This is a genomic window from Vibrio sp. NC2 (assembly GCF_025195005.1).
Lineage (GTDB): Bacteria > Pseudomonadota > Gammaproteobacteria > Enterobacterales > Vibrionaceae > Vibrio > Vibrio splendidus.
Genome location: NZ_JANVFC010000003.1, coordinates 230,685 through 288,355, shown reverse-complemented (window position 1 = coordinate 288,355; position 57,671 = coordinate 230,685). Strand labels below are relative to the sequence as shown.

Sequence of the window (57,671 nt, the reverse complement as noted above, 5' to 3'; positions counted from 1 at the left end):
GCAAGAATCGCTAATTGAGGGCTTGATAAACGGCTTGGTAAAAGAGGGTCATCAAAGCTGGTCTTGATCTCTACGCGGTAGTTGTCCATCGCTTTCACTTCGAGATCGACACCATCTAGAATGCGTGGCTTAGGTGCAGCCTCAAGCGCTTTCTGCAAAGAGTTCACTACGGATTCTGCGATTAATGTAGAGCCATCGTGGAATTTAACGCCTTGGCGAATCGTGAACTGCCAAGTCAATGGATCAAGATGTTTCCAATCAGTCGCTAGCATTGGTTCTGCTTCTGAGGTTGGGCTCAAGTTCACTAACGTTTCAGCCGTGCTCCAACGTGATAGTTTGAACGCGTCATCAGAAAGTGGCGATAGGCCCGTTCTTGGTGGCTGCATCATCGCAACACGAATTTCAGATTTGACTGCGGCATCGCTAGACTCTGGTTGAGAGTCAAAACAGCCCGTCAAAGGCAGAGCCAACGCAAGCGCGCAAGCCAGTTTGATTGAATTAAAACGCATAGTTATTTTTCTCTGTAAGCTGTATTTCGTTAATAAACAGTATTTCGTTAATAAGCAGTCTTTCGTTAATAAGCAGTATTTCGTAATAAATAAGGTTGTGTTAACAAGTAGATTTCGAAAGTGGCTGAGATTCGATCAGCAACTGAGTCGCAGGATGAGCAGGTGTGCTCATCACTTGAGGTGTCGGTCCATGCTCCACCATCTCGCCATGGTCAAGAACCAGAATTTCTTCACAAAGCGCCTTTGCCGCACCGAGATCATGCGTCACCAAAACGACTCGCATGTCGCGCTTATTTTTCAGTGAGTTAAGTAAATCCAGCAACCTTTGGCGGTTCACAGGATCAAGGCTGGCAGTCGGCTCATCGGCCACCAACACTGCGGGTCTAACGACAAGAGCCCGAGCGATAGCCACACGTTGAGCTTGGCCTGTAGAAAGCTGATTCGGTTTCAGTGATAACAAAGTGGCAGGTAAGCCCACGTCCAATAGCGTCTCTTCAATAATGCTTTCATGATTACCAGAAACATCTAAGTTGCTTAGCGGTTCGGCTAAGATCTGTCGAACGGTATAGTAAGGGTTGAGACTGGTATGAGGCTCTTGTGGTACCAACTGGATCAAGCGACACACCGTTGCTTGCGTTTTGCTATTGCGAATCGGCAGCGAATGGCCAAATAGGCTGATTCGGCCAACAGTCGGTGATTTTAGGTCAAATAACAGCTCAATCAGTGTCGATTTTCCGGCACCAGAACGCCCAACAATGGCTAAGCTTTTGTCTTCAACATTGAGGTCGATGTTCTGTAGCGCTTTGAACGCCTTACCCCCCAGCCAACTCGGGATTGAGTAATAATGCACACCGACATGCTCGAACTTAATCTCGATCGGTGTTTGTGTTTCTGAATCTATCACTGGCATTAACGACGAGACTTCTGAATTTAGTGGTAAGGTCGAGCTCATGCGATTAAGTCTCTCAATGAACAGCAGAAAGCGTGAGAGCTTGATTCAAGCGCATGTTTTGGTGCGCCGTAAGCCACCACTCCACCATCATCGATGACCAACAACTTGTCACACGCTAATGCGCTGTGCAGGTCATGAGTAATCAACAAGCCACCGATTTGTCGCTGTTTAACATTGTCTCGAATCAGCTTAAGTATCTCTTGCTCTGTCACCGGATCTAACGCGCTAGTTGGTTCATCGGCGATGATAATATCGGCGTTACTCAGCAAGCCAATCGCAATACAAATCCGTTGGCGTTGCCCTCCCGAAATTTGGCTCGGATATAACGGCAATATGATTTCAGGGTTAGGAAATCCAAGCTGCACTAACAATTCAGTGAGTTTGATCTTGTCTTGTGATTTAAGCTTAGTGCGCGTCCCCGTCAATGCCAAACTGAGTTGACCTTCAATGGAAACCAGAGGATTTAATGCTTGAAGTGCATCTTGAAAGATAACTGCGGGGCGCTGTACTGCGGTTCTTTGCAACATAGGCAAGCCACACACGGCATCGCCAGAAAGAGAAATATGGCCTTCAACCTCAACCGTCTCTGGCAGAAAACCCGCAATCGCGCGTGAAAGCATCGACTTACCAATGCCAGATGGACCCATGATCGCCAACAGCTCACCTCGATATACATCGAAATGAATATCTTGAAAAAGTGTTCTCGAAGAGGTTTTGATCTTTAATTGGTCAACAGACAGAAGTGGGGCGTTCACGCAGATACTCATAAATAGATGTTATAACATAACAACTCTATCATTAAGCCTACATGATGAAAAGCGAACATTTAACCGTATCGCATTTTATTTGCTGTTTGATTGACCATTTTTACTAGGTCATTAGATAGAAAAAGCGCCCTTAGCATAATGCTGTCAGGCGCTTTCAAAAGTACTGGCAATAACGATTGTGTTTCTAACCTAATGACACGCCGCGGATGCACCTTCTGTTGAAAGGCACTTCTGCTTAACTTGTGCGATGAACGGATACAAGAAGGCAATACGTCCAAGATAAAACAAGGTAAACGCCAACCACAAACCATGATTGCCCCACATATCGATTGATAATGCCTGTACCGCTAAAAATACCAACAAAGTAGCGATGCTAGAGTCCCTAACCGGACGCGTGGTACCCGTTCCGGTAAAGATGCCGTAAACCGTTAAGCCAAAGCCAGACACCAGCGGGAACACAATCAACCACGGAGCCATCTCTTGATATAGAGCGACAAGCGTTGGGATATCGGTAAACAAGAAGACAATGCTGTCTTTGAATACCAAGGTGAGGAAGGTTAGTACGGCAATAAAGCTCGCCGTCCATTGGAAGTTAAGTCTTAATACACGATCCAACATTGAAGGATTTTTCTGACCTACCGCTTTACCCGCGAACACACTCGATGCATTGGCAATACCGTCAAACATGTAACTGACAATGAAGGTCACCTGCATCAAGATCGCGTTAGCAGCCAGAACATCGGCACCCAGTTTAGAACCCGTACGCGCCATCATGTTGAAGAAAACTAAAATACAGATGGTACGAAGTAAGAGATCGGTATTTGAAGAGATGATTGTCGATAGGTCTTTCTTGGTCATCTTCGAACCTTGTAGGAACTCAGAGATCGAGATATTGCTGGTCTTGATCACCAGTGTCATACCAATAGCGAAAGTAGTGACTTGTGCAATCAAACTTGCGTAGGCCACACCCGCAACACCCAAGTCGAAATAAAGTACAAACACCGCATCCAATACAATGTTCAACACGTTACCAAACACTTGTGTGTAAAGAACTTCTTTAGCTTTCGCCTGCCCCATTAACCAACCAATAATGGTGTAGTTGATCAGTACAAAGGGTGCACCATAAATCAAAATACTGAAGTAGATATGCGCGTGCTCAGCCACTTTCGCTTCAGGTTCTATCACCCACATCGCGCCTTGCCAGATTAGCGGTTGTATTAAGATAAAGATCAAACCCACCAAACCAGACAATACGAACGGACGCATCAAGCTGCCCGCTAAATCAGAACGATTCCCTTTGCCCAGTGCCATCGCACTTTGTCCCGTGGTACTAACACGGAAAAAACCAAACAGCCAATACATGGTGTTCATAATGATAGTGCCGATCGCCACGCCGCCAATCAATTCAGCAATGCCAAGTTGCCCAATTACAGCGGTATCGACAGCACCAAGCAGAGGCTGTGTCACCGTAGAGATGATGAAGGGGAAGGCGATTTTCAGATAATCTTTATGGGTAATGGTCATATATTCTATCGAGTGATATTAAGAATTATTTGCAATTAGAACAGAATGCTATCGCTTAATCCGTACGTTGTCATCAATTACTGGGGTAAATTATCAACAAGCTTTCTCTTCATTACATCATCAACATAAGATGCCTTTCAGCCATTGAGTGAGCAAATTAGCCACAACAAATGAGTAAAGCCACGCTCGGAAAAAAGCAACAAAACCAATTACCGAGCCAATTCATTAGTTAGCCTGATAAAGGCTCAGTAAAAACTCACAGGGAGGTAGAAATCAAGCTCAAACACTTCATCACTATTGAGAAAATGGTTCCGATGATAATGCACATACGCAGGAGTCGAACGCTGTTTGAAACCAGAAGCCGGCAACCATTTTTCCAATACCATACTGATCTGTGGTAGCAGCTCACCATAACGACCATTAAGTCGAAACACGGCATGCAAACCGCCTGGAATCACCATCTGGTTCACGACACTTCGATACTTGATCGGCTCATCTATCGCGATGCACGCTACATAACGACACTGATCCATTTCAACCCAAGCGGGGTTAGAGTGATGCAAGCCGAACTGACTCGAAAAATCACGCTGTTCAGAGTTCGCCCATGCTTTCAATATCAACCACGCATTACGAATGGATCGGTTATAGCCAGTATGTCGAACATAAGCTGCCATTCGGTCTGATACTTCAACAATTTTAGGTTCAGGCAACTCCCGCTGCGACACATTCAAATAGCCTGCCGCCACTTCGGGATCTTTCAGGTAAGGTTTTTCTGCAATCTGTAAATCATGCTTACGCCATTCTCCGGGCGACATATTAAAAGTCGCTTTAAATGCTCGGCTAAACGAAGACACAGAGCTAAAGCCACATTTATGGGCGATCTCAACCACAGACGAGCTGGTATCGAACATTAATTGATTGGCCGCGTACTCCATTCGAGTGCGTCGAATGTATTGATGCAACGACTCCCCAACCACACTTTTGAACGTGCGATGAAAATGTTGCTCTGAATACGCAGCAATCTCAGAGAGCGCTTTTGCTGACAAAGGCTGACTGATGTCTTGGTGAATATGGAACAAAACATCATTGATTCGGGATATATGTTGTCGTGACATCGTTCAAATAGCATAAATGGACATGTTTAAGAGCATAAACGGACACGCCAGTTTTTACAATTGCCGTGTAATATCAAGCGATAGAATAAAAACGATAAACGACGAGACACAACACATGGAAATCGCACAGTCATTACAACAGATTCAATCTTCATACATTCGAGAGATCCTCGCAGCCGCAAGCGATCCAAATGTTATTTCGTTGGCCGGTGGTTTACCCGATGCGAAAACATTCCCTATCGATTTAATGAAGCCTACGCTAGAAAACCTAGCGAACATGCCTGAAGTTTTCCAATACGGTTCGACCGCAGGTTATGGCCCGTTGCTTGATCACCTAACACAAAGCTACCAATTGCCAGAATCTCACACGGCAATGATCTGTACAGGTTCTCAGCAAGGTTTGGATTTGATTGCGCGTGCGTATGTTGACCCGGGTGATGTAGCTGTGATGGAAGCGCCAAGCTACTTAGGTGCGATGCAGGTGTTTGGCCTAGTTCAAGCAAACATCGCTACCGTGTCTCAAACTGAATTTGGCCCGAACCTAGATGAACTGGAAACATGCTTTGCCGAGCAAGCGCCAAAAATGTTCTATGCCGTGCCTGATTTCCACAACCCAACCGGTGTGTGCTGGGCAACAGAAACTCGTCAAAAAGTGGCTGAACTGTGTATCAAATACAATGTGGCATTCATTGAAGATGCACCATACCGAGAGCTACGCTTTACAGGCACTGAGCTGCCAATGGTTTCTTCGTTCTGCCCTGACAACTCTATCGTTCTTCGTTCATTCTCTAAAATTGCATCGCCAGGTTTACGTATTGGCGCGGTAACAGGTAAACGCAGCTACCTTGAGCCACTGATCAAAGTGAAGCAAGGCGCTGACTTACACTCAAGTGTACCCATGCAAGCGCTGCTTGTCGGCCTTCTAAAACATGAAGACTTTGGCGTGCATATGGAAAACATTCGCACGCTATACAAGTCTCGTTATGAGGTTCTGTTTTCAGAGCTAGAAAAACAACTGCCTGCAGATTGTGTGTTAAAAGCCGTAGATGGCGGGATGTTCATTTGGGTAGAAATACCAGAGTGCGATACCTTCGAATTAGCTAAGACTTTGCTATCGAATGGTGTGGCGGTTGTACCAAGCCCAGTATTTTATCCAAAGGCCGATGAAGCAAAAGCCGCACTGCGCCTAAACTTCACTAACGCCAACCCAGAAGAATTAACAGAAGCGGTGAAACGCTTAGCGGAAGTACTGAACCAAGCGTAATCGCTGATCAAGTCAGACAGATTAATACCAAGGCCCTGCTGTATTTTTACAGCAGGGCCTTTTTGGTTTGGGAATACGTGTTGTAATTCGAGCCAGATAAAACGGTTTCATTGCATTTCTTAGTCCATAAACCACACAAACAGAAATGATAAATAGCCCTACTTTTGGTTGGTTTTTGTCCTTCCTTGGCTTGGTTATACTGCGGCGGATTTTAATAAGCCAATATGGGCAAACCTGAGTAAATCAAACTCAGTATGTATCATAAAAGGCAACGCTCTGGATTTACGTTCCAGCTCGCAGAAAGGAAAAACCATGTCTCAATATGTTGTATGTGCTCTGTATAAATTCGTAGCACTTGATGATTACCAAGAAATTCGCCAGCCACTCACTGACGTGTTAGAAGCCAACCAAATCCGCGGTACTTTGCTACTTGCGAGTGAAGGTATCAACGGCACCGTTGCAGGTAAGCGCGAATCTATCGACGCTCTTCTTAAATGGTTCAAACAAGATTCTCGTTTGGCTGATGTTGTTTACAAAGAGTCGTTCAACGAAGAACAACCATTCAACCGTACCAAGGTTAAGCTTAAGAAAGAGATCGTAACCATGGGTGTTGAGGGCATCGACCCACGCCACGTTGTCGGCACTTACGTGAAACCAAACGAATGGAACGCTCTGATTTCTGATCCTGATGTGATTCTGGTTGATACTCGCAACGACTACGAAGTCGATATCGGTACATTCAAAAATGCTGTAAACCCAAACACAGAAACCTTCCGTGAATTCCCTCAATACGTTGAAGACAATCTCGATCCTAAGAAACACAAAAAAGTCGCAATGTTCTGTACTGGCGGTATTCGTTGTGAAAAATCAACGGCCTACATGAAAGAGCAAGGCTTTGATGAGGTTTACCACCTTGAAGGCGGCATTCTTAAGTACCTAGAAGAAGTACCAGAAGAAGAGAGCATGTGGGAAGGCGACTGCTACGTATTTGATGGTCGTGTTGCAGTAAACCACCAGCTAGAGAAGAGCGGCTACGACGTGTGTAACGCCTGTCGCCTGCCAATCACTGACGAAGACAAAGCCTCTGAGCACTTCGAGAAAGGCGTAAGCTGCCCTAAGTGTATTGATAAGCACAGCGACGAGCAGAAAGCCCGTTTCCGCGAACGTGAAAAGCAAGTTCAACTGTCGAATGCTCGTGGCGAAACCCACGTAGGTGGCGAAGCCGCTCACCTTATCGATCAACGTAAGAAAGAAAAGCTAGCACACAAAGAGCAGCAACGTTCTGGTAAGAAAGCGAAGTAGTTTTTAATATTACGAAAATAACAAAGGGCATCAACGAATCCACAAGGGAACGTTAATGCCCTTTTTTGATCCTGTTCTCGCTTTGTGTTTTGAGCCACATTTCTTTCGATAAATTGCTTCTATACTGTTAATAATCCGACTAGAGAGGAAGTGCCAATGCTCAATGAAAACCATGCCTTTATCTTAGATTTCCCAGATCTTAAATTAGACATTGTTCAGCTCAACCACGACGACGAAAAATTCAAAGCAGACATGCAGAAATACCACCAACTCGACTACGACATCCGTCAGCTAGAAATCTCTGGCAGCCCTATCGATGACGACAGCATGCACAACCTCAAAGTTGAACGCATGGCGCTAAAAGACTCGCTACACAAACAGCTCACGCGCCACCACGCACTTAAGATCGTATAGAAAAATCAGGCCAAAACTCTATTTTAAGCCATGCATCACGCATGGCTTTTTGGTTTCATCACATCGCAAATCTAAGCTAATTCGGCGCCTTCAATTATGTTACTGTTTGCTTATTCAAAGGCGTTTGATAAGGAAGCGGACACTGTGGCAAGACAAGAAGAGAATATACAATTCCAGCTCGTTTCAAATCATGAATTCGAAGAACTATTTGCGAGTGTGAAACAAGGTATATTCATACACGTAGATGACGTTTTCGGTTGGGATGATGACTTTCAACGTCAACGACTTTTAAACGATTACCATCCCTCTTGGTTTCATTGGGTATACCGAGGAGAAGAGAGGATTGGACTTGTGTGTTTTAAGCCTTATGACAACGCATACCATATTCATCTGCTGATCATTTCCCCTCAATACCAAGGTCATTCGCTAGGTAAACAAGTCATGTGCCTCATACATAAGAGAGCCACGGAAGAGCGACGTGAGCAAGTCACCTTGTCGAGCTTTAGAAGTAACACTCGCGCCATTAGCTTTTATCGTTCACTTGGCTACCGAGTTGTTGATGAAGGAGATGATGATTTTGTGGGGATGGCTCTCAACCTAGCTAACTCTCAGCCTCGCTAACCATAGAGAAAATACAGATAGCGAGTAGGTAGAGAGCGTTTACGTTAGCGCGCGCTTGAAATATCTAATTTCTCAATCAACGACGGGAAACCCCAACCGTTCTCGCCTTCGACCACAGGTTCTCCGGTCAAATACTCAAACAGCGTTGGCGCTAAAGATCCGTTAGCTTCAATTTTCAGTTGCTGAGACTTATCGCCAATTGGCGCTCCCCAGAATCCGATGAAGGCATCTTTCTCTAAGTAATCCTCACCAGCATGACGCCCCGGTACCTTGGTGTTGTAGCCAATTCCCGCTTTAGGGAACAAGTTAACCGTGCCAGCCCTATCTTCAAGGTAGATATTAGCCAGTTGATTCACTGAATCTGGTCGAGGTGTTGGTTGCGTTAATGAAGTCCACTCAGCACTGCTACACCACGTTGCCACATCCGCCTTAACCGCTCGGTTAATACACTTTTCGACCAATTGAGAATACTGTGAAAAATCAGCTTCGCTTGGTGATGCTAGGTATGGATTTAACCTTTGCGTATTGAGCAAAATCGGCGCTCGGTTGTCTTCCAATGACTCATAGAAAAGCTTGTCACCTTCACGTGTGATCAATTCATCGACCCGTTTTAAATCACGGTTGCCAATCACACGAATAGCGCAACGTTGTTGATCACATGTGCTTTCTCTTACGACCATATAATCAAGACTTTCAGGCAAGCGTTGCGCTATCTGATTAATGATGTCTATGTTCTGACCAGCTGGCGCTGCAATCGGAGACCACTGCGTGAGTTCTTGGTAAACCGGCTGAACCTGCCACCCTTGAGCCGAATTAAAGAAGTCCATCATGAAGTTACCACCGGCAGTCGAGGCGACCACCACATCCAATTCCTTCGAGCTTGGGTAGCTTAGAGCATTGGTGATTTTAGGCCCTTCACCCTCGTCTGAAGATATCTTCTTAACCACAATTGGATACTCTAGCTCTGCTTGTAAGCCTTCAAATACCTGCTTTTCGGGGTTAAGCGCGTAGAACACCGGCGTTAAACCATGATCCCCTGCCATGCCCCATAGCGTTTTATCGTAAACGTCGGCACTGCGGTAGGTCGCTTCAATCTGGCGAATCCAATAGTCCAGTCGGTTAAGCTCTCCAGTCGGCATCAGAATTTCGTCACTAAAAGGACCGGTAAAGTGCGCGAAGTGATCCGGCCATGGGTTATAAACCAAGGTGTAGTCTGGCATCCCTTTTCCATCTAACTCGGCAAACTGAGTGATCGACTGTTTAACCTGAGCTCTCTTTGAAAACTTAGTGAAAAAATCAAAGCCAGATATAGACTGATACGCCTCAATATCTTCAATCAAGGCTTGACGCTTTTCTTGCAAAACCACTTCGACTTCTGAACGTTCTTGAAGCTCTTTAACGCAGCGTTTCTCACCATAATCACGCAGTGACTCACCCAAACCTAGGTTTACCAGCCCGTCGTAAGTCGTGTGAGCATTCCAATCGTATTGGGCGTTGCAGTTCAACGTTTTCAGGTAATCAAGGCGATCAAACATGGTCTGAACCTTGTTGTTTGCCATCAACACATCCAGCTGTAGGGCATCATTACCGAAGAAGTAATACGCTCGGTCGATCTCTCGGTCGACAAAGTGGAAATTAGGGATACCCGTACCACCATCACCAGACACTTTTGCGCCCGTTTTAATGATCGGTAGGTTGCGTACGCTGATCGTCGGAGTAGAAGAGATACCCACTCGGCTTATATTATTTCGATTCTCTTGATAGAGTTTTTTGAAGAACGGAAGATAATTCGGATCACGGTAGGTTTGTTCAGACAGAACCTCCATGAACCTCACCTGCTGTTGATGCTCAGGCTCAATCACCGTTTCTAGCTTAGGTTTGTATTGCGCTCGGTTTTTATGATTTTGGTAAGCAACCGAAATGAAAGGTGAATCTTCATCGACCAAGCCTTCGATCAACCCCTGCTGTAAACCATCGACAGTCACTTGGACCGCAAAACGTTTGTTCTGTTGGGATTCTAAGAACTGAATGAGCGCATCAGGCTGGTCACTGAACGCTTGCTGCATCCAATCATCGAGCGCTTCTGCACGTTCTTCTTTAAACACAAATTGTCGGTAGGCTTTCAGCAAGTTTAAGCGCACAAAATCAATAAGCGTGATGGTAAGAGCTTGTGCTTTGTTATTCGGCTTATCAGCGTTTTCTGGTTTACCATCTTCTGCAATCGCCAACATTGCAGACTTCATGTCGCCGTCATCCATTCCCAATGCCGCTTTACCGATCAAATCAACGATGATCGGTTGAATCTGAGCGATGATCGCTAGATCTCCTGGGCTATTGGTTAAGTATGTGTAATTCGCAGGGAGCGTGTCCATATCCTGCCAAACACCAATTTCGAATAACGCATCGTAGATAACCACCATGTTAGCAATGAACTGTTCATCGATACGAATACCTTCATGATGTCCCGTTGCTTCAGTCGAGGTATCTGGCTCGTGATGCTCTGAGGTTGGTTTATCTCCAACATGATAGAGGCTATGTTCAAAGCCCTTTAGCGCCTGCTTATCATAAACCGTCGACAAGTAAGATTTGAACACATCTTCACTGCCCAAGCCTGAATAGCGGTCGTAATAACTATAGAGAAAATAACCCAGAGGAATTGAGTACGTCGGGTTAGATAACTGAGCAACGACTCTGGCTTTTGTTTTGACATCTAAAGGGAGAGCGAGAATATACGCATCTAATGTAACGCCACCAATGGTGAAAAGAGCTGCATCACGAGTGAGTTTGGCAGAATAACTTAGGCTTGAAAGCACCTCATTTTTCAACACTTCACTGGAGCTAAAAACGCCACCAATGACGGGCGTTGTTGATATATCAGCGGCACTCGGAGCTGACGTAACCGCCAACGATAAGACACTGAATAAACTGGCGTAACTGCGAACGTGAGAATAAGAGCTCATCAAATTTCCTTTAGATCAACACACTTCTATAAATGTGACTTATTGTTTCAGTTTGCATTTATTAGTCAACCTATGAAAACGTTTGTTTTCTGATTCGAAGAGCTCTTATTGTTATGAAATGTTCATTCTTACTAATATCTCTACGACTTTACCGCATACCCAAAGCCCGAAAGCTTTCTAATGTTAGACGACAGCTATTCCCCTAATTAAACGCCCTAGCCACTCGCCCGTTGCTGCTCAATTCATAATGGCCAATATAGGCTGGGATAAATACCGATTGCCCTTTAGTAAGGGTTAAATGCTCACCTTTCTGACTCATTAACGTTAAATCATCGTCTATCGCCATTAAAATTTCAGCACCGCTTGTGATGACTTCTTCTTGATGAGGGCGATGAAAGATATTGAAATCAAAATCACTGACAGGAATATCATAACTATCACATTGACCCAGTTTTGAGGGCGCTAACAACAAGCGTTCGAACGGAATTGGCGTGAATTTTGTGCAGGCGACTAACTCAGCGACATCAATGTGTTTTGGCGTTAAACCGGCTCGGAGCACGTTGTCTGAATTTGCCATAATCTCAAGCCCGGTTCCCTTAATGTAAGCATGCGGAGTGTTCGCATTCAAATACATAGCTTCACCTGGCTTCAGTGTGATCAAGTTAAGCAGAAGAACACAAAACAGACCGATATCGTTCGGATATTGCTGGCTAAGCTCAGTAACCAAAGCAAACTCAGCTTGGTCTTGATGAGATGCTGCGTAAGTCAGAAGTTGCTCTAATGCTCGGTGTTTACGTTGGTCATTCAACGTTAGCAGATCTCGGAAAAATGCTTCTAAGCCTAGAGAATCAAGGTGGTTGCCAAACTCTTCAACCAAATTAGCCAGCTCGCTCGAATCCAACTTTCTGAACAGACCTAATATTTCATCGAATTCTCGAAAGCCATTCATCGCTTGGTATTCAGTGATCGCGTAAACCAATTCAGGTTTGTGGTTCGAGTCTTTGTAATTACGATGCCCTGCGGTCAGAGGAATGCTTGCCTGTTCCTCTCTCGCAAAGCCAATTTCAGCTTGGCGCTTGTTTGGGTGAACCTGAACAGACAACGCTTTTTCTGCAGCCAAGATCTTAAACAAGAACGGCAGCTCACCGAACTCCTGCGCAATATCAATAGATAAATAAGCCGGTTTATTCTTGTTAATCAGCTCAGAGAGAGGCACCAAGTGCTGGTCAAGCTTAACCATTGAGCAACCTTTTGGATGCGCTCCCATCCAAACTTCCGCTTGCGGCTCTTGTGACTCATTCTTAAAGCCAAACAGCTCACGTATCGAAGAAATGCTCCCCCATGCATAATTTTGGATGGTGTTTTCCATTGGGAAAAATGAGTGTTCTGAGAAGTGGCTGAGTGACATGGCGTTTTCCGTAGTGAGCCCTTTGAACACAATTCAGAGAGCTGATTCTAATAACGTAAATAATTAGAAAGACTACAGAGAGCAGCTAGAACCCACATGAGATGAGGTCTTAGACGCAATAGGAAAAATTCTTAGAAACGGGTGAGAACGATGAAAAGCGTGAAAAGAGTCACATTTGAATGCTACGTATAAAAAACGCTGAAGATAGGATAGCTGCACAATAACCAGAGGACCATTAGCAGCTATCTTATTGACGAAGAAGCCCCTTAAAAGCCAGAGCGAGCCTCTGCACTTTTCTGAGGTGATTGAGCTTGTAAGAAAGGCAGTAGCAGTAACCCGATGACCGCAGCACAAGTAGAGATGGTAATGAAGAACCCACTCCAACCGTAGGTTTCTAGAACGAGCGCTAATGGGTAACCAGAAAGTGCTGCACCCATGTAAGCAAACAAGCCAACAAAACCTGTCGCCGCCCCAGCAGAGTCTTTGTGCGAGCATTCTGCCGCCGCCATGCCAATAAGCATTTGAGGACCAAAAACAAAAAAGCCGACACAAAACAGCCCAGCCGCTTGAAACACAAAGTTGGTTAAAGGCATCAACCACAATGCAGAAACTGAAAGAAATATTCCGATGGCAAACAAGATGTTCATTGGACCGCGGTTGCCACCAAACAGCCTATCCGAGCCCCACCCAGCAACAAGTGAACCAACGAAACCGCCAATCTCAAACAGAGACAAGGCAGCGTTGGCGTTTATCAAACTGTAATTGTGTTCTTCGGTTAGGTATAAGTTACCCCAGTCGTTGACCGCCGTTCTTACGATGTAAACCAGCACATAGCTAAAGGCGAGCAACCAAATGTACTTATTGCTAAACACATAGGTTTTCAATATTTCTCGATAGCTTAACCCTTGTCCATGGTTCTCTTGCGCCAACTCTAGATGGTCACTGCGCCACTTCCCTACCGTCGGGAGTCCCATGGTGGTGGGCTTGTCACGTAAGCGCCAGCAAACGATAAGACCGATAAATACACCAATCACACCTGGCCAGATAAACCCAGCTCGCCAACTGAATTGCAGCGTTAGATAACCCACGAGAATAGGAATTAGCGCCCCACCAACGTTGTGTGCTGTATTCCATATAGCCCAGCGAAAGCCTCTTTCGGAGCGAGAATACCAAGTCGTCAATAACTTAGAACACGATGGCCAGCCCCAACCTTGGAACCATGCATTAAGCACCCAAAGCGAGATAAAAGCAGCCAACGAACTAGAAAAACCAAACGCGATATTGATCAAACCTGTCGCGATTAGGCCGAGCCCCATGAAGTAACGCGGGTTCGACCGATCCGATATCGTGCCTGAGATAAACTTAGATAAGCCATAAGAAAGATAAAAGAGCGTGCCAATTAAGCCGATATCGCCTTTGTCCAAACCAAGGTCGGTGATCATGGCTGGCGCGGCATAATTAAAGGTTTTACGAGTGAAGTAAAAACCCGCATAGCCGACATACATTCCTATCATGATGTGGAGGCGCCAGTAGCGATAACTCTGATTGATCTCATCATCAGTTAGAGCATCACTCTTTGACGTTGTCGAGCGCAGAAATCCAAACATATTCGTTCTCACACTTTAGGTAATGTAACGCTGATATTGGTACCCGAAGATGAGCCATTAGCGTTGATTGTCATCTTGCCACCGAGCGCCTGAACACGCTCTTGCATACCACGAACCCCCATTCCTTTGAGAAGGTCCTGCGCTGTAAAACCAACGCCATTGTCTGAGATCCGAAGATAAGCCTGATCATTTAGAATCAGTTCAATTCTGATTTCGCTCGCGTTGGCGTATTTAGAGGCATTGTTTAGAGATTCTTGGCACAGCCTGAAGATAGTGACCTTGAGCGTGTCACTCAAACACGAGTAATCACCTTGCCAATTTAACTGGATATCAACGCCGTGATCCGAAAACTCCATCTCTCGAATAAGCTGTTCCACGGAATCTTTTAGGTCAAGATCGTCCAACATCTTAGGTCTTAGTTTTGTAAGTAGGCGTTTGGTGGTGTCATAAACATTCAAAGACAATGACTCAATCGTCCCCGCACAGCGAACGCTCATCTCAGCCGCATCGACACGTTTAATAATGCTTGCCTGCGTACGAATTGCCGTGATGTTTTGGCCAATTTCATCATGCAGCTCACGCGCAATATCACGACGAACCGACTCTTCAGCTGTTATTAGCTGGCGTGAAAGGTTTTGGTTTCTGGAAAGCTCGCTTCGCAATTTGGAGTTGAGATCTTTCTGCTTTTGAACCGCAAGGCCCAGCAATATACCGGTAATAGTTTGAGCCGATAGAGACAAGAGTAAGTCGGTAATTTCGAGTTTGGACGTTCCGCTATGAGCAGCAATCAGCGCAACACTGTTTAACAGGGTCGCCAGTAAAGCGCCTTGCCATCCGTAACGTACGGCCAGCAAGATAATAGGGATCGCCATACAAAATGGGGCGAAGCGCCTTAGTTCATCAGGCAAGCTGGTTTGTATCAAAATACTGGCCACCAGCAACACACTGTATAAAGCGATGTGACGGATTTTGAACTCTACAACATTATGGATTAAGTAAGAGCTCAGTGGCGCCCACTTATTTTGGAATAGATAGTTCCAGACCAGATAACACATAGGTACCAGCATCAATCCACCCGTGATACTCGCTAACCACACCATGTAAACGGCTGGAACATGAGAACCCACCACGGCAACGTTAATTAATGCGGTAACCATGATTAAGCTCGCCATCACTAACAAGTGACGATTTTGATCACCATAGTAATAACGCTTGGCAAATAGAGTGGCAGGAATACTTAATCCACTGGCGACTAGTATGGTCAGCCATTGGGGTTCATCAAGCAATAACGCTAACGCGATCGCAAGTCCCCACTCTGCAATATAGATAGCAGGCCAATAGTGAGTGCGAGTGTGCAGCGTCATTCCCAATCGAAGTGAGAATGGGAAAAGCAGAATGGCTAACTCAGGGTCATTAATAAAATAGAAGGCAATAACCCATAAACAAAACCATGCACAGCCAGCCATAAAAACCCCACATAGTGAAGTGGCTAGATAGGAGCGCATTAGTACTGATCTTGAGTGAACAATTTAGCTAACTCAACGTTGTTCTTAACATTGAGTTTGTCCATCGCATTGGCACGGTGTACATGCACCGTTTTATGACTAACCCCTAGCTCAACGGCGATAGATTTCACATCGAGCCCTGTTGCCAATAACTGACACACTTCGCTTTCTCGGCGGGTGAGTTGGTTTAAAGAGGCTTTATTCTTCATGGGTGTCGCAAGCTTTATAGCGATATCGGGCGTGAGATAACAGCCACCATTTGCGCTCGTATGTACGGCTTGGATTAACTCATCTGGGCTACAGCGCTTACTGAGGTAGCCTTTAGCTCCTAACTCTAATGACTTCTCAACCATTGCCGGAGAGTCATGTACGCTCAGCATGATACTGGCAATGCCTGATGGAATTTCTTCCAATAAGCTCAAGCCACTTTCATCCTGCATTGAAATATCCAAGATAACGACATCAGGGTGACAACTTGGCAATCCGAGGCGCGCTTCTGCCGCAGAGTTAAATTCACCCACGACCGTAATATCAGTTTCAAGACTGAGTAATTGAGCAAAGCCCGAACGAACAATGACGTGGTCATCAACAAGCGCAACATTAATCATGATATTAACCAGAATTAAGAGTAAGAAAGAAAAATAGCCCCGACAGGAGCTATTTAATATTAAGTTTATTGATAGAGATGATACTGAATCGAACTAGCGATTGGTATGATCTCACGTGCTTTAATCAAATAAAGCACGTGATAATAATTACGCGTTTTGAGCCGCTAGGTGCATCTTCTTCGCGTGACGAATTTTCTTCTCTTCCGCAACCGCAACGAATAGCAATAACACGATACAAATGGCAGCTGACGTATCGAGTGCTGCGAATGTCCCTTTCCAACCCGTTAAGCCAAAAATTGGCGTTCCATCCGCAATCATACCTAGGCCAAGTTTGGCAAAGCTGTCACCAATTAGGTAAGCAAATGTGCCTTTCACGCCGTCAGCAACACTGATTGCTTTCTTAGGTACAAAACCTACCGCAGCAACACCAATCAACAGTTGAGGACCGAACACTAGGAAGCCCAGTACGAATAGTGACGCTAGGTACATGAACTCACTCGTTGCATTTTGGTAGAACTCTAGAGAGACAATAATCAATCCAAGCGATACACAAGCAACTAAAGCACGACGTCCGTTCGCAAGGTCTGATAAATAACCCCACATCAATGTGCCAACCAGAGCACCGACTTCAAACAGAGTGAAACCTGAAATCGCCGTTTCCTTTGATAGACCTAGCTCTTGATACGCGTAAACGGTAGACCATTGATCGATACCGATACGAACAATGTATAAAAAGATATTCGCGAAGCAGAGTAACCAGATCACTTTGTTTTTTAGAATGTATTCAACAAAGATCTCTTTCTTGGTCATTTGATTTTCTTCAGCGATAGTATCTTCTTCGCTAATTTCTTCATCAAACAACTCTTCAACCGTACCTAGGCCGTATGCTTCTGGAGAATCATTACCAAAACGCATGCCAATAAAGCCGACCACAATCGCGATGATAGATGGGAAAACGAACATACCAACAACGTTGCCATCAAATAGGTAATTTGCACCAAACAACGCAACACCAGCAGCACCTGCACCACCCACGTTGTGTGACATGTTCCAAAGACCTAAATATGAACCACGCTTGTTACGAGGCGTCCATTTAGTGATCGTTGAGTAACTTGAAGGGCCACCCGTACTTTGGAAAAAACCACTCAATGCGTAGAAGGCAACCATCATGAATAAGCTAGCGCTGCCGCCACCCATACTGAAGCTGAAGCCCAACATGGCAATACCAGAAAGGACAAGCATGAATGGCAGGAACTGTTTGGTATTTTTACCATCGGCGTAATAGGAAACGACGGTTTTACCAATACCATAAGTAATTGAGAAACCAAGACCGATAAGACCTAGATCCGTCATTGATAACCCATAAGTAGAAATCATGTCGTTTTGCGCGACATTGAAGTTCTTACGGATCAAATACATGGTTAGATAACCAATGAACACGACTAGGTAAGATTGTAGGAAGGGTTTAAACCACATTTTTCTTCTGGTTTCGATCGGAAGATCCAGTGTCGGTTTTCGAACCTGATCTAGGAACTTTAACATTGTGAACTCTCTTATTATTTATGAGGTCTGCACGGCATAATTGCGACCATGCATTCTTTGTTAGTTGACCGTGAAATAATAAGGAGTCTAAAAATCGACCGCATGAGAGAGGGTCTTAGAATAACTAGGAAAAATTCTTAGTTCGGAATTGGGAGTCAAGAAAGCGTGAACAGCATCACTTTGTTTACGGTCTGTTATGTATTGATATTACGATAACAAAAGTTACTCATTTCAAGGCTGATGAACTTTGTAAACGAACAGACACAAGTGAAACACTTCGCCTAAAAAAAGCGCCAGTGTCGATTCATCGCCATCAAACTCCATGGTATACCCGATACTGGCTCAACATTCATTCCTATTAAAATAGATTCGATAGGCTTGTTACGCTTTGCGCGAATCGAACTACAGTCGTTTACCGCTGCCGTCTTGCCACATCACTTCGCATTCATCTTTGATAGCTGCTTTCAATAGTTCGACTAGCGGAAAAGCTCGGCTACCGATATTAACAGGCGCTTCAACAACCTCTTCTTCATTGTCGTCATCCGCATTTTCTTGCTCTACCGGTTTGCTCTGCTCAGCGGCGATCGCAGCACGTAAGTTGTTTAGTGCTTGAGGGACCGCTGAAGCATCAATGGCTCCTGGGATCGCGCCACTATGTCCAAGCATCTTAATGAACTGAAGACCTACCTCACCAAACATCGTGACGCTAGCATGAGCCTTGCAACTAAAGGTAATTAACATAATGAGCCTCTATCAAATTTAGGTATCTATAAACATTTAGCTATCTACAAGCATTTAGCTATCTACAAGCATTTAGCTATATACAAACTATGTTGAGTAAATCATTGGAAAGCAAGTAGATAATAACTAAATCGCTTTTGCCAACTCGAACCTTGATTATCTCACTCTCGGACAAGCTTGCGCCATCAGTGATACACATCACTATTTATTATCGGTTGATTAGTTTTTAATATAAAACCTTGATAACAATCACACTAAATAGCCCTCTAAATCTCCGCGTAGCTTATTATCTAATCTACTATTAACTCCATTATCAAAATCTTTGGCACAAATCACATGAAAAGGCTCGTCGGCAGACACCTAGAAGAAATGGCGGACATACGGTCCACCCGCAAGCAAAAAATTGTCCACTCCTTTTCACTGACTGCCGCTGCGTTATTCATTTTCTACACTTGGGCTTACTTCCAAGGCCAACATTACACACTGTCGGTTTTCGAATTGTGTTTTGCACTGATCGCTATCTCCAATGCATTTTACGTAAGAAAAGTCATTAACCCTGAGTATTCAGAATTGATCCTGAGCGGTGTTTTACTGGTTCAAGGGGTCATCCTATTTTTGTACAGTCACGCCATTCCTGACCGAATTCTTTGGCTCTACCCTATTCTGGCGGCGGTGATTTTTATCAATGACTTCAGAATTGGAATCATCTTTAGCACCTCATTTTGTTTGTTTATCAGCACCTTGATTACGGCAATGCCCAATAACTTTTCTCTGCCATTTAACAGCACACATCGGTTTATTCTTAGCCTGTTTACTATGAGCTTGGTGTGTCACACATCCGCTTATTACTACACAAAAGCCGTCAGTTATATCCAACGCCTTTATAAAGAAGGCATTGAAGATCTGGCCTACAGAGACCAACTTACCGGATTGGCCAACCGTTGGAGCTTTGAGCGCTGGGCTGTAGAAAAGCTTGCGACAGTGGATAGTGAGCGATCACTTACGGCATTAGTCTTCTTAGATATTGATGACTTTAAAGGCATTAACGACAGCTACGGGCACGACGTAGGAGACAGTGTCTTACAGCACTTTGCTAATCGCTTGAGTAACAACATTCGAACCAGAGACAGAAAAAGCCATGAATACGACTATTCGATTGCGCGCTTTGCTGGCGACGAGTTTGTTTTGATGCTCTACGATGTACCAACTCGTAAAGATCTAGACGGTATTTTAGATAGGATTTGTGGGTTATTCGAAAGTGGTTGCCAGACAAACGAGAGAATCAAGGAATTGACGCTCAGTGTTGGGGTGTCTTTGTATCCGCAAGATGCTCAAGAGCTACATGAACTGACGAGATGTGCTGATAAAGCGATGTATGTTGCCAAGCATTCAGGAAAAAACCGATACGCTTATTATCACGACAATCCAGTATCGACATTGATCGAAGAACTACCGACGAACCTAACCTTCTCAGAATCGGATTCATCTGAGCTTGAAGATTGTCTTGAAGCAAAAGTCGAAGGGAACAATGTTACGCTGTTAAAAACGCGTCAACGTTAACCATTAATATCGCTGACGGCTAAACGCACTAACCTGCCATATACATAAGCCATAGGCTCACTAACCCGATCATAATCATCCATACGACTTGTCGTGTTCGGTTTGGGTTATTGCCTCTAGGTCTCACTACCGTTTTAAAAGCAGCTTGCTTAGCCGACTGAATAAACGGTGCTTCAATCGCACGTTTTTTTACGCGACGTTTAACCGCGCTGTTCGCAACCTCGGTAAAACGCTGCCCCTGCTCCGTTGTAAAGTCGTTATCAAAGCCCATCCGACCTTGCCTTTCGCCATGTTTTTGCTGTACTGCCATAGCGGCCTCCTTGGCGGTCTACTCTATATTGAGTATAGACATAATTTCATATTGTTACCTGTTCAAAATTATTGTTACCTGTTCAAAATTTTCGAATAAGTCACTCAACGCTATGCCATCTTCTTTTAAAATCAAATTACATAAACTACAGCTATTCAAGTTTATGAGGATTTCAAAATGACGAGTGTAAGAACAGTAGATCATGTGATTGCAGCACATGCCACCTCCGATGGTGATGGCGTCAAAATCCAAAGACTCGCTGGCTTCAATAACACGCGTTTCTCTCCATTTTTGATGATTGATGAACTTAAGTCGGATGAAAGCAAAGACTATGTTGGAGGCTTTCCTCCACACCCTCACCGTGGGATAGAAACGCTCACTTACATGCTCCAAGGTCACTTCCAACACAAAGACCACATGGGGAATGTTGGAGAGCTACGCAGCGGTGGCGCGCAGTGGATGGCCGCAGGTCGTGGTGTTATTCACAGCGAAATGCCAATGATGGAAGAAGGCGCACTGCATGGCTTTCAGATTTGGATAAATCAGCCTGCGTCACACAAAATGCTGCCCGCGCAATATCACGACTTCCAGAGTGAAAGCATTACAGAGCACCAAAGCGAACAACGTGGTTTATTGAGAGTGATAGCCGGTGGGTTTGAACTGCATAACCAAACTAACGATGATTCAGAGGCTTTACGAGCGCAAGGTCCATTGCAGAAAACAGGTGTGCCATTAAGCGTTGCGGATTGGCGCTCTCATTCTGGGCAAAAAGTGACGTTAGGGACTAATGTTAATCACAATGCCATGACTTATGTGTACCGAGGCAGCATTAAGATTGGCGACAAAGTGATCAAGCAAGGTCAGCTTGCCCTGCTCACCAAAGCTGAATGGCTTTCTTTAGACAGCTTAGAAGATTCAGGTGTACTGGTTTTTTCTGGTGAACCGATTAATGAACCTGTTGTGCACTATGGTCCGTTCGTCATGAATTCAATGAAAGAGATTGAACAGACGATTCAGGATTACAACAACGGCGTATTTGAGACTTACTGATTTACCAATGTCTGTCTTTGAGATTTGAATTGAAGATTGAAGATTGAAGATTGAAGAGATTTTGCAACGAACAACGATTTGGTCATCCATTTGATGACTGCAAAAACAAGTGACACTATCCACTGCCGGTTACTATCACTTATTTAACCACGCTCCTAGAGCGTGGTTTTTTTCTATTAAATCAGAGACAAACGATTCCCTGATTAAACGAATTTAAAGCGAGTTACAGATATTCACACAGGTAAGCTGTCGCTTCTTTTACCTGTAAGTCGAATGAAGAATCACCCGCAACGTCAAAAGACTCACCAGATTGGTATGTCGTCCAGTCATCATCGCCAACACGCTTTACAATTAAAGCACCTTTAACAACGGTCATCTTTTCTGGAGCCGCAGTACCGAACGTGTATTCGCCAGCCGCCATCACACCAACACTCACATCAGCACCAGCTTGGTTAAACGCTAACGACTTAACGCCACCTTCAAAGTATGTGTTTTCTTTAATCATTGTACTTCCTTGTTATCTCAAAATTGCAATTATTGGACTCAACGAATGAGCCTATGCGTAAATCTAGGTGATAATTGTTTTAACCAATTCGAGACTGTCCTACAAGAAATAAATACGCATAGCTTAGGCATTTCTTGAATTCGCTTTCATTGATAACGTAAATACCAAGGAATCAGGCAAAAAATCGCCAACGCAACCAAATTTATTGGAACATTCGATCCTGCTTCTAACTCTTATAACAATTTTTGCAAACTAAGGTTTTAGTTAATAGAATCTAAAATAATATCAGTGGGAAAATGAAGGAATAATGGCAAAAAAGTCGGTCAAAAGCAGAGATTTATTTGCCAACTCGTTACTCTACAGCTTCCTATTAGCTGGCTTTATGATTGCCCTCACCGCGGGCTATTTTGCTTACCAAGCCCACCAACAATCTGTTAGCCCAAGCAATGTCTATGGCACATGGATAGAGATTGCAGCACCACCTTACAATACTGATACCCTGACACTTTCAGATAATGGTGTAATGATGAATCATCGCCTCATTGCTACCTCGTTTGATTTTGATGGCAAGATTGTCACGATTAGCACAGGCTCTGGAACCACCGTTTACACCATCAGTGGTACTTACGATTCTCCTCGCTTGAAGCGACTAGAGCCAAGCGTACCATCTCAGCAATTTATTAAAGAAGGCTACGAGGATACTGCAGCTGGTGATACCCACAGTGTTATGCAACAAAGACGCGCTTCCTTAGCAGAGCAATTCAAAAGATAATCCCCTTCTCAGTCTTCTTCAGTCGTCTAAATAACAGTCATCTAAATAATAGTCTTCTACGTAAAAAGTATTCTCCACATCACTACTTTCATATTTACCTACCGATCTGCACCGCTCACCCAACACACTTCCCTTTGTGATACTGCTTCAACTTGCGATATTTTCTTATCATTTGTCGCATCTTTTCATAACTTCATGTCGTGGATTTTCACTTATGAGATTTTACTTCTGAAGGGTGTTTTATTTTATAAAACATGGACTCAGCCTCTCACTCATTAAGCAACAGAATTGTAACGAAATACTATTTTTTAGTTGTCCATCGAAAACGGATTTATTTTCAGTTATAAAATTAAAACTCTCTCGAATACTGATTGGGAAGCTCCTTCAAAACTGACTGGAGCCGTTTATGGGGCCATTTGGTTCTCGTAACCTTCAAGGAATGAGAGAAAAAGTATGATTCGTATAAATACCTGTGCTGCGAGCATTGCTCTAGCGCTATCTGGTACAGCATTAGCTGCTCCAACAGCACCTAGCATCGACATGTACGGTTCCAACAACCTGCAGTTTTCTAAAATTGAACTCGCGATGGAAACCACATCAGGCTACAACCAGATGGTTAAATATCACGACAAAGCAAAGGTCGACGTCAAGTTCAACCAATGGAGCGGAACGTCAGGAAACACGTACAACATCTACTTCGATGGCGTTAAAGTGGCCACTGGCCCTATTACTGGCAGCCAAACTACAGCTTCATTCGAATACGGCCAAGGCGGCTTATTTCAGATGGAAATCGAGGCGTGTGACGAAACAGGCTGCGCCAAGAGTGCTCCCGCTCAGATCACGATTGCAGATACCGATGGTTCACACTTAGCGCCACTTGCAATGAATGTTGATCCGAACAACAAGTCATACAACACGGACCCAAACACGGTAGTAGGCACTTACTTTGTTGAGTGGGGTATTTATGGTCGTGATTACACGGTTGATAACCTACCCGCTGACAACTTGACCCATATCCTTTATGGCTTTATCCCAATTTGTGGTCCTAATGAATCAGTAAAATCGGTAGGCGGCAACAGCTACAACGCACTCATGACAGCCTGTCAGGGTGTAAACGATTACGAAGTGGTGATTCATGACCCTTGGGCTGCTTTCCAAAAGAGTTTCCCGCAAGCTGGTCACGAATACAGCTCACCTATCAAGGGTAACTACGCAATGATGATGGCGCTAAAACAGCGCAATCCAGACTTGAAAATCATCCCATCAATTGGTGGTTGGACACTGTCTGACCCGTTCTTCGATTTCACTACAAAAGCGAACCGCGACACGTTCGTTGCATCGGTTAAGAAGTTCCTAAATACATGGAAGTTCTACGACGGTGTCGATATTGACTGGGAATTCCCAGGTGGAGGCGGTGCTGCTCCCGATCTTGGTGACCCTGTAAATGACGGCCCTGCTTACATTGCATTGATGGCAGAGCTGCGCGTTATGTTAGATGAGCTAGAAGCTGAGAACGGCCGTACTTACGAGCTAACATCAGCGATCGGTGTTGGTCACGATAAGATTGAAGACGTGAACTACGGCGATGCTATCCAATACATGGATTACATCTTCGCAATGACTTACGACTTCTACGGCGGTTGGAACAACGTGTTAGGTCACCAAACAGCACTCAACTGCGGTAACTTCATGCGTCCTGGTCAATGTGATGGCACAGGGCTTGATGAAAATGGCGAACAGTACACTGGCCCTGCTTACACCACAGACAACGGCATCCAATTGCTGCTTGAACAAGGTGTTCCAGCGAACAAACTTGTGGTTGGTACAGCGATGTACGGTCGTGGTTGGGAAGGCGTATTACCATCATCACTTTCAGATCCAAGCGATCCAATGACAGGCGTGGGTAATGGCAAACTAACCGGTAGCTCAGCACAAGGTGTATGGGAAGATGGCGTTATTGACTACAAAGGCATTAAAGCGAACATGCTTGGTGCAAACAACCAAGGCATCAACGGCTTTGAATATGGTTACGACGAAATGGCAGAAGCGCCTTACGTTTGGAACCGTACTTCGGGCAAGCTGATCACATTTGATGATGACCGCTCAGTAAAAGCAAAAGGCGCGTACGTTCGTAGCCTTGGCCTTGCGGGTCTATTCTCTTGGGAAATTGATGCAGATAACGGCGACATCCTCAACGCAATGCATGAAGGCCTAGCGGGCGGAACAACAGTTCCTGTCAACCGCAAGCCAACAGCTGCAGCGGGTGCAGACCAATCGGTTGAAGGCCCAGCTTCTGTTTCTCTAGACGGTAGCGCTTCAAAAGACAGCGACGGCACGATTGCGAGCTACGCTTGGTCACAAGTAAGTGGTACGACAGTAACGCTGGCGAACGCTAATGCGGCTGTTGCAAGCTTCGATGTGGTTGAAGTCGCTCAACAAGAAGTACTAACGTTCAGCCTAACGGTAACTGACAACGAAGGTGCTACTGCAACTGACACCGTTGTTGTAACAGTAAGCCCTAAAGACACAGGTCCAGTAAACACAGCTCCGGTCGCGGTTGTTTCAGCTCCAGCTGAAGTTAATGCGGGTGACGTAGTCGTGGTTGATGCTTCGGCTTCGAGCGATGCTGACCAAGACACATTGACCTTCACATGGGATGTACCTGCTGGTATTGATGCAACGGTTCAAGGTTCTTCAGTGAGCTTTGTCGCGGCGGAATACACGCAAGATACGACGCTGAACTTCTCTGTATCGGTCAGCGATGGTACAGATACATCAGTCGCTGCTGCATCAGTGAACGTTCTTAAGAAAACCACAGGCGGCGGTACGTGTACTAACGCTTGGGATTCAAGTGCGGTCTACACTGGCGGCGACCAAGTAACTCAAGGCGGTAAGGTTTGGGAAGCGAAATGGTGGACAACAGGTGAAGATCCAACAACGACAGGCCAGTGGGGCGTGTGGAAAGAGATCGGTCCTGCAAGCTGCTAACTAAAAATAGTGCTTAGTTAGATACTGACTAAGCATCAACTAAATCCCTAAAACAAAGGCCAACCAGATACTGTCTGGTTGGCCTTTTTATTTATGTTTTCTGAGCTTTGAGCTTACGATCTTTTTACTGGCGTCCTACTGACTTGCGCTCGTTATACCAATCACAGTAAGCAAGTGTTCAAAAATAGCGCAGGAAAAAAGCTTGAGAACAAGGCTGCTCTTTTCAATAAATAGTTTCGATGAGTAGTTATTCTACAATCAAAAAATCTAACGACGTTATCGAGATTTTTAACAAGCTAGGGTGAACAGTTATTTACTACGATTGGTATTAGACTTAGCCAATTAAGTTATCAAAGCTCTCGAATACTTGTGGACACTTCATTACTCGCCCGTGCCCCTGCCCTTGAGTCGCAATCAAGGTAACGCGACCCATTTCATTAGCAGCACGCTGAGACACATCAAACTTAGTAAACTTGTCTTGCTCGTCATGAACAATGATCGTCTGAGACTCACGAAGCGCTAGCTTTCCATAGGGATCAACAGACTGAATTGGGTAGTTAAACTGCTCTTCCACTTCGCCCACGACCGCCTCAAACAACTTCATTGAGTAACCAGAACGCGCAACGCTACCAAATAGGTTTTCTAGATAATCCAACACAGGTGCAATGAGCAACAAAGGTTTGTTTTCTAGTTTAACGTGCTTACACTCCAACGCAGAAGCGGTACCCATACTGTGACCGACCAAACCTGCCACTTCCCCCACCGAATCTAGAACAGCTTCCAAACCATTCACAAACGCTGGGATATGACCATGTACGCCATCACTGCCACCATGAGCAGGATGATCGTAAGCCAAGGCCGTAAAACCATTAGCAGCAATATGCTCCATCAGAGGGAAAAACTGACTCGCGGTGCCAGACCAACCATGGGTCAGCACCCAAACGGGGCCCGTACCCAGAGAGTATGTCTTCAATACACCGTCACGACCTTTGATTTCACTTTTAATCAAACCTTTTGGATCGGCATTCTTTTGCTCGGTACGCATCGGAGTGAGCAGCAGTTTACGTGCCGTTTTCTTTGCGTGGCTCGGCGCTAAAATGTAGTGCAGATTGGTTGTAGCGCCAATCAAGCTACGCTTGAAGCTGAATTTGTTCGATGTATTGAAATAGATTTTGTCACTCATGACCGTTCCTTGTATCGCCATCATTATTGGCGGATCGAGCTCGGCCCTAAAAATCGAACGACCGTGCTATTTGTAGATATAAAAAATGGCGCTACTGCGATTTATCATCGCTTACCACCACTTCTCTAAAATTTTGTTGTAAACCTTACCTCAGCAAGACTCACATGATTTGCGAGTTAACCTGCTGTATGTATTAAACCGCTTTCCAGCTAGCGACCAAGCGCTCAACACCACTCCAAAAATGAGTATGGCTCGCTTGCTGCCCTCGCAATGAGTAAAACAAGTTCGCACTTAAATACAGACCATATAACTCAAAAGTTGCCTGCTTAGGGTCTAAATCAGCCCTGAACTGTTTGCTCTCAACCGCTTTTGCTACCTGAATCGTCAAGTAATCAATCCACACTGAAATGGTTTTCTGCAGTGCCTTCTGAATCACAGAGGTTTCGCTGCCTGCATCTTTCCAAGCATCAATAAACATGCAGCTGCCTTGGAACGAGTGGTTCCAGCCCAGCCAGTTATCGAGCAGTTGTTTAAGCTTGGCTTCAATATCACCGTCGCCCAACTCTCTCGCCGGAATGATGACTCTTTCAGTGAATATGGCGTTGGAATATTCGAGTACAGAGAGTTGCAGGTTCTCTTTAGAATTGAAATGCGCAAACAATCCACTCTTAGACATACCACACTGCTTGGCTAATTCGCCAATCGTCAAACTCTCAAGACCATTCTCACTCGCAAGTGCAAATGCATGGCTCAAAATATACTCTTTAGTTATCTTTCCTTTGCTCATTATTCACCAATAATAAATCTGATGCTTTATTTTTAGCACGTTCGTACTTTTTTTCAAGTTTTTTACTTAACCCTTGGTATTCATTTTGTATTATCAAAGAATTGTGGAAAAATGCGACAGTATTCAAAGGAAATTGAAATCGACTAACAAAGGAAAAAGAATGAACACACTTTGGGAACAGTTTGCGTTTTCGGCGTCAGTAACAGGCCCTATCTGTTTAATGCTGTTTCTCGGTGTGATGCTCAAGCGAATCGGCTTAATCAATGACAATTTCATTGATGTCGCATCTAAGGTCGTATTTCAAGTCACCTTACCAGCAATGCTATTTCTTAGTATTGTTCAATCAAATCACAATTTTTCAGCCAGTAGCGCGTTAGTGGCGTTTGGCGTCATCGCAAATTTTATCTTTTTCTTGTTCACGATTTTCTCAACCAAATTAGTATTTAAAGGTTCGAAAGATCAAGGTGTGATTGTCCAAGGTGGATTCCGCGCTAATACCGCGATCATCGGCCTCGCCTATGTGGCTAATATCTATGGCAACCAAGGTGTGGCATTGGCGGCTATCTATGTCGCATCCCTAACCGTGCTGTATAACATTCAAGCTGTGATTGCACTGACACCCAAAGGCAAAGACACCGGCGCTAAAGCCATTAAAGTAATCGTCAAGTCCATCACCAAAAACCCGTTGATCATCGCTATTTTCTTAGCGGTCGTCTTCTATGCGCTTTCAATTCCTATTCCAAAAATGGTGGCTGACGCTGGGCAATACTTTGCCAATATGACATTACCTTTAGCCCTGCTCTGTACTGGCGGGTCGCTGGATATTAGCTCGCTCAAACAAGAAAAGTTGTCGACGTGGTTCGCCTCTAGCTACAAGTTAATTGCCTCACCTTTACTGATTACATTGGCTGCTGGGTACTTAGGGTTTGAAGGGCTCGATCTCGGGCTTATCTTCTTGATGAGCGCGGCACCAACGGCAGCGGCAAGCTATGTTATGGCTCGTGCAATGGGAGGAAATTCAACCCTGGCGGCTAACATCATCGCGCTCACGACCGTTGTTTCTCTTATCACTTGCACACTAGGTATTTTTGCACTCACCGCAATGGGTTTAATATAGCTGCGACAGGCTTCAAAAAACCGACACAAGCCCTGAAATAAAGGTCATAAGCCTTGATTTAGGACTAACTGGTTGGGCATAAAGGCTGCTAGATTTCGTAAAAATTTTACTAAGAGATCTGATATGTCTTCCGTTCAACATACGCCTTCACAACACATCGCCAGTATCGAGTTAGGCCGAGTGATTGCTATTTTGGCGATCATTGGTTTACACGGCCAAATGGCACTCACTTATTGGCAAATAGATGAAGTGCCTTGGATCGGTTATGTGCTCAACCAAGCCGCTCGTTTTGCGGTACCTCTGTTCTTCCTGATTTCTGGTTACCTTATTCAGCCCAAGTTAGCTGCATCGCCATGGGAAACCGTCCTGAACTACTCTAAACCACTGCTTAAGGTTTGGTTGGCATGGAGCATCATTTGCTTAGTGATGCCATTCAATCTCGCGAAGGTAGAAGAGTTTGGCTATCTAGGTGAACGTGAAGGCTATTGGGGTTTCTTAATGAGCACTCCTCTTAACTCATTCTTAGAGGGAGGTCTGGTGCATTTGTGGTTCATTCCAGCCCTTGTTTGCGCAGTGTTGATCATCGCTTTATTGGTTGAGTTGAAGCTCAACAAACTTCTATTACCGATCGCTATTGCACTCTATGGCTATGGTGTTTTGGCAGGAAGCTACGCAACGCTGACCGGATTAGAAGCACCCTTCTTCACGCGTAATGGCCCGTTCTTTGGCACGTTAATGGTGACCTTAGGTTTCCTTATTCGTCAGAATCAATGGAAGGTGTCATCAACTAAAGCGTTGGTGTTATTAGCGTTAGGCATGTTAATTCACTTTGCTGAAGCGACATGGCTCACCACGTTCGACGTCGGATTCAACATGAATGATTTCTTGTTTGGCACGGCGCTATGGGGGATGGGCGTGTTTATGTGGCTTTTGGCTAATCCAAACATGGGTAACTACGCTTGGGTTCGTGCCATTTCAAATCGCATGCTGGGTATCTACGTTTGCCATCTGCTGATCATTATCGTGTTGTTCAATGTCTGTGGAGCTTTAGGGATTACGGAATTGGCAAAAGACGTTACGGTATTTTTTGGCACCGTATTGTTGAGCTTCGGGTTGATTGCTGGGATCGAGAAAACACCACTGCGACGCGTGCTACTTCGTTAATGTTTATATCTATAACTATCCGCTAAATCAGTTTTATAGAGCCACAAAAAATAAAGGCAAGATAACGGATTATCTTGCCTTTATTTCATCATGTCAGTAACGAGACTGTATCACTCGTTGAGGTGTTATCGGAACGCCATTGCGCCCTTGCCAACACCTTCATAAGCGACGATTTGTAGTGATTGGCTCTCTGTTAGGCTAGGCTCAACTTGATCCGCAATATAGCCTGCCAGTAATTCCACCGTGGTATCCGTCGGCAAGATTTCTGTTTCACTCTTAGAAATCGCTAGCTCAAATTCGCCTTGAGGTGCGGTGTAGCGAAAGCCATAGTGACTTTCATCATTAACACTTTTCGCGTGTTCACTCAGGTTAAGTGATGAAACTGAAACTTGGTCTTCTTTAGACCCTAAGTAAATGTCTTCCCAACGCTGAGCAAATGCTTGTTCGCGTTGCTCGTCACGCTGACCATCAACCAAGATTTCGACTGGAGAACGGTGGCCATGTGCGATGCGTTGGCAGTTGCCATCATGCTTTTTTAAACCATGGGTGTAGTGGTAAAACGCGCCATTAATGTTCTCATGACGTAGGGTGATCTCTAACCCTGTGACGTTACTTGGAAGGTTATCACGCAGAATATGATAAACATGAGCGGTCACACTCTCGATGGTGATCGCCTCTGCATCAATCAGACAGTATGCTTCGTCAGGGCAATGTAGGTAAAGGCTCTTGTCACCACGCAACACATCAACCTTAGAGTAGCCCGCTTTGCTCGCTTGAAGAATAATTGCAGCGCTTTGCATCGGCAGTAGCAAACGGTGATCAACGTGCTCATCAACGAGGTGTTTGATCTGCTTTTTGACCTTGCTAAAATCCAGCACCATGCTCATTTCATTAAGTTCACCAGACATGGTGACATCTAAAATCCAACTATCTCCTACGACCCCTCTGTGTTCACAGATGTATGAAGAATCGATAACGGTAAGGTCTCTTACAAATAGGTTCAAGTTGAACTCCTTAATACTTTAATGAGATACGGGAGGCTGAATAATGTCCAGCAGGCACTTCGTCTCATTGGTGTCTAGATAAAATAGGACGAGCAGGATGTTACGACAAGCTTAAAAAGTCCACCTTTTTAGACCCTCTTTTGAGAAAAGAACAAACTCTGCACAATTTCCGCTAAAACATAGACCAGCCCGATGCGAATAGCCATATCTTGGATAAGGTTGCCGAGCGTTTCACGATACATTTTGCTTTAGCCAAAGGCGCGGTGACACCCCAGCAACATGCTGAAAAGCGCGTGAAAATCCCGAATAGCTGCTGTAACCCACTTCATCAGCGACCCAGTTGATGGGCTTATTTTGCAATAACAGGGATTGAGCCACTGAGACTCGCCACTTTTGCACATAATCTCCGGGCGTCTCACCGACTTCTCGTTTGAACGCTTCAATAAACTGAGTTCGAGACATCGCGGCCAGTGACGCCATTTCCGCAATCGAAAAATGACGAGCAGGCAGTAGGTGAACGGCCGTAACCACCGAAGCCAATCGTGGATGAGCTAGGGCTGAGAATACCCCTTGATCAATTTGCTGCTGTTCAATGAGATGACGAAAAATCAAAGCCATCAAGGCATCACTTAACTTATCCATTAGATATTGTTGCCCTGACGATTGTTGTCCTGAAGATGCTTGCCCCGACTCTCGAAATAGCACCTCAATCACTGGCATTAAGTTAGGTGCATCCGCAAACGGAATCACTATCACGTCAGGCAGAGCAGACAATAAAGGATTCATCTGCCCTGAACGATATTCGACATTCGCACATACGACCTCAGCACCGTCTCCCACGCCTTCTATCACATGTGGTGTGCTATTCGGCAGATAAACAATGCAGGGCTGTGACAGTTGCCTGTACTCCGTGTGCGCACTAGACAAGGTCAACTCACCCGCGCTCAATACATGAAGATGCCCTTCTTTACCCTGCTGCGGCTTAAATGACGACACTCCGCACAAATTGCCAGAATAGAAAACACCGGTACGTATCGAGAAATGTTCCATTAGTTGTGAAAGCAGATCCATGCATCCTCCGAACGATTCGCTTACTTTTAAGTTCTTTTGTCCCTCTATAGACCGGACGAGTGGGCTAAATTATTTCAAACAAGATAACCAACACTGACAAGGAACTTGATATGTCACACATGAAATCGACCAGTCAAAAAATCACTCTATTGGCCGCGTTACTAGGAACCAGCTTTTCACTGATGGCAGCAGACATCGACATGAGCGTTGATAGCAATGACATCGCGATCAAAGGCTATGACCCAGTGGCTTACTTTACTGATGCTGGTGCCGTTCAAGGTTCATCAGAATTCACTGCCACTTATAAGAACGCTATTTATCAGTTCGCAAACAGTGACAACCGAGATCAGTTCCGCACCAATCCTGAAGCTTATGCACCTCAATACGGTGGCTATTGTGCCTTTGGTGTGGCTATGGGTAAGAAATTTGAGACCGACCCTAACGCATGGAAAGTCGAAGATGGAAAGCTGTATCTGAACTTAGACAAATCTGTACAAAAACGATGGTTGGAAGATACGCAAGAGTTCATCCAAGACGCCAACAGCAACTGGACAACGATCAAAACCGTAGAAGCCTATAAGCTTTAGTCTATAAGCTTTAACCTACAAGTTTTAGCCTAGTAACTTTAACCTTTATCCATTGCCCATTAATAAAAACGGAAGCGACCGAACGCTTCCGTTTCATTTCGACGTTCCAAATCTTAATAAGCCTCCAGCTATTGGTATCACCACAATAAATGGCGATGCGTTGCTCAAATCAGGAAAACCCGTCAGACTTTAGCACGAATCAAACCCATTTCTATTCTATACTCCTAGAAGATAAGCTTTTCTTTTTATGGAAGAATAATGATATTACCTAGGATTTTTGCACTTGGGCTCTGCGCCTTATCAACACTGACTTATGCAGCTCCATGGCAGTTCGTCAAAAGTGAAGACGGCATCATCATTGATAAGAGACCTCACAGTGAAGGCTTAGTAGAGATACGAGCACAAATGCAAACGCCCACCACTTACTCCGGTTTTTTACTGTTGCTGGAAGACAGCGAGAACGTGCCAAACTGGATAGACAATGTGTCGCAAAGCCGTGTCTTGATGCAGATATCTGAGGCAGAAAACATCGTCTATACCCAATTCAAAGCGCCTTGGCCTGCTAGAGATCGCGATATGGTGACCTACTCAAAATACAGCATTGAGGATGGGCAGTTTGTCTTGTCGATTAAAGATGCCTCTAACTATTTGGCGAAAGAGTCGGGGTATATTCGAATTTACGATGTGGACGCACTTTGGACGCTGCAACCGCTCACCAACGGCAATACTTACATCACCTACACCGCATATGCGAACGCAGGTGGCATATTGCCCAATTGGTTGATGAATAAGTTATCGATAGGCAGTGCGCTGAGCACGTTTAAGGGGCTGAAAGAACAGCTACCAAAATACCAAGGCCAGCAGCACCCCAACCTGCCAAGTGAGTCTCACTAACGGTACAAGTCGATACGTAAATGGAGAAAGTAAGGTTAAAGATTAAGGTCTTCTAGCGAGATCGCGAGCTAAGATAAGCGCCAAACCAAACACCTGAAGAAACAGGGCGATGTTCTTATAGAAAGCCATTTTCTCATCAAGCCTTTGGATTAACTCAACCAAGGTCAGGTTATCCAAATAGTAGTCATCAATTCGGGTTCGTTGCGATTCTTGGGCATTGTTTATCAGCATCATAAGCTCAGGTAAGTTAGCCAACGAGATGGCCGGCACCTCGTCACTCACCCAACTCCGAAGTTGTCCGCGAAGCGCTTCATCAAGAACAGTAGCAGGTTGAGCGATTTCTGGGGATAGCTTATCAAGGTGAATCAGGATCGCTTCACGCTTACGCTCTAAGGTTTCGATCGTATTCCAGGACAGTTGTATAGAATACACATTGCCGTATTTACGATCGTTGTATTCCGATTTCTCCGCTTCAATTTTGTCCAACACCAAGCTCGACATGACAATCGCCATGATGTTGAGTATTAGCCCTGCAAGGACAATCGCCCAAGCAGGAGGAAGGCGCAATGCCATAATGCTCCCTAGAACATTTTATCAAAAGGTAGGTAAGCTAAGTTTAGGACAATCAAGGAGATCATGCAGATAAGCGTTAACACCATACCCACTTTTCTGCCTTTGAAATTCTTCGCTAAGATCCCTTTAGCGTGAATCACTCGCCCCAGAATAAACGCCACACCAATGACATGAATAAGCCACACACCAGCCCCATTCACCTCTAGCAACCCCATCAAAATCACCGTGATTGGGATGTAATCCATCGCGTTACTTTGTGCCGAACGTGCTATCTGTAACGACTCAACACCGCCATCGGCATGAGCAACAAGATTGATTCGTCTTTGCTTAATAACTTCAATCGCCAACCAAATCATTACTACCGTCAGCAGAGCTGCGTAAAGTGCTGTAACCATCATATTTCCCTATTGTTTTGTCTCAACTCAGTGTTCTTTTCTATCTTTTCGACATTAACCGCCAAGATAAAATGATAATCACGCCCGAGCACTTGTAAGAGATCTCTCACACCGAACGTAAGAGATCACAATCAAGCTTCGCAGAAAATTCCTAAAATACAAACCCAACCCCTTGTTTTGTATGAATCCACGCATATTTCTTTCGGTTAGTGAGTACATTTATTTCTTGAGGTGGATTGTGAGTAAAGCCTCTGCAGTGTTTAATACACATGTCGACAGGGAGTTGGCAGGAACAGGAAAAAGCCTAACGGATTAGGTATCTTCAGGATGAAGATTTGATGACTTAGGATGAGTTATCAGCAAGGAAGTTTTGCTCTAGGATAGAGTCGCTTGTCAGGATGATGAGTTAGCAAGGACACCGCTAGGAAGGCGATGAATTGGATAGGTTAAAGGATTTAGCCACGTCAAGGAATGATGCAGGGAGCACCAGTTACCTATTGAAAGATAAGTAACGCGCAGTAGCAGGATGGCTACGAAAAGAATAGACCCCGTTTGGTGAAAGCCAAACGGGGTTTCCTTTTTTGTAACGTCTAAAAGCTGTTAGTAGCTAACCGTTAATAGCAGCTAACTGTTAATAGTAGCTAACCGTTAAAAGTCACGTTACAAAATAATGTTCATCAAGAACATTGCACCAAAGGCATTCAATACCGAAATCGCGATCATCACCGGGATATAACGACCTTCAGTACCAATTGGTCCCATAATACGACCCATGTATTGAACCTGAGAGCCCATCAAGTAGATAGCTGGCGCCAAGATAGCGATATGGTTGCCGTTCAGAATGCCTTGATCAAACAACGTGATAACCACACCCACAGCACCACCCATCGACATCCACGCACCAATCAATACTGCTGCCGCTTCGCCAGGTAAACCAAATACCGCCATGATTGGAGCAAAAACACTGCCCATCAAATCCAGCGCACCGGTGATCTGCAATGCCTTGATGATCACAAACGCCATCAAAACATTCGGTACCGTAGAGGTAGTCGCAATAACCCAGCCTTTCTTAGCACCTTCAACGAAAATATCAGTAACCATTGGTTTCTTTGCTTTAACTTCGCTCATTATGCTACTTCCTCTTCCAGTTTTTGTTCTTTGTCTGATTTTGGTTTGTCTTCTTTGCCTTCAGTAAGGTTGAGGTAAATACGGAACAGGTTCGCACCGACAAACTTGAAGATGAACATCACAGCCACAGCCAAACCAATTGACGATGTTACCGCCAAAGAACCATCCATCGCCGTTAGAGTGAACAGAACCGCTCCTGAAGAGAAAAAGTTAACGATCGCCGCGCCCGCCGTAAACTGGAACATGGTGAAGACATCGGTTTCACGCTTAGTCAAATGCCCTTCATCTTTCAGCTGCCTCGTCATCGCTGCACCCGCATCGGTACTTTGCAAAGAAGCAATCAGTGCCAAGCCTGAGTTACCCGGAATACCCATTAGAGGGCGAAGCAGAGGTGTCAGTAGTTTACGAGCCGCGTCCAGTGCACCGTAGTGCTCAAGTACGTTGATCATACCCAGTGCAAACATCACGGTCGGAATAAGTGTCAAAGCAAAAATGAAACCGTCGCGAGCACCACTACCGCCTTTACCGCGCAATGACGTCGTTGCCGCTTGTATACCATCAGCCGTCTCACTGACATCGTAAGCGACCTTACCAAATGAACCGTTGAGCGTTGTAAAATCGAGCACTCCATACCATTCGTTGGACTGCATTAAGCCTGAAAAGAACACAATCGCGAATGCGAGTGCGATATAGCTGCCGATCGTGACTTTACGATCGGTTTTAGTTGGATTAGTCATAAGGACCTCTATACATCTCGTTTATGTGGAACAGAACACGTATAGATAGTGCAAACTAATGAGCAATAGGTTAATGACCAAAATCAAATAGCGTATCGGTTTAAACAAAAGAACCAGAGCAACATATAAAACTGTGATTTAGATTTAAAAGAAGAGGCATACGCTAAAATAATTAGAATATTTCACATACAAAACTAAACAAAATTCGCTTCAACAGCGCAACCAAAAACGCACACAATCACCACACAAATAAGGTTTCAAATGACAGGTTTTTACCTAGTCTGATCTCTGATAATGATGTAAGTGATCTCTTACATGCTTTTTTGTTCAATTTTAATTCGATTATAATACAGCGGCTTAAATCGTGGTTACGCTTCTAAAATGCAATCGTTTACCTATTATTGGTTGAGTTTTGAACCATGTCTAAACCGTGAGCCATTTTATAAAGAATTTGAGCTTAATTCGAAATTTCAACCCTCAGAGGTGCTATAGACTTCGCGCTGCCAATATCGAAGGAGAACGGTGGTGAAGATGATGGAAATGAGAACGCTTAAATATCAAGTAATGGGCAAAGGCATGTGGATCACTGCAACGGTATCTCGCGCAGTAGCGGACAAACTTGCGCTGGAATATCAATCCTACGGCTGGCCTGTTGAAGTATGTGCCGCAGAACAAACACTGACGTTTGATCTCAATGCTGCATAATATTGGCAATGGCGAATAAGCTCTATCGGTACTAAACCCGGTAGGGCTTTTTCCCTATAATCTCTATTTTACCTACAGCCTCTATTTTCCCTACAATCTCTATTTTCTCTATGATTGACGAGTTGCCGATGATCGACCGTTTTCCTATGAACGACAGGGTTCCTATAATCAACGGCTTTCACTGTGACCTCACGTTTTCACCCAATCTACTGTTTTCTATATAATCTATTGAATTATTAAGATATCTATCACACTGCACATGGTTATTTAGGTCTACGCTTTTACCCGTGTTAATAACTTATTAACTTCGGAGCGTAATCCATGTTAGGTATCCAGCTTTCTGCTGTTCTCTCTTTATTATTTTTTTCTACGGTAGCAGGCGCTGCCACTTCTCAGTTGGGAGAGCCACTTAAGCTAACCAGTTCATTTGCTGGCTACCTATCGCTGACTATTTTCGTTGTCGCTTACATAGTTGTGATGATGGAAGAATACCTAAAGCTCCGAAAATCCAAGCCGGTTTTACTTGCTGCGGGCCTGATCTGGATCATCATTGGCTGCACCTACCAAGAACACAACCTCACTGAGGTAGCGAAACAAGCGCTCGAACACAACCTGCTGGAATACGCCGAGCTATTACTCTTTCTGCTCGTCGCCATGACATACATTAGCGCCATGGAAGAGAGAAGACTGTTTGATGCGCTGCAAGCGTGGATGGTAGGCAAAGGCTTCAATTTCCGCTCTCTGTTCTGGATAACCGGTATTCTGGCCTTCTTTATCTCGCCTATTGCCGACAACCTCACCACAGCTCTATTGATGTGCGCCGTTGTTCTCAAGGTTGCTGGCTCTAATCCTAAATTCGTTAACCTAGCTTGTGTGAATATCGTGATAGCCGCCAATGCTGGCGGCGCGTTCAGTCCATTCGGCGACATCACAACGCTAATGGTATGGCAGGCTGGTTATGTGAGTTTTAGTGAGTTCATTCCTTTGTTTATCCCTTCGGTGATGAATTACCTCGTCCCTGCGTTGATCATGTCTTATTTTGTACCCACGACTCAGCCCGACACGGTTCATCAACACGTTGAATTAAAACGTGGTGCAAGACGAATCGTATTCTTGTTCATCATGACAATAGCGACCGCGGTTGCTTTCCATGCCGTACTCCACTTCCCTCCTGTGATGGGGATGATGATGGGACTCGCCTACCTGCAGTTCTTTGGTTATTACTTACGTAAGACTTTACCCAACTCACTCGCGAAGAAAAAAGCGGTGGCGATCGCCAATAACGATGAAGGCGCCCTGAAACGACTCGGTTCTGTTGTGCCATTCGATGTATTTCGAAGAGTTTCGCATGCCGAATGGGACACGTTGCTGTTCTTCTACGGCGTCGTAATGTGTGTCGGTGGCTTGAGTTTACTTGGATACTTGGAATTAGCCTCGGGCGTGATGTATAGCCAATGGGATCCAATTTGGGCCAACGTCATGGTGGGGATCTTATCGGCTATTGTCGATAACATTCCGGTGATGTTTGCCGTGTTATCCATGGAACCCCAGATGTCGATGGGCAACTGGCTACTGATCACCTTAACCGCAGGTGTCGGTGGTAGCTTGTTATCTATAGGCAGTGCAGCAGGTGTGGCATTGATGGGGGCGGCGCATGGAAAATACACCTTCTTTGGACACCTGAAATGGATGCCAGTGATCATGATTGGCTATGCCGTCAGTATCGCCGCTCACCTATGGCTGAATGGCGATCTTTTCTAATTCGAACTGTCTTTCAAAGGCTTATCAACAAGTGTCCAGACATTACTCAATTGTATCGCTGGGCATTGGTTGCAAGTTAGCATCTCGCCCTGTTGTTGAATGCGCATCACTAGTCTAGAGTCAGTTCGACTGCTTCCAGAATTGAACTCAATGGTGATCAAGTCATCATCAACACGATAGGTTCGAGTAACGGACTTATCCGTTGTTTGATAAGTCACTTGCCCGGATTCAAAAAGTAGATAACTGTCATTATCTACGTTCTCATACATACCTTTGAACAGAGCAAGCTGTGGAAGTTCGAAAGGTCGGCTGGTATCAGTTAAACAACCCGTCAGCAATAGTGCGCTACTGCAGCAGAGTATAAGTGAATGATGGCTATTCATTTGGGCATCCTTGCCTAGAGAGCATGGTTAAAGGATATGCAACCAAATAAATATTTTCCAGAAAGCGGCAGTTTTATTGCAAAGTCACACTTTAAGAACCCTTAACGTTCACCAATAATTGATACGCAATTTTCAACAAACATTCCGAAAAAGACTCTTTAATCTTCTTCTCTTCCCTCAATAACCAATAAGCGCTGTTTACGTTCTACACCACCCGCATACCCGGTCAGCTTGCCATTTTTACCAATCACACGGTGACACGGCACAATCACTGACACCGGATTTTTTCCATTCGCTAAACCCACGGCTCGCACCGCCTTGGGGTTACCAATCGCGTCGGCCAATTGTGCATAGCTCCATGTTTCTCCATAAGGAATGGTCATGAGCGCTTGCCAAACCGATTGCTGAAACGGAGTGCCCTTAGCTGCGATCGGCACAGAAAACTGGATAACTTCACCAGCAAAATAACGGTTGAGCTGGTCGGCGACCAATTCAAAGATCGGAAAGCTAGCATCTTGAACGCCTAACTGTTCTGGCTTGGTGGTGTATATTTCAAACCAAAGGCCGAGCAGCCCTTCATCGTTCGCCTGTAAAGTCACGGTTCCCAATGGGCTCTCATAATAAGTAAATCGGTTAGCCATAATATCTCCTAGCCTGCTACTGCATGTGTTTGTGGGTTGCAGATGTTTGTGGGTGCTCTTTCTATTAAGACTGATTCCAACAATGGAACGTGGCGTAACTTCCCCAAGGCGAAACACTCTCTGTATTGATGGCTGGGCGATGCTCAATGAACTTCTTCACCACCAGGTCGCCAACCAACAGATGATTAGGTTCACTTAACCCACGAAGCAGTGCGTATTGAATCGTCCAAGGCCCAATGCCCTTTAGCTCAATCCACTTAGAAGGGTGCTCAGCTTCATTGTCGACCATGTATTCGGCAAAACGCTTTAAGGTCTCTTTACGGCTTCCCGGCATTCTTAAGAAGCTGACATCAGCCTCCGCTATCTGTTTCGGTGTTGGGAAGCAAACATTCTCATGTTCATCAGAAAGCTCTTTCACCAATAAGTTAAGCTGCCCAATCGCCGCGGTTACCGAAACTTGCTGCCCTAGAATCGCCCTCACTCCGGCTTCCCAAGCACTCCACACGCCAGGAATGCGGATGCCACTCTTAGCCACTAAGTTGGGGTCAATGGTTGTAAAGAAGGCCTCGACCTTGGCAATATCGACATCAAGGTCGAACATGCGTCGAATGTTCGCAATCAAGCTTCTTAACTGGCTTATATCGTCCAACTCAAATTCAATATCTAAGCGGTTCTCTTTAGCCAAAGTGGCCTTGAACCAACCCTTTGACCCATTAACATTCACTGTGCGCTTGTAATAGTCTTCGCCAACGTCTTCTAAGCCCTCAATCATTCTTCGTCGATAGAAACCCAGCAAATGCTTCCAGTCTAATGGGCCGTGAAAGACTAGCTGAATATGATTGCTCAGGTTTTCACTTAGCTTTGTTCGTCGGATTTGGCTTGGCGAGAGCTGCAGCTCTTTTAGAAAGGCATCATTGAAACGACGCGTGCTATTAAAACCACTCGCAAAGCCAACATCGGTAATGCTCATGCTACTGGTGTGCAGCAACTGCTTGGCAAACATCAATTGGCTATAAAGGCTATATTGCTTCGGCGACACCCCAATATAATTATCGAATAAGGTTCGTAAATAGCGGTCTGAAATGCCTAATCGAGTGGCAAGGTCGACGATTGACCCTGAGTTCAGCGCACCATGATCAATCAACTGTAAAGCACGCAAGAAAGTCGTTTCAACACCTTTCCAAGCTGGAGAAAAAGGCGCGCTGTCTGGCCGGCAACGTAAGCATGGGCGATACCCAGCCTTCAAGGCTTGAGCTTGATGAGAAAAATACTCGACATTTTCTTCTTTGGGCGGGCTTGCTGGGCAAATCGGACGACAAAAAATTCCGGTGGTTTTTACCGCCGTAAAAAACATCCCATCAAAGCGAGCGTCTCGCGCATATCGAGCCAAATGGCACTGTTCACTCGTTAACGTACTGTTGTGATGAATATTTCTCGACATGCTGTGCTCTTCCCATTTGCCATAACTTTTACTCCGATACCTAAAAGTTTACCGTGAACTGTCATTGTCGCTAGCCACTTTCGGAACTGAAGGTTAGATAAATCACAAAAAAGGGTTTTCTTTTCACGCAATTCGACTAAATTTAACCTTGAGAAGAAACTCTTCTCACAACGTCAACGATAGGTACTTAGCACACTAAGATGCAGAGACCTGTCGAATATAAAAAGGAAAAGGCTATGGTTCTTCACACGTGTCGTATTGTTTTATCAAACCAACAGGTTCTCACCAGTCAATCAGTCGAGCAGTCTCTCAGCTTTCTTGAAGACGAAGCGAGTAAGGGGATTTCTAAAATTGAGATTGACGCAACGGATGGCAATCAAATCCATTCATACCTGTCACACTCTCTTGAAGAGTCTATTGAGAATCTAATGAACCTCTAGAATTTTCGAAGAATAGTGCTTTGAAGTGATAGGGCTTTTAAAAAAGGTTACGCATACCAGGCTTAAACGGTTTTATCCGAGTTAGGGTTATCTCTGATTTGGCAATGAAGATCATCTCTGGTTTAAAACGAAAATGGCTCCCAACTATATAACTAGTTAGGAGCCATTTTTTATTGAATCTAATCAACAAAGCCGTTGCTTATCGCGAATGCCGCTACTCTGGTGCTTGTTCAGCGGCTTGTTGCAACGTATAAGCGGTCGATGGATCAATCTCGTTAACCAGCTTCTCGACCTGCATGATCGCATCAACCGAAGTACTGCTTTTACGGTAGCTGAGATAAATTGGGCGATACCAATCTTCTACCCCTTTCACCTTATGCAGCTGACCCGAATCGATAAAAGGTTCAACCATAGAAACAGGTAAATACGCACTACCACCTTTCTCTAAGATGAAATCGAGGGCAATACGAGCCGTAGAGGTACGTAAATACGGAGCTGGAACTTTAGGGTGACGTTCTGCGTGTTCTGAACCGAAGCGCGTTCCCCAATCGACATACACATACTTATGTTGGAACACCGATTCCAGATCATCTTGCTGCGTTGATACCAACACCAAAACCAAATCAGCGACTTTTTTACAGTTTAGCTCTTCCGCTTTAATCTGATCGAAGGCGAAAGCCATATCTAAGGTTCGCTCTAGCAAATTACGGTTCAATTGCTCGCGCCCCATCACCTCAGCCATGAAACCATAACCACCAAAAGAATCGGTCACTACGCTTAAACAGTTTTGCAGATACGCATCCCAAATATTCGGAGTGCCACCTAGTGTTAACTGCAAGGCTTTTCCACTCTCTAACGACAGCTCAAACTTGGCTTGTTGTAAGGTGGATACCATCACTTCAGCATAACCAATCAAGCGCTCACCGGAAGAGGTAAGCTTGATGTTATTGCGGTCACGAATGAAGAGCTGAGTATCAAAATAGCCTTCAAGCTGTTTGATCCGCGCACTCACCGCTGCTTGTGTTAAATACAAGTTTTCAGCTGCGCGCCCAAAGTGGCGCACCCTTGCAACCTCAAGAAAGGTTCTAAATACTTTCACATCCATCAAAAATACATCTCTGTAATAAATCTGCTAACTAGCCGATCTAGGATTGTTTATCGTAAAGGCAAAAACGTTTTGTTTCCTATTTTAGCCTTTTAACAATATTTTCGCGTGAGCAATAAACACTAATTTCTATCTAACCACATTACTGAGGCTGATATGTCTGAGACCGAATTCCGACACGGAAAAAAACGTTTTTATGACACCATTAAATTCCCACGAGGGTTCGCTAAGTCAGGTGATTTTACTCTTTCAGAAGAAGAAATCCTAACCTTGTTTGGTGACACTATGCTTGCACTTGAGACTGGTGAACTAACACCGACCAATGCTGAAGAAAGACATTTCATCAAAGTATTGGCTCACCCTCATAAGGCTAAGTCCAAGTTAGACCGTGTTTGGTTGAAGTACATTCAACTGGCTCGTGGACGCCGTCGCTTTCATACCCTAAACGGCTGCAAACGCGGTGAAGTGCCTAGGGAAGAATACGAAAGAGAGTTAGTGTTAGAAGATTAGTAAAACTGCTCAAAGTGATACCTAATCACTTTGGGCTTTTTTTCATAGCATATTAGCGGCAACTTAAAACAAACACGCATCTTCTTCGTAATTAGTAAGTTTAGCCAACCTGTCCAGTTTTACCAATATTTATAGAAAATTCATAGTGATAGCTTTGAATAATCACTATTCTTAAATATACCCATGCTCATTCACGCCTGTCGGTGATACTTCCTCACTTTTTCTCCTCTTTCTTGCACGGCAGTGCCACATAAGCATCACTCTTTGATCATACGTCCATTGCACTCCTGACCATCCATCTATCCACTCAACCACTCAACAAAGCTTGTTGATCTTTCAGACCCTGAATCAAACCTACCTGACGATATATGACAAACGTATTAATCTTGTTTAACGCTACCAAATATCCATACAATAATTGTGCAAATTTGAGAGTTCTAGTCACAGATACGACGAAAAAAGCAAAAACTTGACCTAAAACAATAGCGGAATTTAATAACTTATTTTATAATGCGAATTAATGTTTCAGAACACTATAAAATTTTATTTCTAGGGGCAAAATCAATGAGACTTATTCCATTAAGCAACAAAGCTAAAGTAGGTAAATGGGCTGCTCGTCACATCGCAGATTCTATCAACAAATTCGCTCCTACTGCTGAGCGTCCATTTGTACTAGGTCTTCCTACTGGTAGCACACCTCTAACTACTTACGCTGCGCTAATTGAGCTACACAAAGCTGGCGAAGTAAGCTTCAAGCACGTTGTAACATTCAACATGGATGAGTACGTTGGTATCGACCCTAACCACCCAGAGTCTTACCGCACATTCATGCACGAGAACTTTTTCAACCACGTTGATATCCAAGCAAAAAACATCAACCTGCTAGACGGCAAGGCTGAAGACATCGATGCTCACTGTGCAGCATACGAAGAGAAAATCCGTTCATACGGCAAAATCAACCTGTTCATGGGCGGCGTAGGCATCGACGGTCACATCGCATTCAATGAGCCAGGTTCTTCTCTATCTTCACGCACTCGTATCAAAACATTGACTGAAGACACTCGTATCGCGAACTCTCGTTTCTTCGATGGCGACATCAACCAAGTTCCTAAATACGCACTAACTATCGGTGTTGCTACTCTTCTAGATTCTGAAGAAGTAATGATCCTTTCTCTAGGCCACAACAAAGCGCAAGCGCTTCAAATGGCTATCGAAGGTTCTGTAAACCACATGTGGACTGTTACCGCTCTACAGATGCACCGTAAAGCTATCATCGTTGCTGATGAGCCAGCTCAACAAGAGCTAAAAGTTAAGACTCTACGCTACTTCCAAGAGCTAGAAGCTGAGAACATCCAAGACCTATAATCGATTGTCTTGAATAGAAAGCCGTTTTTAATAGAAAAGCGTCTTGAATAGAAAAAGCCACTGAGTGTGGCTTTTTTTGTATCTGCTGCTTTTGTATTTGATAAGCGGGGAAAGTGTCGAGAGTTTTTGATAGACACAAAAACAACAAAGCGATTTCTCCAACGAGAGAAACCGCCATCATTTTAAGCTTTGGATTGAAACGAACGAACAGCTACAAGATATGTAGGATGTGAAACAAGATAAGCAGGACTGCAAACTAGAACTAAGAACTCAGTGCGTTATCTCGGCATAAGGTCGTGATAATGTCAGTGATAGCCAAAACGATCGTCGACTTCACTTTCTGATTGTGTCGACCCAAGAACATTTGAAGCATTGGGCCCGACATGGTTTCCACCATCTCCGAGTCATATTCGATAGGCATTATGCGTTGAATCGCCTGCACCTTGTTGAGCTCAAATATAACGTCGACTTCTGTGAAACTGGTGTCTTCACCCTGTATTTTCGCCCACTCTTTCAAGGTAACGAAAATCTCTAAATCATCGTAGAGCTCTTTACTGATCACACCAAGCCCTAATAGCAGCTTAGCGCGGATCATAATCTCGCCCAACGGACCGCCACTGTTGAGAAGTGGTTCAACAACAAATTTAATTGCCGTGTCGTCTTTCTTGAAAATGTTTTTTAATACGGCATCTACCGTGTCGTCCAATGCATCGTAAGCCGCCATTAGACAGGCGCTAGCGCTCTCAGCTTCAGATAGGGCTTCGAGTAATTCAGTTTCGTGGCTAGTTTGTATTGGCATAACGGCTCGACAATAAGAAAGTGCCACTGGTGTGGCACTTTGATGGTTTATCATTTCAATGCTAGATAAGCTTCTTCCGCTAGTTTAACAACTTCTGAGTCACTATTCAGCTCAGAATAATGCGCTAATGTCTCAGCAAACCCTTTTTCTGCGAACATTGCTTGAAGTTCAACCGCTTGTGGGTCGTCTTCATTCTTGTAATGGAACGCAGCTGCGATTGCTTTTACTAAGTGAACATTCGGTAGGCCGTACTCTAATGTGCCATTCAGAGGCTTAACTAGGCGGTCTTGTGGGCTCAGTTTACGAATTGGCTGACGACCAACACGGTCTACTTCATCACGTAGGAACGGGTTAGCAAAACGACCAAGAATCTTTTGGATGTAGGCAGCGTGAGCTTCTGGATCAAAGCCGTAACGCTTAATTAGAACCGCACCACTCTCTTCCATCGTTGCTGTTACTTCAGCTCGGATTACGTCATCTTCGATAGAGTCTTTGATTGTCTCGTGACCTGCAAGCACACCAAGGTATGCCGTTACCAAGTGACCCGTATTTAGCGTGAACAATTTACGCTCAACGAAAGCCATTAGGTTGTCAGTGCATTCCATACCTGGGATGTTTGGAATCTCACCCTTAAATTGTGTTTGATCTACGATCCACTCGCTGAACGTTTCAACGGTTACGGCTAGAGGGTCTGTTTCGCCCGCTTCTGCCGGTGGCACAATACGGTCGACCGCTGAATCAACAAAGCCAATGTGCTCTTCAGTGAAGGCTTTCATTTCATCAGAAAGGTGCTCTAACACTGCTGCTTTTAATTGGCTAGTACCGCGAACCATGTTCTCTGCCGCGATAATGTTCATTGGTGCCGTGTTGTTTGCTGCTGCACGCTTTTCAATGCCTTGAGCGATAGATTTAGAGATGATTTTAAGAACAGTAGGGCCAACGGCTGTCGTCACAAGATCAGACTCAGCGATGCAATCGACTACAGCGCTTGTCGCTGAGTTTACTGCTGTCACGTTCTTAACCACTTCTACAACACACTCTTCGCCAACAATCTTAACTGGGTATTCTTGGCGTTCAATTAACGCATTTACAACCGTTTCATTTACGTCAGCAAACGTAACCTTCATACCTGCATCAGAAAGAAGCTTACCAATGAAACCACGACCGATATTACCTGCACCAAAATGTAACGCTTTCATAATTTTGACCTTATAAATATTTGAATCTAGATAGCTAACGGCTCAACAACATGCCTTGACGACGTGCCCTAGGCATTAAGCAGTAAGCTATTCAGACTGAATCTTGTAAGAAAGATTAAGACCGAAATGAGGCCAGTAGGGGGATACTGGCCTCCTTCACTCAGGAGCTTGACTAGAGCTTTTTAGTTTCCGTTGAGAATACGTAGAACATCAGCAGGGTTTGTTGTGTTCTGTAAGCATTCCACAGCTTCTTCATCATCGAGTGAATTGGTAATAGCCATCAGCACCATGTTGTGCTCATCGCCTTGTGCGGCAATACCGATAACCATCTTCGCGATATCATCTTCATCTTCGCCCCACTGAATACCTTCAGGGTACTGACAGAAAACAATGCCGGTTTTTTGTACATATTGTTTCGCTTCGATTGTGCCGTGTGGCACAGCGATAGACTCACCTAGGTAAGTAGACACAAGCTCTTCACGAGCAAACATGCCGTCTACGTATTCCGGTGATACGTTGCCAAGTTTTACTAATTGTTCGCCAGCAAACTTGATTGCGTCTTCTTTCTGAGTCGCTTTTAGGCCAAGGAAGATGCTGTCGTCAGTAAGTGCAAGCTTGTTGCCTTCTTGTGCTGCAGCTGCAGCAGGCGCCGGAGCTTCTACTTTCGCTTCACCACTTTGAGCATCGACAAGCTCAGCAACTAGTTGGTCGTATACGCCGCCGTCTAGGAAGTTGCTTAGAGACATATGCATCGCACCTGGCACAGTGCTACGAGCACGGTCTGTTAGGTCTTTATGCGTAATAACGATTTGCGAATCAGCCGGTAGGTTGTTGATTGCGTAGTTGGTCACTTCAATGTCTAGGCCAGCTGTTGCTACTTTTTTACGAAGTAGACCAGCACCCATTGCACTTGAACCCATACCCGCATCACACGCTACATAAACAGCTTTAACATCCGCTAGGTTTACATCAGCGCCTGATGCTGCACCTTTAGAAGACGCTTTCATGTCTTTCATCTGTGCAGACGCTTTTTCTAGTGAGTCTTCGTCATCACCTTGAGCTGAAGTCTTAAGTAGGATTGACGCTACAACAAACGATACTGCCGTTGCTGCGATAACCGATAGAATCACGCCGATGTAAGAGCCTTTAGGTGTCATCAACAAGATAGCGAAGATAGAACCTGGTGATGCTGGAGAGATAAGGCCAGAATCGAACACTACGTTAGTGAATACACCCGCCATGCCACCTGCAATTACAGCAAGGATTAGACGTGGGTTCATTAGAACGTAAGGGAAGTAAATTTCGTGGATACCACCTAGGAAATGGATGATAGATGCACCAGCAGCAGACTGCTTCGCGCTACCTTTACCAAACACCATGTAAGCAAGCAGAAGACCAAGACCCGGACCTGGGTTTGCTTCGATTAAGAAGAAGATTGAACGACCAATCTCTTCAGATTGCTGGATACCTAGTGGAGAGAAGATACCGTGGTTGATTGCGTTATTTAGGAATAGAATTTTCGCAGGTTCAACAAAAATAGATGCTAGAGGTAATGCACCTGCTTCTACCATTGCGTTTACGCCAGCAGCAAGTCCGCCAGATAGAATCTTAACCGCAGGACCAATCACGATGAACGCGATGATCGCACAGATCATGCCGATGATACCCGCAGAGAAGTTGTTCACTAGCATTTCGAAACCACTCTTCACTTTACCGTGAACAGCTTCATCGAATTTCTTAATTGCGATACCACCTAGTGGACCCACAATCATTGCACCCATGAACATTGGGATATCAGTACCAACGATAACACCCATTGTCGTGATGGCACCCACTACCGCACCGCGGTCACCACCAACCATTTTACCACCGGTGTAACCAATCAATAGTGGCAATAGGTATGTAATCATAGGGCCAACCATTGATGCTAACGTTTCGTTAGGCCACCAACCGGTTGGGATGAATAGTGCAGTAATGAAACCCCACGCAATAAATGCGCCGATGTTTGGCATTACCATATTGGATAAGAAACGACCAAAGTTTTGAACCTTAATCTTTGCTTCTGGTGATAACATAGGTAGAACCCCGTAATGTATTGGTTGGTCAAATGACCGAAAGTGTGTACTCAAAAGTCGATTAAAATGTATCACAACATTTCCAAAATGCACCTTAGCCCAACTTTCGTGACAACCATCACACACGAAAAACACTTTAGGGTTAACAAGAGCACTTTAGATCACAAAAACACCATGAATTTAAATTACAAAGCCAAATTAATGAGAATAAATATCATTAACACAAGATCTAGATCACGCTTTATTTTGTAATACTTAAAAATAAATAGTGATCAAAATCACACTTAATAAAATATAGCATCTAAGATCTATATAAACCGTATAAAAGAACATCGTGTCACGTATAGAAAATATGCACCCAGATGAGCAAAATCGCTAATTGTGTAATTTAATTACAAAAATAACCACATTTCCCACAAAATCAAAACCAGACATGACTTTCTACTAAAAACATAGACCAGTGAGCTGCAGTTGGCATTAGTAGATGTGATATGGTATTCACCAGTGCTATCACATCATGTATCTCTCCAAAACCCATCAGCGGATCACTCTGCTATTTGAGAAAAGACTATGTCAGACAAAATTTCCACATCCGCACTCGCTAAACAAAAAGGCATAGAAGCTAAAACTTTATTTAGCGATCTAAAAACAGCGGGTTATATCGTGCGCTCACAGGAGCGCTGGGTTCTTACAGAACGAGGCGAAAGCTTTGGTGGGGAATATGTCGAACATAAGAAGTTCGGTGTCTTTATTGTCTGGCCAGAGAAACTGCTTATCGATTTGGATTCATTCTCAGGAAACACATTGACCGCCACTCAGCTCGGCGGTGCCTTTCAACTCAGCGCAAAGAAAATCAACTTATTGCTCAATGAGCTTGGCTGGATAACAAAAGAAGACGACGGCTGGCACGTCACCTCTACAGGCTTAAAAGCCGGTGGTGAACAAAGAGAAGATAAAGCGACTCAAAACTTATTCGTGGTTTGGCACGACTCACTGGTTCGCAATAAACGTTTGAAGCAGTCTGTTGTTGAATTCCTAGGGCATGATGCTGAAAGCCACTCTACTGATGTGTCATTTTCCAGCTTTCGTCAAAAATTCGAAGCGAAGCACCGAAGCTTAGATGGGCATTATGTTCGTTCAAAGGGAGAGCTGATCATCGATAACTGGCTTTATATGGCAGGAGTGGTTCATGCGTACGAGCGTCCGCTGCCGATATCAAAAGAAGTAATGAGCGATTTCTACCTGCCAAGCGGCAAGGTATACATTCAGTTCTGGGGAACAGATTCAGGCCCTATAGAAGAAGACAAACGAAATGCGACCAAGAAAATTTACCAAGAGCACGGTTTTAGCTTGATTGAACTTAACCCTGAAGATATCCCAAACCTCGACAGCGTACTTCCCTCTTTATTACGCCAATATGGAATCAAAGCGTACTAACTGGCTGATTGTCGAAAACCAACACACATCCAGATCACACTAATTAAATCATTATGGATGTTATTAACCATAGTGATTTGATGTGTTCGCTATTTTTCCCGAGCCAATCTTCTATTATCTTACACCCATCGACTTGAGCTACCGCAGATACTCGATTTATGGGGGCATGTTCGATAGCCATTTAAGCGTTAGGTCTTTTAGAAATTGACGGTTCTAGCAACGATTTTGATAGAGATACTGCCTAAATGCGTTATCCGTTTATTGTTGACGTTACCGAACATAAAACCCTACAACATTTATTATTGATAGATATTAGGATTCAACATGACTCATCCAATCATTACTGATCTAAACACTCGTTACACAGCTAAAAAATACGATGCCGACAAACGCATCTCTGCGGAAGACATGGAAGTAATCAAAGAAGCACTTCGTTTATCAGCTTCTTCTATCAACTCTCAGCCTTGGAAATTCATCATCATTGAGAGCGACGCAGCAAAACAACGTTTCCACAATACTTTCGAGAACATGTTCCAGTTTAACCAACCACATGCGAAAGAAGCGTCACACACGATCCTGTTTGCTCACGATCCTAAATACACTAAAGAGAAATTCGCGAAGCGTGCTGATACAGAAGTAAGTTCTGGTCACCTACCTGCTGAAATGTACGAGCAATTCTTAGGTGCTTACGCATTCGCAGAAATGAACACAGACGAAACGGGTTTCAACGGTAACTGGACTAAGTCTCAAGTGTACATCGCACTAGGTAACACAATGCACACACTGGCTCGTCTTGGTATTGCATCAACACCGATGGAAGGCGTAGATGCCGCTATGATCGGCGAAGAGTTTGCTGACGAACTGGAAGGTCACGTTGTTGATGTAGCACTGGCTATCGGCTACCACAAAGACGGCGAAGACTACAACCACGGTAAACCAAAAGCGCGTCTAGCGCTTGATGAAGTGGTTACTACGCTTTAATAGCTCGTATTTATTAGTGGCTTCAAAGCACTAATAGGTCTAGTTAATTTTAATAAAGCTAATAGCTTTAACAGTTAAATCACACTGCCTTATTTGGCCAGACGCTCGTCTGGCCTTTTTTGTATCTGTTATTTATCCAAGCAACTACTAACTACCAATTACCAACCACTTAGTCATAAAGACACACTGCGTTTATTTTGATTACACAAAATACAATGTCATAAAGACACACTGCGGCGATTAAAAACCAAACAAACACCATAAAAACAAATACTTAAAAACATGGCACAACTAGTGCAATGAGAGCCTTAGATATTTAAATAAGGTATTATCATTATGACTATTCACGTTAAATCAAATGTTCATTGGGTCGGCGTCCACGATTGGGAAACCGAGCACTTCCACGGTAAGGAATACCACATGAACAAAGGTACCAGCTATAACTCGTACCTGATCCGTGAAGAGAAGACAGTGCTTGTCGATACTGTCGATCATCGCTTTACTGAACAATTCCTTGCAAACCTAGAGATGGAAATCGATATCAACGAGATCGACTACATCATTTGTCAGCATGCAGAAGAAGATCACTCAGGCGCCCTCTCTGCGCTACTGGCTAAAATTCCGAACACGCCTGTTTACTGTACGGAAGCGGGAGTGAACTCCATCGTTGGTCACCACCACCAACCAGACTGGAACTTCAGAACCGTCAAAACCGGTGACACTCTTGACGTCGGTAACGGAAAACAACTGATCTTCGTAGAGATGAAAATGCTGCACTGGCCAGACTCAATGGCAACATACCTCACTGGTGATGAAATCCTGTTTAGTAACGATGCTTTCGGCCAACACTATTGCGACGAGAACCTATTCAATGACCAACTAGACCAAGTAGAGCTGCATGACCAATGTCTGCGTTACTTCTCGAACATCCTGACGCCTTTCGCGCCTTTGGTGAAAGCGAAGATAGAAGAAGTCCTGAGTTTAGGCGTGCCAATCGATGTGATTGCGACTTCTCATGGCTGTATTTGGCGTGACAACGCGACGCAAATTGTTGAGCAATATTACGAGTGGTCTAAAGCCTACAAAGAAGATCGTATCACCATTGTCTACGACACCATGTCCAATAACACTCGTATGATGGCTGACGCAATCGCAAAAGGTATCCGTAAAGGCAGCCCAGAAACAGCCATCAAGGTCTTCAATATCTCTAAGCACGATAAGAATGACATCCTTGCCAATATCTTCCGTTCAAAGGGCGTGCTTGTTGGATCATCGACCATGAACAATGTGATGATGCCGCAAATCGCCGCGCTACTTGAAGAAGTACACGGCCTGCGCTTTGCAGAAAAAAGAGCCGCAGCATTTGGTTCTTCAGGGTGGACTGGCGGCGCGGTAAAACGCATCGACGCTCGCTTACGTGAAGCCAACTTCGAAGTGAGCGCACCTCAGCATATTCACTGGAAACCAGATACAGACGCACTTCGCCAATGTATTGATTACGGAATGACACTTGCTGAAGTTTGGCGTGTAAATCCAGACGAAGTCAGCGCACCAAAGCAAGTATCACGCAATGTTACACCGCTTGAAGCCACACCAGCACCGGCAAACACCACTGCCGAGCTCAAAGACACGACAGAGCAGGAAACAGAAGTAGCTCAAGATAAGTCAAACCACAGCGCAGATTGCACTTGCTGGCGCTGCACAGTGTGTGAATGGGTGTACGACCCACAATTGGGTGAACCCTACCAAGGCGTTGAACCAGGAACACCTTGGGCACAAGTGCCGGATGACTTCCTTTGCCCAGAATGCCATTTAGGCAAAGAAGTATTTGTGGAGAAGTAGCATGTCGAACATTGTGATTGTGGGTGGCGGTTTCGCCGCCCTACAAACCATAAAGATGGTACGTAAAATTGACCAAGATATCGCGATAACCATGATCACGGCAGATGCGGGAGTTGAGTACAGTAAGCCGAATCTTTCACACGTATTCAGCCAGGCTCAAACACCACAAGCCTTAGCCGTTAATAACGCTCAGCAATTAGCAGAGCAGTACAACGTAGTCGTCAAAACCAAGGCTTTAGTCAGCGAAATCGATACCAAGCAGCAGTGTGTTCGTGTTGATGGACAAACTATCCATTATTCGAAGTTGGTATTAGCAACGGGCGCGACGCCTTTTATACCACCAGCGGAAGGGCTTAAACGCAGCGCGACCATTACGTTAAATAGTTTGGAAGAGTTCGAGAAACACAAAGCTCAGATCGATGACGCTCAACGCATCACCGTAATGGGGGGAGGCTTGATTGGGGTAGAGCTCGCATTCGACCTTCAAACTGCGGGCAAAGATGTCACGATTATCGAACCTGCAAGTTATCTGTTGAATAGCCTTGTGCCACCTTTCGTTTCGCTTGAGTTGGAAAGGGAACTGACAAAAGCGGGGGTTACCGTCGAAACCGACTCTGCGATTTGCCGAGCGACTTACCTGTCTGATGGAGTTAGGCTACAAACCACCTCTTCTCGGCTAATACGAGCAGATACCGTGATTGCTGCAGCAGGATTAAAGCCAAACACGGCTTTAGCTACCCAAGCGGGATTAGAGGTAAAGAGAGGAATTGTGGTCGATGAAACCTTACAAACCAGCGCCAACAATGTGTATGCGATTGGTGATTGCGCTGAAATTGAAGGTTGTGTGATGGCCTATTTGCAGCCAGCAATCTTGTCGGCAAACGTGTTGGCGAAGCAGCTGACTAAGGATAAAGGAGAGATCAAAGTGGGCGAAGCAAAGCTCAGCTTGCCTCATATGATCACCAAGGTGAAAACACCGAGTTATCCTATTCAGCTCGCAGGGCGCGATATTCACACTGCTCAGAGCTGGGAAACTCGATTCGACCCGAAAGGTATTATCGCTAAAGGCTTCAATGAAGATGATCAGTTGGTTGGATTCATTGTCACTGGAGAACACAGCAAAGCCGCGTTCCCTCTTCTTAAAGAGCTACAAGCAAGCTCACCCGCATAAGTTCTAGAGGCGCTAATACAAAAAAAGCCAGTCAACAGACTGGCTTTCTTGTATTCATCTTAGTGCGATTAGCTCATCGCATTTAAGCACAGGCGAACATTAACCGATAAACGAGATGTAACCTTGAAGGATGATCAGGTTAACGATATCGATAAAGAAGGCACCAACGATTGGCACAACCATGAAGGCTTGTGGCGACGGACCGAATCGGTTCACCAAAGAACCCATGTTCATTACCGCTGTTGGTGTTGCACCTAGGCCGAAACCACAGTGACCACCCGCCATAACCGCTGCGTCGTAGTTAGAACCCATTACTTTGAACGTCACAAAGTAAGAGAAGATACCCAACACCACAGCCTGAACCGCAAGGATAACCAAGAACGGAATCGCAAGGTCAAAGATGTTCCAAAGCTTAAGGCTCATTAGCGCCATGGCTAAGAACAGTGACAATGACACCGTACCAAGAATATCGACCGTTTCGCTGTCAGTCTTATGCAGTTTAGTCACTTCAAAAACGTTAGTGATGAACACACCGATAAACAACGCGTAAACGAAGTCAGGAATCATCAACCAAGAAATTTCAAAAGTCGCCACCCACTCTTCTAGGTATTTCGCCCCCGAGATACAGATAAGAAGAATGAACAATACTTCAATCACCTTCTTCGCTGTTACTTTGTCTTCTTCATACTCGTTGTAAGTAACAAGTTCAGGAAAACGCTCGTGGGTTTGTGTGCCAGTGCCGTACTCAGATTCAAGCTGGTTTTTATCAATCAGCTTTTGTGCTACTGGGCTACCGATAATACCACCGATAATCAAACCAAACGTCGCTGAAGCCATCGCGATTTCTAGAGTATTGGCAATGCCAAACGTGTCTGAAAAAGTTTGAGACCAAGCTGCGCCCGTGCCGTGACCACCCGAAAGCGTGATAGATCCAGCAATCAAACCCATTAAGGGTTCAAGGCCTAGTGCCGTCGCAAGTGTTACGCCTACACCGTTTTGGATAATGATGTAAACCGAAGCCACCCCTAAGAATAGGAATACCTTAGCACCACCTTTTATCAGCTGCGTGTAGTTAGCCGCAAGGCCGACCGTTGCAAAGAACATCAACATAAACGTGTTCTGCAGGGGCAAGGAAAACTCAAGATCAAGGCCGTTAAAGTGCAGGGCTGTAATAGCAAAAGCGACAATCAAGCCGCCGACAATGGGCTCTGGAATATTGTACTTTTTGAGAACCGGAAGCTTTGCATTGACGAAATGACCTAGAAACAAAACACTAATCGCGATTAGGAAGGATTCTAGTGGTCCAATTGAAATTAATTGATTCATATAACCTCTATTTTTTTACGTTCTCATCTTCCTTAATGAGTCTAGTTTTATCTGTAATTATCTGTGCTGCTCTACCTATATTTATACAAACTGGAGAGAAATTGTAGATTCGAAAAGCGAACACATTACTGCGTTCACTTAGTGCCATGTTAGTGACACGTTAACTTTTATAGGAGATAAAAGGATTTGTGACAACAATCACCTCCAAAAAGTTGATAACGGCGTGAGTATCCTTGCCGCTGACTCTGCTTTTTTAATACCTAAAAAAGCAAAAAGGAGCTATTGCTAGCTCCTCTTTCATCACCATCACTGGTAATTAGAATTTTTTCGGTGCGTAACCAGTCATAACCTCAATGCGAAGCTCTTTACCGATCTTCGTCATTGGGTGAACAATTACGAGCCCTTTTATCGACTTCTTAAGTTTACCCATATCTGCTTGCTCAGCTTTTGTAATCTCACGGCTAAATGGCATATCAACCAAAGACTTACGCTCTTGATTTACATCGAAGCTTTCTTTGTGTTTCAACTGAGCAATTTTCTTGGTTAGCTTCTTAATCTCGTCTTCAAATTGACGAACAACAGGACGATCATTACGAGTTTTAGCAGCCGCTAACTTGTTGCGACATTTGTCTAGACGGTTGTTAATTTGTTGAAGTTCGTTTTTAACACTCATAATAATTTCCTAAGATTTAACAAGCCAATTCGGATTGGGGCGCGGAGTATAGCACAAGGGTTCACTTGAACCGAAATTTATCTATCAATTACCAACAGAAACGAATCACATCAACGCTGGTCATTCAGCTCGCCAATTCTTTGTAGCCGAACCTCAAAGCGGGTCACTCATTAATCAGCGAGTGTCGACTTCAAAAATTGCTGTCCTCGATGCTTCAAAATTCAGTCTAAACTTGTAATCTAACCATCGTAATTAACTCAATTAACTCAATTAACTTAAACGGCTTAAACAGCGTAAGGTACATAACTTGGATCGCGTAACTTGAGTTACATGACTTAGGGGTATCACCTTAACACCGAGCCTGAATCGCAGCATAATCACAAGGATAGCCGATGACATTATTGAAACGAACACTGACCTACAGCCTAGCCCTTAGCTCAGCGTTTGCCGCCACTTATGCATCTAGTGAACAAACAACCCAAAATAACCTGATCGTTGAGTTCTCTTCACCACAAAATACTGAAGAAGAACAGCTCAAACGTGAAATTCAAAACAGTGGCGTCAATGACACTGTGATTGACCTGTCAAACCAACTCTTCATGTTTGAAAAGCCATTAACCATTCAATACGGCGGGGAAGAAGGTCCACTCTACGATCCACAAACGCATCAAGTGCTTATCCCGTATAGCTTCTACTCTGAGTCGCTTAATTACTTTGAAAAGAATCAATACGAAAAAGAGTATGGAAAGACCGCGCAAACTGGTGCTATCGATACCTTGCTTCATACTCTACTGCACGAAGCTGGGCACGCTTATATCGAAGACCAGAATATTGCCATACTGGGCAAAGAGGAAGATGCCGTTGATAACCTCGCGACAGTGCTTTTACTTAACTATGTAGAACATGGAGGTGATGCCGCAATCAGCGCCGCTGACATGTTCGCTTTCGAGTCAGAAGACCGCCCTGAGTATTACGACTTGGGTGAATACATTGATGAGCACAGCTTTGATCTACAGCGTTACTTCTCCACGTTATGCTTGGTGTATGGCAGCGATCCTGAAGCCCACAAGAACTTGCTCGATGAAGTGGAAAACGACTATTTGAAAGATAGGAAAGAGTTCTGTGTGGAGCACTTTGATGTCATCAATGCCAA

Annotated in this window: 53 protein-coding genes (2 of these 53 cut by a window edge); 22 read left to right on the top strand and 31 right to left on the bottom strand. The window is 44.5% G+C overall.

All coding sequences use genetic code 11. From position 1 onward, the window contains the following. From NX845_RS06695 to NX845_RS06675, 5 genes are all read right to left on the bottom strand, one after another. Window positions 1-509: the 5' end (the start) of an ABC transporter substrate-binding protein gene (locus NX845_RS06695; RefSeq protein ID WP_260256685.1), read on the bottom strand. Its footprint begins 1,003 nt before the window's first position; only the first 509 of its 1,512 coding nucleotides appear in the window; its start codon is at window positions 507-509; its stop codon lies beyond the left edge, outside the window. Between the two features lie 100 nt (window positions 510-609). Beyond that, window positions 610-1,461, bottom strand: coding sequence for an ABC transporter ATP-binding protein (locus tag NX845_RS06690; RefSeq protein ID WP_260256684.1), 852 nt, complete (start codon window positions 1,459-1,461; stop codon window positions 610-612). Beyond that, window positions 1,458-2,216: an ATP-binding cassette domain-containing protein gene (locus NX845_RS06685; RefSeq protein ID WP_260256683.1), complete on the bottom strand. Its 759-nt coding sequence runs from the start codon at window positions 2,214-2,216 to the stop codon at window positions 1,458-1,460. The genes NX845_RS06690 and NX845_RS06685 overlap by 4 nt, the downstream gene beginning before the upstream one ends. 201 nt (window positions 2,217-2,417) lie before the next feature. Next, window positions 2,418-3,752 carry an MATE family efflux transporter gene (locus NX845_RS06680; RefSeq protein ID WP_260256681.1) on the bottom strand — a complete coding sequence of 445 codons (1,335 nt, stop codon included), beginning with the start codon at window positions 3,750-3,752 and terminating at the stop codon, window positions 2,418-2,420. Between the two features lie 245 nt (window positions 3,753-3,997). After that, a complete protein-coding gene (locus tag NX845_RS06675) occupies window positions 3,998-4,867 on the bottom strand; it encodes a GyrI-like domain-containing protein (RefSeq protein ID WP_017085035.1) in 870 nt (289 codons plus the stop codon). 115 nt (window positions 4,868-4,982) lie between these two features. On the opposite strand from NX845_RS06675, the gene NX845_RS06670 reads away from it, so the two are divergent. The 4 genes from NX845_RS06670 to NX845_RS06655 all read left to right on the top strand — a co-directional run bounded on the left by NX845_RS06670 (window position 4,983) and on the right by NX845_RS06655 (window position 8,468). Further along, window positions 4,983-6,131 (top strand): PLP-dependent aminotransferase family protein, encoded by a 1,149-nt coding sequence (locus NX845_RS06670; RefSeq protein ID WP_260256680.1) that lies wholly within the window; start codon window positions 4,983-4,985, stop codon window positions 6,129-6,131. Window positions 6,132-6,443: 312 nt separating this feature from the next. Beyond that, a complete protein-coding gene (locus NX845_RS06665) occupies window positions 6,444-7,433 on the top strand; it encodes a rhodanese-related sulfurtransferase (RefSeq protein ID WP_017085031.1) in 990 nt (329 codons plus the stop codon). Between the two features lie 156 nt (window positions 7,434-7,589). Then, window positions 7,590-7,847: a YdcH family protein gene (locus tag NX845_RS06660; RefSeq protein ID WP_010432560.1), complete on the top strand. Its 258-nt coding sequence runs from the start codon at window positions 7,590-7,592 to the stop codon at window positions 7,845-7,847. 96 nt (window positions 7,848-7,943) lie between these two features. Beyond that, a complete protein-coding gene (locus NX845_RS06655) occupies window positions 7,944-8,468 on the top strand; it encodes an N-acetyltransferase (RefSeq protein WP_065681016.1) in 525 nt (174 codons plus the stop codon). A 44-nt stretch (window positions 8,469-8,512) separates the two neighbouring features. Here NX845_RS06655 and NX845_RS06650 read toward each other — a convergent pair whose 3' ends face one another. The 7 genes from NX845_RS06650 to NX845_RS06620 form a co-directional block, all read right to left on the bottom strand. Next, window positions 8,513-11,428 (bottom strand): alkaline phosphatase family protein, encoded by a 2,916-nt coding sequence (locus NX845_RS06650; RefSeq protein ID WP_065681015.1) that lies wholly within the window; start codon window positions 11,426-11,428, stop codon window positions 8,513-8,515. A gap of 202 nt (window positions 11,429-11,630) precedes the next feature. Next, the gene (gene manA, locus NX845_RS06645) at window positions 11,631-12,836 is read right to left on the bottom strand and encodes a mannose-6-phosphate isomerase, class I (protein WP_102489218.1); all 1,206 of its coding nucleotides are present in this window, start codon (window positions 12,834-12,836) and stop codon (window positions 11,631-11,633) included. A gap of 266 nt (window positions 12,837-13,102) precedes the next feature. Beyond that, window positions 13,103-14,443 (bottom strand): MFS transporter, encoded by a 1,341-nt coding sequence (locus NX845_RS06640; RefSeq protein ID WP_065681013.1) that lies wholly within the window; start codon window positions 14,441-14,443, stop codon window positions 13,103-13,105. An 8-nt stretch (window positions 14,444-14,451) separates the two neighbouring features. Further along, a complete protein-coding gene (uhpB, locus tag NX845_RS06635) occupies window positions 14,452-15,948 on the bottom strand; it encodes a signal transduction histidine-protein kinase/phosphatase UhpB (protein WP_032555425.1) in 1,497 nt (498 codons plus the stop codon). Beyond that, a complete protein-coding gene (uhpA, locus tag NX845_RS06630) occupies window positions 15,948-16,556 on the bottom strand; it encodes a transcriptional regulator UhpA (RefSeq protein ID WP_004732761.1) in 609 nt (202 codons plus the stop codon). Before uhpA ends, uhpB begins: the two co-directional genes overlap by 1 nt. A gap of 147 nt (window positions 16,557-16,703) precedes the next feature. Next, window positions 16,704-18,098, bottom strand: coding sequence for a hexose-6-phosphate:phosphate antiporter (gene uhpT / locus NX845_RS06625; RefSeq protein WP_065681012.1), 1,395 nt, complete (start codon window positions 18,096-18,098; stop codon window positions 16,704-16,706). Between the two features lie 402 nt (window positions 18,099-18,500). Next, window positions 18,501-18,839: a DUF1840 domain-containing protein gene (locus tag NX845_RS06620; RefSeq protein WP_017089996.1), complete on the bottom strand. Its 339-nt coding sequence runs from the start codon at window positions 18,837-18,839 to the stop codon at window positions 18,501-18,503. 369 nt (window positions 18,840-19,208) lie between these two features. Between NX845_RS06620 and NX845_RS06615 the strand changes: the two genes are divergently transcribed. Further along, window positions 19,209-20,399, top strand: coding sequence for a GGDEF domain-containing protein (locus tag NX845_RS06615; protein ID WP_050546407.1), 1,191 nt, complete (start codon window positions 19,209-19,211; stop codon window positions 20,397-20,399). A 28-nt stretch (window positions 20,400-20,427) separates the two neighbouring features. Here NX845_RS06615 and NX845_RS06610 read toward each other — a convergent pair whose 3' ends face one another. Then, window positions 20,428-20,709, bottom strand: coding sequence for a hypothetical protein (locus tag NX845_RS06610; RefSeq protein WP_065681011.1), 282 nt, complete (start codon window positions 20,707-20,709; stop codon window positions 20,428-20,430). Between the two features lie 177 nt (window positions 20,710-20,886). On the opposite strand from NX845_RS06610, the gene NX845_RS06605 reads away from it, so the two are divergent. Continuing rightward, the gene (locus NX845_RS06605) at window positions 20,887-21,759 is read left to right on the top strand and encodes a pirin family protein (RefSeq protein WP_017094227.1); all 873 of its coding nucleotides are present in this window, start codon (window positions 20,887-20,889) and stop codon (window positions 21,757-21,759) included. A gap of 223 nt (window positions 21,760-21,982) precedes the next feature. On the opposite strand, the gene NX845_RS06600 is transcribed toward NX845_RS06605, so the two are convergent. After that, complete coding sequence (locus tag NX845_RS06600; RefSeq protein ID WP_017089998.1) at window positions 21,983-22,264, bottom strand: pyrimidine/purine nucleoside phosphorylase; 282 nt, start codon at window positions 22,262-22,264, stop codon at window positions 21,983-21,985. Window positions 22,265-22,571: 307 nt separating this feature from the next. Here NX845_RS06600 and NX845_RS06595 point away from each other — a divergent pair, with 307 nt between their 5' ends. Together NX845_RS06595 and NX845_RS06590 are read left to right on the top strand one after the other, a co-directional pair. Then, window positions 22,572-23,036, top strand: coding sequence for a DUF2850 domain-containing protein (locus NX845_RS06595; RefSeq protein ID WP_017092427.1), 465 nt, complete (start codon window positions 22,572-22,574; stop codon window positions 23,034-23,036). 453 nt (window positions 23,037-23,489) lie between these two features. Further along, complete coding sequence (locus NX845_RS06590; RefSeq protein WP_065681010.1) at window positions 23,490-26,024, top strand: glycosyl hydrolase family 18 protein; 2,535 nt, start codon at window positions 23,490-23,492, stop codon at window positions 26,022-26,024. Window positions 26,025-26,358: 334 nt separating this feature from the next. Here NX845_RS06590 and NX845_RS06585 read toward each other — a convergent pair whose 3' ends face one another. Together NX845_RS06585 and NX845_RS06580 are read right to left on the bottom strand one after the other, a co-directional pair. After that, complete coding sequence (locus tag NX845_RS06585; protein ID WP_017067239.1) at window positions 26,359-27,207, bottom strand: alpha/beta hydrolase; 849 nt, start codon at window positions 27,205-27,207, stop codon at window positions 26,359-26,361. Between the two features lie 193 nt (window positions 27,208-27,400). Continuing rightward, window positions 27,401-27,994, bottom strand: coding sequence for a TetR/AcrR family transcriptional regulator (locus NX845_RS06580; RefSeq protein ID WP_004732750.1), 594 nt, complete (start codon window positions 27,992-27,994; stop codon window positions 27,401-27,403). Between the two features lie 160 nt (window positions 27,995-28,154). Here NX845_RS06580 and NX845_RS06575 point away from each other — a divergent pair, with 160 nt between their 5' ends. Together NX845_RS06575 and NX845_RS06570 are read left to right on the top strand one after the other, a co-directional pair. Further along, window positions 28,155-29,111 (top strand): AEC family transporter, encoded by a 957-nt coding sequence (locus NX845_RS06575; protein ID WP_017065068.1) that lies wholly within the window; start codon window positions 28,155-28,157, stop codon window positions 29,109-29,111. Window positions 29,112-29,234: 123 nt separating this feature from the next. Next, window positions 29,235-30,275, top strand: a complete 1,041-nt coding sequence (locus NX845_RS06570; RefSeq protein ID WP_102548168.1) for an acyltransferase — start codon at window positions 29,235-29,237, stop codon at window positions 30,273-30,275. Between the two features lie 125 nt (window positions 30,276-30,400). Here the strand turns inward: NX845_RS06570 and NX845_RS06565 are convergent, their stop codons facing one another. Both NX845_RS06565 and NX845_RS06560 read right to left on the bottom strand, forming a co-directional pair. Beyond that, window positions 30,401-31,279, bottom strand: coding sequence for a 6-carboxytetrahydropterin synthase (locus NX845_RS06565; protein WP_260256679.1), 879 nt, complete (start codon window positions 31,277-31,279; stop codon window positions 30,401-30,403). 231 nt (window positions 31,280-31,510) lie between these two features. Further along, a complete protein-coding gene (locus tag NX845_RS06560) occupies window positions 31,511-32,350 on the bottom strand; it encodes an AraC family transcriptional regulator (protein WP_004732746.1) in 840 nt (279 codons plus the stop codon). Between the two features lie 110 nt (window positions 32,351-32,460). Between NX845_RS06560 and NX845_RS06555 the strand changes: the two genes are divergently transcribed. Together NX845_RS06555 and NX845_RS06550 are read left to right on the top strand one after the other, a co-directional pair. Continuing rightward, entirely contained in the window at window positions 32,461-32,937 is a 477-nt protein-coding gene (locus tag NX845_RS06555) for a YHS domain-containing (seleno)protein (RefSeq protein WP_017077045.1), read from the top strand. Between the two features lie 258 nt (window positions 32,938-33,195). Then, complete coding sequence (locus NX845_RS06550; protein WP_102456217.1) at window positions 33,196-33,831, top strand: START domain-containing protein; 636 nt, start codon at window positions 33,196-33,198, stop codon at window positions 33,829-33,831. Window positions 33,832-33,873: 42 nt separating this feature from the next. Here the strand turns inward: NX845_RS06550 and NX845_RS06545 are convergent, their stop codons facing one another. From NX845_RS06545 to NX845_RS06530, 4 genes are all read right to left on the bottom strand, one after another. Then, window positions 33,874-34,404: a DNA mismatch repair protein gene (locus tag NX845_RS06545; RefSeq protein WP_102492152.1), complete on the bottom strand. Its 531-nt coding sequence runs from the start codon at window positions 34,402-34,404 to the stop codon at window positions 33,874-33,876. A gap of 8 nt (window positions 34,405-34,412) precedes the next feature. Further along, window positions 34,413-34,799: an MAPEG family protein gene (locus NX845_RS06540; protein WP_054546115.1), complete on the bottom strand. Its 387-nt coding sequence runs from the start codon at window positions 34,797-34,799 to the stop codon at window positions 34,413-34,415. A 660-nt stretch (window positions 34,800-35,459) separates the two neighbouring features. Further along, window positions 35,460-35,927, bottom strand: a complete 468-nt coding sequence (locus tag NX845_RS06535; protein WP_004737023.1) for a YjiG family protein — start codon at window positions 35,925-35,927, stop codon at window positions 35,460-35,462. Continuing rightward, window positions 35,927-36,664: a nucleoside recognition domain-containing protein gene (locus NX845_RS06530; protein ID WP_260256678.1), complete on the bottom strand. Its 738-nt coding sequence runs from the start codon at window positions 36,662-36,664 to the stop codon at window positions 35,927-35,929. Before NX845_RS06530 ends, NX845_RS06535 begins: the two co-directional genes overlap by 1 nt. A 525-nt stretch (window positions 36,665-37,189) precedes the next feature. Between NX845_RS06530 and NX845_RS06525 the strand changes: the two genes are divergently transcribed. Continuing rightward, window positions 37,190-37,369: a hypothetical protein gene (locus NX845_RS06525; RefSeq protein ID WP_133152796.1), complete on the top strand. Its 180-nt coding sequence runs from the start codon at window positions 37,190-37,192 to the stop codon at window positions 37,367-37,369. Window positions 37,370-37,690: 321 nt separating this feature from the next. Beyond that, window positions 37,691-39,130, top strand: a complete 1,440-nt coding sequence (gene nhaD / locus NX845_RS06520) for a sodium:proton antiporter NhaD (RefSeq protein WP_260256677.1) — start codon at window positions 37,691-37,693, stop codon at window positions 39,128-39,130. On the opposite strand, the gene NX845_RS06515 is transcribed toward nhaD, so the two are convergent. The 3 genes from NX845_RS06515 to NX845_RS06505 form a co-directional block, all read right to left on the bottom strand. Further along, entirely contained in the window at window positions 39,127-39,513 is a 387-nt protein-coding gene (locus tag NX845_RS06515) for a hypothetical protein (protein WP_017090009.1), read from the bottom strand. The genes nhaD and NX845_RS06515 overlap by 4 nt on opposite strands. A gap of 158 nt (window positions 39,514-39,671) precedes the next feature. Beyond that, on the bottom strand, window positions 39,672-40,154 hold the full coding sequence (locus NX845_RS06510) for a methylated-DNA--[protein]-cysteine S-methyltransferase (protein ID WP_260256676.1): 483 nt from the start codon (window positions 40,152-40,154) through the stop codon (window positions 39,672-39,674). Between the two features lie 64 nt (window positions 40,155-40,218). Further along, the gene (locus tag NX845_RS06505; RefSeq protein ID WP_017085013.1) at window positions 40,219-41,595 is read right to left on the bottom strand and encodes an AlkA N-terminal domain-containing protein; all 1,377 of its coding nucleotides are present in this window, start codon (window positions 41,593-41,595) and stop codon (window positions 40,219-40,221) included. A 236-nt stretch (window positions 41,596-41,831) separates the two neighbouring features. Here NX845_RS06505 and NX845_RS06500 point away from each other — a divergent pair, with 236 nt between their 5' ends. Next, a complete protein-coding gene (locus NX845_RS06500) occupies window positions 41,832-42,035 on the top strand; it encodes a hypothetical protein (protein ID WP_004732734.1) in 204 nt (67 codons plus the stop codon). A gap of 214 nt (window positions 42,036-42,249) precedes the next feature. Here the strand turns inward: NX845_RS06500 and NX845_RS06495 are convergent, their stop codons facing one another. After that, window positions 42,250-43,140, bottom strand: coding sequence for a LysR family transcriptional regulator (locus tag NX845_RS06495; RefSeq protein ID WP_004732733.1), 891 nt, complete (start codon window positions 43,138-43,140; stop codon window positions 42,250-42,252). 156 nt (window positions 43,141-43,296) lie between these two features. On the opposite strand from NX845_RS06495, the gene NX845_RS06490 reads away from it, so the two are divergent. Together NX845_RS06490 and nagB are read left to right on the top strand one after the other, a co-directional pair. Beyond that, window positions 43,297-43,650 (top strand): DUF413 domain-containing protein, encoded by a 354-nt coding sequence (locus tag NX845_RS06490; protein WP_009846107.1) that lies wholly within the window; start codon window positions 43,297-43,299, stop codon window positions 43,648-43,650. Between the two features lie 564 nt (window positions 43,651-44,214). Next, the gene (gene nagB / locus NX845_RS06485; protein ID WP_260256675.1) at window positions 44,215-45,015 is read left to right on the top strand and encodes a glucosamine-6-phosphate deaminase; all 801 of its coding nucleotides are present in this window, start codon (window positions 44,215-44,217) and stop codon (window positions 45,013-45,015) included. A 262-nt stretch (window positions 45,016-45,277) separates the two neighbouring features. On the opposite strand, the gene NX845_RS06480 is transcribed toward nagB, so the two are convergent. The 3 genes from NX845_RS06480 to NX845_RS06470 form a co-directional block, all read right to left on the bottom strand. Next, complete coding sequence (locus NX845_RS06480; RefSeq protein WP_193835446.1) at window positions 45,278-45,814, bottom strand: MltR family transcriptional regulator; 537 nt, start codon at window positions 45,812-45,814, stop codon at window positions 45,278-45,280. Window positions 45,815-45,864: 50 nt separating this feature from the next. Further along, on the bottom strand, window positions 45,865-47,013 hold the full coding sequence (locus tag NX845_RS06475) for a mannitol-1-phosphate 5-dehydrogenase (RefSeq protein WP_017077054.1): 1,149 nt from the start codon (window positions 47,011-47,013) through the stop codon (window positions 45,865-45,867). 182 nt (window positions 47,014-47,195) lie between these two features. Next, window positions 47,196-49,088 carry a PTS mannitol transporter subunit IICBA gene (locus NX845_RS06470; RefSeq protein WP_102456212.1) on the bottom strand — a complete coding sequence of 631 codons (1,893 nt, stop codon included), beginning with the start codon at window positions 49,086-49,088 and terminating at the stop codon, window positions 47,196-47,198. A 570-nt stretch (window positions 49,089-49,658) separates the two neighbouring features. On the opposite strand from NX845_RS06470, the gene NX845_RS06465 reads away from it, so the two are divergent. The 4 genes from NX845_RS06465 (at window position 49,659) to norW (ending at window position 54,519) form a co-directional block, all read left to right on the top strand. After that, window positions 49,659-50,525, top strand: coding sequence for a hypothetical protein (locus NX845_RS06465; protein WP_017077056.1), 867 nt, complete (start codon window positions 49,659-49,661; stop codon window positions 50,523-50,525). Between the two features lie 324 nt (window positions 50,526-50,849). After that, window positions 50,850-51,506: an NAD(P)H-dependent oxidoreductase gene (locus tag NX845_RS06460; RefSeq protein ID WP_004732726.1), complete on the top strand. Its 657-nt coding sequence runs from the start codon at window positions 50,850-50,852 to the stop codon at window positions 51,504-51,506. A gap of 336 nt (window positions 51,507-51,842) precedes the next feature. Then, window positions 51,843-53,348: an anaerobic nitric oxide reductase flavorubredoxin gene (norV, locus tag NX845_RS06455; RefSeq protein ID WP_102561840.1), complete on the top strand. Its 1,506-nt coding sequence runs from the start codon at window positions 51,843-51,845 to the stop codon at window positions 53,346-53,348. A 1-nt stretch (window position 53,349) separates the two neighbouring features. After that, entirely contained in the window at window positions 53,350-54,519 is a 1,170-nt protein-coding gene (norW, locus tag NX845_RS06450; protein WP_260256674.1) for an NADH:flavorubredoxin reductase NorW, read from the top strand. Between the two features lie 99 nt (window positions 54,520-54,618). On the opposite strand, the gene gltS is transcribed toward norW, so the two are convergent. Both gltS and NX845_RS06440 read right to left on the bottom strand, forming a co-directional pair. After that, window positions 54,619-55,845 (bottom strand): sodium/glutamate symporter, encoded by a 1,227-nt coding sequence (gene gltS, locus NX845_RS06445; protein WP_004732723.1) that lies wholly within the window; start codon window positions 55,843-55,845, stop codon window positions 54,619-54,621. 316 nt (window positions 55,846-56,161) lie between these two features. Next, entirely contained in the window at window positions 56,162-56,518 is a 357-nt protein-coding gene (locus tag NX845_RS06440) for a YibL family ribosome-associated protein (RefSeq protein WP_108091381.1), read from the bottom strand. 392 nt (window positions 56,519-56,910) lie between these two features. On the opposite strand from NX845_RS06440, the gene NX845_RS06435 reads away from it, so the two are divergent. After that, window positions 56,911-57,671, top strand: the 5' portion of a protein-coding gene (locus NX845_RS06435; protein WP_108091382.1) for a DUF4344 domain-containing metallopeptidase. The gene runs 37 nt beyond the window's last position; the window shows 761 of its 798 coding nt (coding positions 1-761); its start codon is at window positions 56,911-56,913; its stop codon lies beyond the right edge, outside the window.

Excerpts from the sequence above, each read along its gene's own strand:
- NX845_RS06550 (WP_102456217.1), top strand. The coding sequence starts at position 33,196 with ATGATATTACCTAGGATTTTTGCACTTGGGCTCTGCGCCTTATCAACA.
- NX845_RS06605 (WP_017094227.1), top strand. The coding sequence starts at position 20,887 with ATGACGAGTGTAAGAACAGTAGATCATGTGATTGCAGCACATGCCACC.
- NX845_RS06615 (WP_050546407.1), top strand. The coding sequence starts at position 19,209 with ATGGCGGACATACGGTCCACCCGCAAGCAAAAAATTGTCCACTCCTTT.
- NX845_RS06665 (WP_017085031.1), top strand. The coding sequence starts at position 6,444 with ATGTCTCAATATGTTGTATGTGCTCTGTATAAATTCGTAGCACTTGAT.
- manA (WP_102489218.1), bottom strand. The coding sequence starts at position 12,836 with ATGTCACTCAGCCACTTCTCAGAACACTCATTTTTCCCAATGGAAAAC.
- norV (WP_102561840.1), top strand. The coding sequence starts at position 51,843 with ATGACTATTCACGTTAAATCAAATGTTCATTGGGTCGGCGTCCACGAT.
- NX845_RS06620 (WP_017089996.1), bottom strand. The coding sequence starts at position 18,839 with ATGTTAATTACCTTTAGTTGCAAGGCTCATGCTAGCGTCACGATGTTT.
- NX845_RS06595 (WP_017092427.1), top strand. The coding sequence starts at position 22,572 with ATGGCAAAAAAGTCGGTCAAAAGCAGAGATTTATTTGCCAACTCGTTA.
- NX845_RS06675 (WP_017085035.1), bottom strand. The coding sequence starts at position 4,867 with ATGTCACGACAACATATATCCCGAATCAATGATGTTTTGTTCCATATT.
- NX845_RS06540 (WP_054546115.1), bottom strand. The coding sequence starts at position 34,799 with ATGGTTACAGCACTTTACGCAGCTCTGCTGACGGTAGTAATGATTTGG.
- NX845_RS06515 (WP_017090009.1), bottom strand. The coding sequence starts at position 39,513 with ATGAATAGCCATCATTCACTTATACTCTGCTGCAGTAGCGCACTATTG.
- NX845_RS06680 (WP_260256681.1), bottom strand. The coding sequence starts at position 3,752 with ATGACCATTACCCATAAAGATTATCTGAAAATCGCCTTCCCCTTCATC.
- NX845_RS06475 (WP_017077054.1), bottom strand. The coding sequence starts at position 47,013 with ATGAAAGCGTTACATTTTGGTGCAGGTAATATCGGTCGTGGTTTCATT.
- NX845_RS06670 (WP_260256680.1), top strand. The coding sequence starts at position 4,983 with ATGGAAATCGCACAGTCATTACAACAGATTCAATCTTCATACATTCGA.
- NX845_RS06480 (WP_193835446.1), bottom strand. The coding sequence starts at position 45,814 with ATGCCAATACAAACTAGCCACGAAACTGAATTACTCGAAGCCCTATCT.
- NX845_RS06555 (WP_017077045.1), top strand. The coding sequence starts at position 32,461 with ATGTCACACATGAAATCGACCAGTCAAAAAATCACTCTATTGGCCGCG.
- NX845_RS06640 (WP_065681013.1), bottom strand. The coding sequence starts at position 14,443 with ATGTTTGGATTTCTGCGCTCGACAACGTCAAAGAGTGATGCTCTAACT.
- uhpB (WP_032555425.1), bottom strand. The coding sequence starts at position 15,948 with ATGCGCTCCTATCTAGCCACTTCACTATGTGGGGTTTTTATGGCTGGC.
- NX845_RS06600 (WP_017089998.1), bottom strand. The coding sequence starts at position 22,264 with ATGATTAAAGAAAACACATACTTTGAAGGTGGCGTTAAGTCGTTAGCG.
- NX845_RS06510 (WP_260256676.1), bottom strand. The coding sequence starts at position 40,154 with ATGGCTAACCGATTTACTTATTATGAGAGCCCATTGGGAACCGTGACT.
- NX845_RS06545 (WP_102492152.1), bottom strand. The coding sequence starts at position 34,404 with ATGGCATTGCGCCTTCCTCCTGCTTGGGCGATTGTCCTTGCAGGGCTA.
- NX845_RS06580 (WP_004732750.1), bottom strand. The coding sequence starts at position 27,994 with ATGAGCAAAGGAAAGATAACTAAAGAGTATATTTTGAGCCATGCATTT.
- NX845_RS06470 (WP_102456212.1), bottom strand. The coding sequence starts at position 49,088 with ATGTTATCACCAGAAGCAAAGATTAAGGTTCAAAACTTTGGTCGTTTC.
- norW (WP_260256674.1), top strand. The coding sequence starts at position 53,350 with ATGTCGAACATTGTGATTGTGGGTGGCGGTTTCGCCGCCCTACAAACC.
- uhpA (WP_004732761.1), bottom strand. The coding sequence starts at position 16,556 with ATGATTAATGTTGCGCTTGTTGATGACCACGTCATTGTTCGTTCGGGC.
- NX845_RS06610 (WP_065681011.1), bottom strand. The coding sequence starts at position 20,709 with ATGGCAGTACAGCAAAAACATGGCGAAAGGCAAGGTCGGATGGGCTTT.
- NX845_RS06650 (WP_065681015.1), bottom strand. The coding sequence starts at position 11,428 with ATGAGCTCTTATTCTCACGTTCGCAGTTACGCCAGTTTATTCAGTGTC.
- uhpT (WP_065681012.1), bottom strand. The coding sequence starts at position 18,098 with ATGTTAAAGTTCCTAGATCAGGTTCGAAAACCGACACTGGATCTTCCG.
- nagB (WP_260256675.1), top strand. The coding sequence starts at position 44,215 with ATGAGACTTATTCCATTAAGCAACAAAGCTAAAGTAGGTAAATGGGCT.
- NX845_RS06495 (WP_004732733.1), bottom strand. The coding sequence starts at position 43,140 with ATGGATGTGAAAGTATTTAGAACCTTTCTTGAGGTTGCAAGGGTGCGC.
- NX845_RS06530 (WP_260256678.1), bottom strand. The coding sequence starts at position 36,664 with ATGACTAATCCAACTAAAACCGATCGTAAAGTCACGATCGGCAGCTAT.
- NX845_RS06660 (WP_010432560.1), top strand. The coding sequence starts at position 7,590 with ATGCTCAATGAAAACCATGCCTTTATCTTAGATTTCCCAGATCTTAAA.
- NX845_RS06690 (WP_260256684.1), bottom strand. The coding sequence starts at position 1,461 with ATGAGCTCGACCTTACCACTAAATTCAGAAGTCTCGTCGTTAATGCCA.
- NX845_RS06570 (WP_102548168.1), top strand. The coding sequence starts at position 29,235 with ATGTCTTCCGTTCAACATACGCCTTCACAACACATCGCCAGTATCGAG.
- NX845_RS06460 (WP_004732726.1), top strand. The coding sequence starts at position 50,850 with ATGACTCATCCAATCATTACTGATCTAAACACTCGTTACACAGCTAAA.
- nhaD (WP_260256677.1), top strand. The coding sequence starts at position 37,691 with ATGTTAGGTATCCAGCTTTCTGCTGTTCTCTCTTTATTATTTTTTTCT.
- NX845_RS06655 (WP_065681016.1), top strand. The coding sequence starts at position 7,944 with ATGTTACTGTTTGCTTATTCAAAGGCGTTTGATAAGGAAGCGGACACT.
- NX845_RS06535 (WP_004737023.1), bottom strand. The coding sequence starts at position 35,927 with ATGAGCGAAGTTAAAGCAAAGAAACCAATGGTTACTGATATTTTCGTT.
- NX845_RS06505 (WP_017085013.1), bottom strand. The coding sequence starts at position 41,595 with ATGTCGAGAAATATTCATCACAACAGTACGTTAACGAGTGAACAGTGC.
- NX845_RS06560 (WP_004732746.1), bottom strand. The coding sequence starts at position 32,350 with ATGGATCTGCTTTCACAACTAATGGAACATTTCTCGATACGTACCGGT.
- NX845_RS06500 (WP_004732734.1), top strand. The coding sequence starts at position 41,832 with ATGGTTCTTCACACGTGTCGTATTGTTTTATCAAACCAACAGGTTCTC.
- NX845_RS06585 (WP_017067239.1), bottom strand. The coding sequence starts at position 27,207 with ATGAGTGACAAAATCTATTTCAATACATCGAACAAATTCAGCTTCAAG.
- NX845_RS06465 (WP_017077056.1), top strand. The coding sequence starts at position 49,659 with ATGTCAGACAAAATTTCCACATCCGCACTCGCTAAACAAAAAGGCATA.
- NX845_RS06490 (WP_009846107.1), top strand. The coding sequence starts at position 43,297 with ATGTCTGAGACCGAATTCCGACACGGAAAAAAACGTTTTTATGACACC.
- NX845_RS06440 (WP_108091381.1), bottom strand. The coding sequence starts at position 56,518 with ATGAGTGTTAAAAACGAACTTCAACAAATTAACAACCGTCTAGACAAA.
- NX845_RS06575 (WP_017065068.1), top strand. The coding sequence starts at position 28,155 with ATGAACACACTTTGGGAACAGTTTGCGTTTTCGGCGTCAGTAACAGGC.
- gltS (WP_004732723.1), bottom strand. The coding sequence starts at position 55,845 with ATGAATCAATTAATTTCAATTGGACCACTAGAATCCTTCCTAATCGCG.
- NX845_RS06590 (WP_065681010.1), top strand. The coding sequence starts at position 23,490 with ATGATTCGTATAAATACCTGTGCTGCGAGCATTGCTCTAGCGCTATCT.